Source organism: Streptomyces sp. NPDC001770, assembly GCF_053596135.1.
The window spans coordinates 1-42,033 of sequence record NZ_JBSFFN010000049.1; the positions used below are offsets into that span (position 1 = coordinate 1).

Below are 42,033 nucleotides of genomic sequence, written 5' to 3' on the forward strand. Positions count from 1 at the left end.
CCTACGCCCTGTTCGGCGCGGCCGCCACCACCGGACTGACCGCCTCGCTCACCTCGCTCTTCAAACCCTTCGGCGCCGGACGGTCCCGCTTCACGAGGTTCGTGTAGCCGGTGGTGCCGTCCAGCCACAGGACGCGTCCGCCCTCGTCGGCGGTGGCGTAGGCCTGGTCGCCGCGGTTGCAGGAGACGCGCTGGACGCCGCCCTTGCCATCGGGGGCCGCCTGGTAGAGCTTCGGCAGCGTGTCGTTGGCCCACCACGTGGCCGGCGGCAGCGTGGTGACGGTGACCGCGTCGTCCGAAGCGGTCAACGAGTACGCGTACAGGGAGTCGTCGCCGCCCTCGGGGATGACGGTGACGGGGTTCGAGCCGTCGGTGCCGGCGCGGCGCACCGCGGCCTTGCCGGTGTCGGTGGCGTCGGTGTCCTCGATCCAGTAGACGCCGTCGTCGGTGATCGCGGTCTGGCCGATGCTCACCGTCCTGGAGCTGTCGGCGACGGGCATCTCCGTCTTGGCGCCGGTCGCCGCGTCGAGGACCTCGACACCGAGCGTGAAGTCGCCGTTCGCGTCCGGGGCCACCCTGGCGTAGGCGATCTTGCCGTTCCCGACGGAGGGCAGACCCGAGACGTTGTAGGGACGGCCGCCGTCGACCAGGGCGGTCGCACCGGTCTTCATGTTGACGTACCGGACGTTGGTGACGCCGTACTGCGGGTTGAACGCGGTGTAGGCGACGTAGTCGCCGTCCACGACGAGCCCGGAGACGTCGGTGCCGATGGCGTCGACCATCTTCGCGACCCCTCCCTTGACCGGCCGGGCCATGATCTTGACGCCGTTGCTGCTGTAGTCGGCCCAGACCACCGTCCTGCCGTCGGTGTCCGCGTAGACGTTGTAGTCGCCGTTGTTGGCGCTCATCAACTGGGGCGTGCCGCTGCCGGAGGTGTTGCCGAGCCACACCGAGTACGGCTCGCTGCCGTCCTCGTTGGAGCGGGAGACGGCGTACTTGCCGCCACCCGCGCCGACGCCGGTGTTGTAGACGTTGACCTTGGAGAGGATGGTGTCGGTGTCGACGCCGAGCGCCTTCTCCCAGCCCGGCACGACGCCGTGCGCATCGAAGGACCGCTTGACGATCTTCAGCTGGGCCTTGGTGACGCCCAGTTCCTGCGCGGCGGCGATGACCGCGGCGCGGCCCTCGGTGAAGCCGTCGAGCGGCGTCATGTACGCGGACAGGGCGCGGTAGACGACCTTGTCGGCGAGGTCGCCGCCGAGGTCCTGGCGCATGTCCCACAGGGCGCCGGAGAAGATCGTGGAATTGAGGTGCACGCCGCCGTTGTCACCGCGGTAGGTGACGCCGACGAAGTCCTTCGACGTGGTGGCGCCGTCGTTGAGGTCGCGCAGGGCGCACTCACGGGGGCTGAGCGTGGTACAGAGGTCCTCGCCCAGGAGTCCGGCGTCCGGGTCGTCCATGGAGATGTCGTTCGCCTCCAGGTCGATGGCGTTGCCGAAATAGTCGGCGAGGGCCTCGTTCATGGCGCCGGACTGGCCCGCGTAGACGAGGTTCGCGGTGTGCTCCACCACGCCGTGGGTCATCTCGTGGCCGACGACGTCGGTGTCCGCGGAGAAGGTGCGGTAGTCGCCGCCTCCCTGGCCGTACACCATCTTGGTGCCGTCCCAGAAGGCGTTGTTGTACGGCTGGCCGTTCGCGACGACGCCGACCAGGGAGTAGATGAAGCCGTCCTTGCCGTCGAGGCTGTCCCGGCCGAAGTGGTTCTTGTAATAGTCGTAGACCTTGCCCGCCGCCCAGTGGGCGTCCACGGCACCGGAGTCGGTGAAGTCCTCGCCGAGTTCCGGGGTCGTCGACTGGAAGGTCTTGATCCCGATGGGCCAGGTGCCGGACGCGGCGGCGACCTCCCGGCCGCGGGCGTCGTAGGTCGCCAGCATGGGGCCCTCGTACGGGGAGTCGGCGGCCCGCTTGCTGTAGTCGATCATCTGGTAGACGCCCTTGGTGTCCTTGTACAGGTTCACCTCGGTCTTCTCGCCGTCGTAGCGGACGGCGGAGCCCTTGACGACGAGCTGGTCCGCGGCGGCCGTGGACACCTCGGGTGCCTCACCGGTCGCCCCTGTGGCGGCGGTGCCGGTACCCGTGGCGCCGAACGTCTTGATGCCGCTGTACTGCAAGAGCGGGAAGCCGGAGCGCGCGTCGACGTACACCTCCTGCTTCACGGGCTGCCCGTCGACCGGGCTGACGCCGGTCACGGTGACGTGCCGGGTCAGAACGCCGGTGCCCTGCGGGAGGATGGTCAGACCGTCGGTGCTCCCGTTCAGTCCTGCCCTGCCGGGCTCCTCCCTCTTGGCGGGTCGCTTCAGCGGCGCCTGGCCCAGCTGCGAGACGACGGCGCCGACGGCGCGGTCGATCGCGGTCCGCTCCGAAACCTCGGGGGCGACGGTGCCGAGCTTCAGGTCGGTGAAGTACTTCCCCGAGGTGCCGGTGACGGCGCGCTTGCCGCCCTTCTTCTCCATACGGACGACGTACTCACCACCCAGGACCGGGACGCCCTGGTACTTCTGCTGGAGGCGTACGGTCTCCCGGCCGCCCTCGGTCTGCGTGCTGACGGTCGACAGGTCCTTCGAGGAGGTGGCCGCTATGTGGTAGCGGCTCTGCTTTCCCTTGAGGTGGGTACGCGCGGCGTCGGCGGCGCTGCCGGTGGCAGGGACCTCCTCGTGCAGGCCGGCGACCAGGGCGGGCGTGTCGGTGTCGGCGCCGGAGGTCACCCCGCTCGCCGCGGCCGGGACATCGGCGGTGGCAGCGGCCGCGGCCGGTATGCCGGTCACCAGCAGCCCCGCAGCGGCGAGCAGCGCCGCCGTGCCCCGGCCGACGCCTGTGCCGCCAGGTGCTCTCGTCGGCTTGACCGCTCTCCTGCGTACTGAGCTCCGCACGGTGTTTCCCTCCAGTGGCACGAGTGTGTGAACCGCTTTCCGATGCGGTCATGCAAGTACCGGCACGGAGGATGAACAATGCGTTCCCTGTACACACTTGTGTGCGTGCCCACATGTGTGGCCGGAGCTGTCGGGCGAACCGGCGCATACCCAACCGGCTTATTCCGGCGCCAGGTTGGCGTGTAATGCCCGAGTAACGGCAACGGCCTAGCGTCCGGGGTCCGCCGCCGTTCCCGGGAGAGCACCTCGGCACCTCGCGGCCCGGATCGCCGTATCGGTCTCCGCCTACGGGCGGACCCTGCGGCACCGGTCCACGCGGCGGAGCCGTCGGCCCGCCCGCCGGACGGCACGAGAAGCGCGCAGTCCGGTCACCTGCGGCAGGACCAGTCAGGAGTTGTCAAGGCATGGAGCGGACACGGGACCTGTGGCGGTCCCTGGGCCTGGGAGACGACGAACTCGCCGTCTACGAGGCGCTGCTGGGGAGCACGCAGCACGAGGACCGGGTGGAGCTCGCCCGGAACCTCGACATGACGTTGCGCCGACTCGACATGTCCCTCACTCAGTTGAAGCACTACGGCTTCGTCCGCTCCAGCTCTGCTGACGGCTTGCTGCCCACCGCGGTCAACCCCACCACCGCCATCCGCAACCAGATCCACCTGCGCCGCGCACAACTCCTCGACGCCTCATCGGAGCTGGAGGTGCTCACCGCTTCGGTCGACCGCCTGGCCGCCGAGGTGCTGGGCCGGGCGGCGCCACCACAGGGCGCGGGCATCGAGACGGTGAGGGGACAGCAGGCCATAACCGAGAGGGTGACCACCCTTCTCACCTCCGCGCAGACCGAGGTCAGCCTGCTCGACCGGCCGCCCTACGCCACGAGCGCACCGGACGGTGTACCGGCGCCGCTGGCGGTCGGCGATCTCGTCCGGCGAGGCGTGCGGGTGCGTGTGGTGGTGGACCGCGAGGGCCTGGAATTCCCCGGGCGTGCTCGGGGGCTGGGCGAACTGGCGGAGCAGGGGGTGGAGATACGTGTGGCGACGGATCTGCCGACGAAGCTCATCACTGTGGACCGCCAGGTCACCCTGCTGCCCCCGCACGACGCTGCCGACCCCTCCCAGGCGGCTGTGGTGGCCACCGACTCCCTCCTGAGCAATGCTCTGGTGCCCCTGTTCGAGGAGATCTGGGAGCGCGCTCTGCCGATCGGGGCCGGCGGCACGGACGCGGTCACCGACGAGGACGGGGAGCTCCTGACGATGCTGGCCGCCGGGCTGAAGGACGAGGCCATCGCCAGACGCCTGGACCTGCATGTGCACACGGTCCGTCGCAGGATCAGCCGGCTGATGGCGGGTCTGAGCGCCGAGACCCGCTTTCAGGCGGGCATCCAGGCGGCGCGCAGAGGCCGTCTGAGCTCTTGATCCGCGTGTGGCCCAAGGCCCCTCGGAGGCTGTCGGCCGCTCTCCGGGGGCTACTTCCCGGTGTCGGCGGCGTCCGTCACTGCGGCGGCCCGGCCGAGGGTCCGGTCGCAGACGGTCAGCAGGAGGTAGACCACCCCGGCACCGAGCATCACCCAGGCGAGCTGGTGCATGCCGCCGGTGTCGGCGTGCTCGCCGAAGGAGGCGGCGGTCGCGGAGGAGGCGACCATCGAGCCGATGTACGCGAAGGTGCGGAGCAGACCGGCCGAGGAGGCGGTGCGCTCGGGATCGGCCTGGAAGTAGACGGAGTTCTGCAGGGCCAGGTTGTTCAGTCCCTGCGGGACGCCGAAGATCAGGGCGACCAGGAGCAGCAGCCACACGGGGCTGGTTCCGGAGAGCGTCAGGATCACCAGGCAGGCGACGATCTGCCCGGCCGCGCCGACGAGCAGCTTGCCGCGCACGCTCTTGCGCCGCCCGGTGACCACGGAGATGCCGATCGCCATCAGGAACATGGGGATCTGCACCAGCCCGGCGTGGAAGGGCGACAGCCCGTAGCCCTCCTCGGTCCACTGGCTGAAGCCGTAAAGGAAGGCGTACGCGACGACGTACGCGACGAGCGCGCGCACATAGGTGGCCAGAAGCGGGGTGTTGCCACCGAGTACCCGCAGGTCGATGAAGGGGGTGGCGGTACGCAGCTCCCGTACGGCGAAGGCGGCTCCGGCGGCGGCGACGATCAGCAGCAGGTACCAGTTGCGCAGGTGCAGGTTCATCAGGAAGAGCAGCAGCGAGGTGAGCGTCGCGGCGAACAGTCCCATGCCGGGCAGGTCGATCCGGGCGGCCACGCTCCCCCGCCGCGTGGACTCGTCCGTGGCCGGCTCGTTCTCGGCGCCCGCCTTGGGCAGTCGCCAGAGCCCCAGGAGTACGGCCGCGACGGCCAGCGGGATGTTCAGCGCGAAGGTCGCGCGCCAGCCGCCCACTGCGATCAGCAAACCGCCGAGCAGCGGTCCGATGACGGCGACGGTCTGGTTGGCGACCGCGAGGGCGGTCAGTACCCCGCCGGGGTTGTCCTGTCCGGTGCGCTTGCCCTCGCTGCGCAGCAGCGCCATGGCGGCGGGGTATCCGGCGCAGGTGCCGAATCCGAGCAGGACCCGGGAGGCGATCAGTACGCCCAGGTTCGGCGCCAGGGTGCCGACGACGCCGGCGACGCCGACGAGGCTCGTGCTGACGAGGAAGAGTCTGCGCGGCCCGAAGATGTCGATGAGCCGGCCCACGACGGGCTGCCCGAGTGCGGTGGCCAGGTAGAGGGCGGAGACCAGCCAGGCCGTCTGGGAGGCCGGGGCGCCCAGCGCCTTCGCGATGGGGACGAGCGCGACGGAGATGATCGTCGAGTTGATCGGGTTCAGGACGGAGCCGAGCATCATCGGCGGCAGCAGCCGCCGGTCGAACGCCGGCTTGTCCGTTCCGGCTATGGAGTCCGTCCTCGCGTCAGTCATGGGTCAGCCGCTCCAGTACGGCCAGGGCGGCGATCACTGCCTGGCGTTCTTCTTCCGTGCACCTGTCCTGCAACCGTTCGGCCAGCCACTCCGTACGGACCTGCCGGCCCTCCTCCACCCGGCGCCTGCCCTCGGGGGTCAGCGCGATCAGCAGACGCCGCCCGTCCGCCGGGTCGGGGCGCCGCACCACGAGTTCTCTCGCGGCGAGTGCCGCGACCGTGGCCGTCATCGACTGGTGGCGCACGCCTTCCGCGGCGGCGAGTTCGGTCGCGGTGACACCTTCCTCACCGGCAAGCCGGGCCAGGACCGACGACTGTCCGAGGGTGAGGTCCTCGACGGCGGAGGCGTTCAGGATGCGACGCCGCAGCCGGCTGATGACCGCGCGGATCGCGTGCGAAGCCTGGACCGCCGAGGGTGACGGGTGCGGGTTCTCACTCATGCTGCCCACGGTAACTTCTGCAGTTTGGACTGTACAGTTTTTCCTGTACAAATCGCAGCCACATCACCCACCGTCACGACTGCGGCACGGCGAGGCGCACACCGGCGGCACGGCGCACCCACGCTCACGGGACCGTCTCCCACGCACCCGGTAACGCGGCCCACCCGCGAACGCTGGCGATTTCGCCGATGGCGACCGGCCCCCGCTCCGGGACTCTGGTCGGGCCAGGCACCGAGCCACCCGCATCTTTGTCAGGAGCATTTCATGCCTCGTTCCTCGCGCCGCCTTCTCGGCATCCTCGCGACGGCCGCCGCCGCGCTCACCCTGTTCTCCTCGGCGTCGACGGCCGGTGCGGCCGACTCCGCGTCCGCGCCTGCCTCGTCCGTCAGCCGTCCGGCCGCCGCGGCCCAGGTGCTGTCGACCAGCACCCCGGTGGTCTTCGTCCACGGGTACACCGGCAACGCTTCCAACTGGGTGACCGCCAAGAGCGTCTTCCAGCTCAACGGCTGGTCCAGCTCCAACCTGTTCGCCTACGAGTACGACTCGTACGGCAACAACATCACCAACGCGCAGGGCCTGGCCACCTTCGTCAACAACGTCAAGGCACAGACCGGCGCGAGCAAGGTCGCCATCGTCAACCACTCGATGGGCGGCCTGGTCAGCCAGTACTACCTGAAGGTGCTGGGCGGCAACACCAGCGTCAGCCACCTCGCCTCGATCGCCGGCGCCAACCACGGCACCACGTACGCCGGCGCCTGCCTGATCTACACGACCTGCCAGCAGATGTACCCGGGCTCCTCGTTCATCTCCCAGCTCACCTCGGGCGACGAGACCCCCGGCACCACCAAGTACGCCACCTGGTACTCGGCGTGCGACGGCATCATCCTCCCGTACACCAGCACCAAGCTGGACGGCGCGACCAACAACAACGTGGCCTGCCAGACCCACATCGGGTACCTGACGGACACGATCGTGCTCGGCCAGATCGCCAGGTTCGTCGCCTCCTGACGAGCGGCGGGCCGCCCGCCCCACGGCTGACGCACCTGCCGCCCCCGGCATCCCTGACGCCGGGGGCGGCAGGCGTCCCGCGAAGGGGCGGTGGTAGTTCGCGGACCGGCCGCGGCCGAACGGGGTGGTCTCGGCCCTTCTCGGCCGATCACCAGCCGATGACCGGCCAAGGGGAGAGCTGCCCCGCCCGGTGACAGCGCAGCCGCGTAGAGTCTCCGGACCGGTGGGAGACGAACGTGGGGAGCGGTGCACATGGCCGGGACGGAACGTCCCTATCCCGTCGAGGAGTTCCTGACGGCGGTGCGCGCGGAGATACTCGCGGAACAGCGGAGCGACGCCGATGGCGCCGTGAAGGTCGCCCTCTTCAAGGGGCGGCTTCTCTCCCGGTCCGAGGAAACCCGCGAGTACCTCTTCCACTGCCGCACCTGGCACGAGGGGCTGGACGGTCTTCCGGTCCTCGCCCGCCCGTCACGTTCCCGGAAGGCGTGGGATCCCGCCGAGGTGTCCCGTGCTCCGGACGGGACGGTACGGCTCCTGACGAGCGCCGACTACGGATCGGCGCCCGCCAACCTGCAGATCCGCAGGGACGAGTCCGCCAACTGGGCCGTGCTGGCCGAGCGTCTGGAGACGGTCGGCAGCCCGGAGAGCCCTGTCGACGCGGGACACGCGGGCTGGCTGGTCGGCCGGGGCACACCGCGTACCGGGCGGGCCGCGAACCCGGAGCGATGGGTGGCGAACTGGGCGGGACTCCAGTTGAACGCGCGTCAGCGTGACGCCGTCGCGCAGGCCCTCGCCAGTGAGGTGCTCTTCCTCTGGGGGCCGCCCGGCACCGGGAAGACGGACGTCGTCGGCCACATCGTCGAGGGCAGCTTCCGCCAAGGGCTCAAAATCCTCTTCCTCGCCCCCACGAACGTCGCGGTGGACCAGGCGCTGGAGCGGATGTGCTCCCTGCTGGAACACGAGGAAGGCTTCTCCGAAGGCATCGTCCAGCGGGCCGGGAGCATCGTCCTGCCTTCGCTGCACAGCCGGTACGGAGACCAGGTCGATCCGGGCCGGATCGCCGCCCGGCTGGTGGAGAGCATCGACCAGCAGATCAGTACGGCGAGCACCCAGCTCAAGGGCGTGAGGGCGGCGCTGGTCCTGCACGACCGTGTCCGGGATCTGGAGTCGGACATCGCCACCGGCACTGCGGAGATGGCCGAGGCGCACCGCGAACACACCGAAGCGGCTCAGGCGATGGCGAGCGCGGAGACCGCCGCCGCGCAGCTCCGGTCGAAGCGGGAGAAGGTGGGGCCTGCCACAGGATTCCTGGCGGAGCACAGAGCGGCGAAACTGCGCAACATCGGATCGGATCTGGCGTTCGAAGAGGACCGTGCGGCGCGGGCCGGGGAGGTCGTCGCGCGTACGGAGCACCTCCGCGCGTCGGGCGCGAGGAAGGCGGCCGACGCTCACCGCGCACTTCCCGCGGCCCGCGCCGCGGTCATGGGCATCCCGCCCCGGCAGACCGTCGTCGACTCCGCCGCGGACCTCCAGAAACGTCTCGACGAGCTCGGGCAGAGGCGCAAGCGCCTCCAGGACGAGGTCCGGTCCCGATGCCGGGTGCTGGGAGCGACCGTGGCCAAGGCGGTCCAGTCGGGGAAGCTGCTCGACGAGGCGGACGTCGTCGTGCTCGACGAGGCGGGGATGGTCAACCTGCCCTCGGCGTGGTTCGCGGCCGGTCTCGCCAGGAAACGGGTGATCATTGCGGGTGACTTCCGGCAGTTGCCCGCCGTGACCAAGGGCGACGGCGACCGGGAGGCAAGGGAGGAGGAGCGCGTCCACTCGCGCGAGTGGACCGCACGGGACGCCTTCAACGCCGCCGGTCTGGTCGGCCCCTCCGGCCGGGTGCGCGAGGACCCTCGTCTGGTGGCGCTCGACACCCAGTACCGGATGCGGAAACGGATCTGCGCGGTCGTCAACGAAGTGGCGTATCCCGACGCACCGCTCAAAACCGGACGCGGCGACTCCAGCCGACTGCCGTTCGCCCCGCTCATCGACTCCCCGGTGATCCTGGTCGACACGTCGGGCCGGCGGATTCCCGGCGGCAGCCGCAAGCCCCACATGACGAACACCGTCCACGCCGCGGTCATCCACGAACTGGTCCGGGGCCTCCAGTACGAGGGAATCCTGCCCGGTCGCAAATGGCAGGACGTGCCCGAGGGCGAGCGGGCGACCGACCGGCTTGCCGTCATCTCGCCCTACCGTGAGCAGGTCAAAGCCCTCAAGGCCGGCCTGGCCCACCGATTCGGGGAGGACTACGACGGTCTGGTGGACACCGTCCACCGCTTCCAGGGCAGCCAGCGGCCCGTCGTACTGCTCGACACCGTGGCGGGCGCCGGCAAGGATGCCGGCTTCTTCTACAGCGGAACCGGGCTGTCCTCGCAGACCTGCCGCCTCCTGAACGTCGCTCTCAGCCGGGCCCAGGACCATCTGGTCGTCGTGGCGGACGTCGCCTTCCTGCGCAAGCATCTGGCTCCGCACAGCGAGGCGCTCGCCATGGTCGAGCACCTGGACAGGCATGCGCAGACCATCTCCGCGGACCAGCTGATCCCCATCCGGGGCGCGGACCAACTGGCCACCCTGTCGGAGGAGGAACTCGCACGGCCGGCCTTCTTCGAACACAGCGAGGTGATGGGCGCGGTGGCCTGGGACGTGGAGCGGGCAGGGACCAGCGTCGAGCTGTACTCGGCTTTCATGGACGCCCCGCCGGTCCACCGATGGGCCCACATGCTCGGGCCGAAGATCACTGCCGGGCTCCGTGTCACGGTCTTCACCCGCTCTCCGGAGGAGCAGCAGGAACCCTCCCGCGTGGCGCGGCACCAGCAGCTCGTCCGTCAACTGGAGTCCGTGGGCTGCCGGGTGGAGTTCCGCGAGCGCATGCATGAGAAGGTCCTGATCATCGACGGTTCGATCCTGTGGCACGGTTCGAAGAACCTGCTCGCGAACATCGGGCCGACCGATCTGATGATGCGCTACACCGACCCGGGCTCCTGCGACCGCGTTCGGAGGCTGATGGACAGTACGCGCATGGAACGCGCGGCGCGGGCACCTTGGCGTCCGGCCGAACGAAGCGCTCCGGCGCCAGGAAAGCCGGCCGGGAAAGGCGGGACGACCGGGGCGGTGCACCCGGGGCTGGTGCTGGAGGGCCGTCTGTACCTCGGCGTGCCCTTCGCCGAGAAGGACGAGGCGAAGCGTCTGCTCGGAGCCCGGTGGGACAGGTCGGCCGGGCTCTGGTGGGTCGACGCGGAGCGGGTCACCCGCGAACAGGCGGCGCGCTGGCTGCCGTAAGTGCCGGGGGCCGGGAGGGAGTCCGCGCCTGCCCGCCGTCCGACAGTGCGACAGCCCGACTCCCATGGGCAGCCTGGTCCGGACGGGCACGCGCTGCCGTCCGGGGGTGAGATTCTGGCGCGCCGGATGTGCCTTCCGGCCGGACCGCCCCGGCACTTTCATATAGTTCACGGGGCCCGTGCCCCCTGCGACCCCGCGCCTCCCGAGACCGGGACCTGCTGGGCATCCCTCTCGGCACCCCTCACAATACTGTCAAGTCCCTGACAATAAGGAGTCGACTCATCGCCCGTCGACGGACTCCCGGCGGACGCCCCGTGTTCACGGCGCTCCGCTGTGGTGAAGAGGTGACTTCCAGACTCGCTCCACCTCCGGCGCTCACGGCAGCCACACGCCGACGGTTCGTCACCGTCACCGCCGCCGCTGCCGCCCTCGCCCTCTCCGGCACACTCCCCAGCGCGGGTGAGGCCGCCGCCGCTCCCGCCGCCCGGCTCAAGGACGATCCCTTCAAACTGGGTGTCGCCTCCGGCGATCCCCTGCCCGACGGGGTCGTCCTGTGGACCAGGCTGGCTCCCGATCCCCTCGCCCCGTTCAGCGGGATGGACCGGCGGACCCACCCGGTGCAGTGGGAGGTCGCCTCCGACGAGCGGTTCCGCAGGATCGCGCGGCGCGGAACCGCCCTGCTGACCCCGGAGTTCAACCACACCGCCCATGTCGACGTCCGCGGCCTGGAGCCGTGGCGCGAGTACTTCTACCGGTTCCGCTGCGGCGGGTTCATCAGCCCGGTGGGGCGTACGAAGACCGCGCCCGGCGCCCATCAGCTCGTGCCGCGCCTCTCCCTGGCCTTCGCCTCCTGCCAGGCGATCTGGGAGGGCTGGTTCACCGCCCACCGCGACCTCGCGGCCCGCCGCCACGACGTGGTGCTGTTTCTCGGGGACTACATCTACGAGTTCGGCATCGACCGGGGCGTCCGCCCGGGCGACGGCGACGAGCACAACACCCGCCAGGCGGTGACTCTGGACGACTACCGGCAGCGGTACGCCTATTACAAGCTCGACCCCGACCTCCAGGCCGCCCACCACTCCGCCCCGTGGATCGTGGTCTTCGACGACCACGAGGTGGTCAACAACTGGGCGAACCTCGCCGCCGACGGCTCCACGCCGGACGACCTGCTGATCCGCCGGGCCAACGGGTTCCGGGCGTACTGGGAGAACATGCCGCTGCGCGCCCCGCAGTTCCCCCAGGGCCCGGACATGCAGTTGTACCGGCGGCTCGCGTACGGGCGCCTCGCCGAGTTCTCGATGCTCGACACCCGTCAGTACCGCGACGACCAGGCGAACGGCGACGGGACCAAGGCCCCGAACGCGGCGACCGCGGACCCGGCCCGTTCCATCCTCGGCTTCCCGCAGGAGCGCTGGCTGCTCGACGGGCTCAGCGGCTCACGGGCGCGCTGGAACATCCTCGGCCACCAGACGGCCATCACCCTGCTCGACACGGCGTACGGACCGGACGTCGCCGTCCCGATGGACACCTGGGACGGGTACAGCGCCTCCCGCGACCGGGTGCTCGGCGGGATCGCGGACCGGGGGGTGCGCAACGTCGTCAGCCTCGCCGGCGACCTGCACCGCAGCGTCGCGAGCGATCTGGCGCTCGACTTCCACGACCCGGATTCCCGTGTCGTGGCGACCGAGTTCGTGGGAACCTCGATCGCCTCGGGCCTCGACGGCCAGGACCTCGACGCCACGGGACAGGCGCTCCTCTCCGAGAACCCGCACATGAAGTTCGGCAACTTCCAGCGTGGTTACGTCAGTTGCGAGATCACCCCGCACCTCTGGCTGGCCGACCACCGCGTCTGCGACCGGGTCACCGTGCCGGACGGCACCGTGAGCAGCCGGACCGTCCTCGCCGTCGAGAACGGCGTTCCCGCCGTCCAGCAGGCCTGAGGAGCACGCCATGAAGACAGCCGTGAAGAACGTCCGTACGGTCACCGCCATCGCCTTCGTCGCCATCACCGCGTCCACCCTCGCCACCGGCGGCTCGGCCCACGAGGCCCACGCCACCGGCCGGCCGCCGGCGGCACCGGCCGGCGAACAGTCCTCCGCCAAGTCGTCCGCCGCCCCCGTGGTGCTCTCCGTCTCGCCGACGAGCCTCACTGGTTCCGAACTCCCTTGCATGCCGACGAAGTTCAGCGTCTCCATGACCAACACCGGTACGACGGCGCTGTTCGCCGACGCGACGCTGACCGCCGAGGCGCCGATCACTCTCTCGGACCAGGTGTTCTCGACCTACCTGCCGGCCGCCGACCCCGACCGGCCGGTGACCCGTTCGGTGGGCGTACGGGTCCCGCCGGGCACGGCGCCCGGCACCTACGACCTGACGGCGGTCTCGGGCAAGCAGCGCGTCGTGGTCCCCCTCACGGTCCAGGCCCCGCCCGCACCCGGTCCGGGCGTCGACCTGGCCTTCGGCCGGGCGGTGACCGCCTCCTCGACCCACGGGAACTTCACCACCTGCGCCGCAGTGGACGGCGACAGCGACTACCTGCACTGGGGATCCGGGTACGGCTGGAACGACGCCGACAAGGGCGTCTTCCCCGACTGGCTCGCGGTCGAGTGGCCCCGGCCGGTCGAGCTGGGGCGGATCGAGACGGTCACCTACGGCACCCCGGCGCGCCCGGCGGCCCTCCAGGGCATCAAGGACTTCGACGTCCAGGTGCGGTCCGGGGGCGAGTGGCTGACCGTCGGGTCCTACCGGGGCAACACCCTCGACCGGATCGTCACCACCTTCGATCCGGTCACCACGGACGCGGTCCGGGTGTTCGTCCACGCCTCCAACAGCGCCGACTACTCGCGGATCCTCGAAGTGGAGGCGTACGCACCGGAGTAGGGCGCACCCGGAGCGACGCGCGTCGGTCCGGAGCGGGCGGTCCACCTCGCTCCGACCCAAGCTGACGCACCATCAACTCGTGGGCCGGGCCTCGGAGTCGCCGATGCGGAGGCGGCTCCAGGTCGCGCGGAAGGCGAAGTACCCCGCCGTGTAGGACTCGGGGTCCTGGTAGTCGAAGACCAGGCGGCTGTCCGGGGGCTTCACCACTCCCCCGCTTCCGGCAGAGCGATTCCCAGCCTCCTCATGTACGGCCTCGGGTGCCCCGGCCGGTGCGCAGGACCGCGAAGAGGGTCCACGCCGCGAGCAGCGCGACGACCACGCCGAAGGCGATGCCCGCGGTGCGCAGCCCGAACAGCTCGGCGGCGAGGCCCACTCCGACGACCGGCAGCGCGAGTGCCACGTACAGCACGGTGAAGTAGACGGAGGCCAGGTCGCCCCTGCGGTCGGCGGGGGCGGCCGCGTTGATCTCGGCGAGGCCTGCGCGGAAGCTCGTGCCCTGGCCCGCTCCGGCGGTGAGTCCGCCGGTGAGCAGGAGGCCGAACGACGCGGTGGCGAAGCCCGCGGTGAGCAGGACCATGCCGAGGATGAGGCCGGCGCACCCCACGGGGAGGGCGCGCGGGCCGAAGGCCGGTACCAGGACCACCTGGCCGACCGCCGAGGCGCAGAAGATCGCACAGATCACCACCCCGGCCACGGTCAGGCCGGGTACGTCGAGGAGCTCGCGCAGGAACGAGGGGACGACGGCGGTGAACAGGCCGAGCACCGCGAATCCGGCGAAGCCCGCGATGGATGCCCGCAGGAAGACGCCGCGCATGTGCGCGGGGACCTGCGGCCGGGCCAGACGCAGGCGTGGGCGGCGTGCGGTGACGGTGACGGGTTCGGGCATGAACCAGACGGCGACGGACGCGAGGACGAGGAGCCCGAGGTCGAGGGCGAAGGGCAGCCGCAGCGGGGCGGGCGCGTACTCCGCCAGCAGGCTGCCGATCAGCGGGCCGCTTCCGAGGCCGCCCATCTGGGTGACCGTGGCCACCAGCGTCGCCCGCCCGGGGCTCCGGGCACCCGCCAGGTCGACGATCGCGGCTGTCGCCGTTCCGGTGAAGAGCCCGGCGGAGAGCCCTGACAGCAGACGGGCCGGAAACAGCAGGGCCAGCTCGGAGGCGGCGAGGAAGATTCCCGAGCTGGCCATGGAGAGGGCCAGCCCCGGCAGGAGGGTGCGGCGCCGTCCGATCTCGTCCGAGACGTGACCGCAGCAGAGCAGGGCGACCACCACGCCGACCGCGTAGGTCGCGAAGATGATGGTGATCATCAGCGTGGAGAAGCCGAACTCCTCCTGGTAGAGGACGTACAGCGGGGTGGGCAGCGTCGTGCCCATCATCGTCACGGCGAAGGCCGCCGCCACCAGCCAGATACCGAGCGAGTCCGGGGCGGTACGGCGCCGCTTCGGGCCCTGACCGAAAGGAGGAGACATAGGCCCCATGATGGATGAATTGCACCTGATGCCCCGGTACGACATCAACTCGTCCGCACCGCACGGTCACACGGACGACGCGCCGCGGGCCAACAGCAGAGGGCGCCGCGTCCACCGGATCGGTCCGCCATCCGCTGTTCCATGCCTGGTAGTTGGCGACCAGGACCGTGCCCGCCGACACCTCCTCACCCCGTGGTGCCGGCAGTCTTGACGCACGATGAAACAAGTCAATAGTTTGAGTATCTTCGACTCACGGGGACGGCCCGGATTTCCGGGTCCAGGCCGGAAGCGGCACGACCACACGCCACCGCACGCGTACCGGACATGCCGGAACACCTCCGGTCCAAAACGATCGTCCGCCCTGGAACTCCCCGCGCACTTCCCCGTACTCCCCCTGAGGAGACCCTGTGACCCACAGCTTCCCGGCCGCCGCGCCGCACGCCGCGACCTTCACCACGTACTCCCCCGCGACCGGCGAGCCGCTCGCCGAACACCCGGTGAACGGACCCGAAGAGGTCTCCCGCGCGACCGCCCGGGCCCGGACCCTGCAGGCAGGGTGGGCCGCGCTGCCCGCCTCCCGGCGCCGCGGCCACCTGCTGAACTGGAAGAAGGCGCTCGCCACCGGCCTGGACGGCATGGCGCGCACCATCGCCGAGGAGACCGGGAAGCCGGCCGGAGACGCGGCACTGGAGGTCGTCCTCACGCTGGAGCACCTGGGCTGGGCCGCCCGCAACGCGGAACGCGTGCTGCGCCGGCGGAAGGTGGGCACCGGGCTGTTCACCGTCCACCAGCGGGCCTCGCTGGTGCACCGGCCGCTCGGTGTGGTCGGGGTGATCGGCCCCTGGAACTACCCGCTGTACACCCCGATGGGCTCCATCGGTTACGCCCTGGCCGCGGGGAACGCCGTGGTGTTCAAGCCGTCCGAACTGACCCCGGGCACCGGCGTCCTGCTGGCCGGGCTCTTCGACGCGGCCGTGCCCGAGCACGCCGGGCTGCTCACCACGGTCACCGGCGCGGCGGCGACCGGGGACGCCCTGGCCCGCTCGGGGGTCGACAAGCTGGCGTTCACCGGTTCACCGGGGACGGCCCGCAAGGTGATGGCGGTGTGCGCCGGGACGCTGACGCCGTTCCTCGCCGAGTGCGGCGGCAAGGACGCCGTCATCGTCACCGCGGACGCCGACCTCTCCGCCGCCGCCGACGCCATCGTGTGGGGCGCGCTCAGCAACTCGGGACAGACCTGCGCGGGGGTGGAGCGGGTCTACGCGGTTCGGGAGATCCACGAGGAGCTGTGCCGGCGGGTGGCCGGGAAGGCGGGGGCGCTGCGTACGGGCGCGGAGACGGACGCCGCCTACGGCCCGATGACCCTGCCCGGCCAGATCGCGATCGTGGAACGGCACGTGACCGGTGCGGTCTCGGCCGGCGCGCGGGCCCTGCTGGGCGGACCCGAGTCGGTACGCGCGCCGTACGTCGAGCCGGTCGTGCTGACCGACGTACCGGAGGACGCCCCGGCGATGACGGAGGAGACCTTCGGCCCTGTCGTGGTGATCAACCCGGTGGCCCACGTGGACGAGGCGGTGGAGCGGGCCAACGCCTCGCGTTACGCCCTGGGGGCCGCGGTGTTCTGCCGCAGCGGGCGCGAGGGCGCGGCGATCGCGGCGCGGCTGCGCGCGGGGGCCGTGTCGGTGAACTCGGTACTGGGCTTCGCCGCGGTGCCGGCGCTGCCGTTCGGCGGTTCGCAGGACTCCGGCTTCGGGCGGATCCACGGCGAGGAGGGGCTGCGCGGCTTCACCTCCGTGCAGTCGACGACGGTGCAGCGGTTCACTCCGCCGATCGCCCTGACCTCCTTCGGCGTTCCGGCCGCCACCAGGGAGCGCGCCGTGCGCCTCGCCCGCGCGCTGCACCGGCGCCGCTGACCGGCCGGAGCGCCGCCGCCGGGCGGTCACGGCGTACGGGGTACGGCGGTCCGCGCGGCGGTCAGGCGTCCAGCAGCGGGGCCAGGTAGCGGCGGGCGAAAGCCCTGGCCTGGTCCTCGTCGTCCATCTCGATGCAGCTGGCGGGGTTGAGCAGGAAGGACACGGCGACCCGCACCATGAGCTCGGCGACCGGCTCCGGATCCTCGTCCGGGCGTCCCTCCGTCTGTTGGGCGCGGCGCAGATGGGCCGTCAGGTAGGTGACGGTGGCGGAGAGCGTGAAGGCGCCCTGCACGGTCAAGTAGGGCAGTACGAGCTCGGGTTCGAGGCGGAGCAGGCCGCCGAAGAGCGGATGGGCGCGGGTGTGGCGCAGGGCGACGACGAAGCCCTCGACGACCCGTTCCTCCATGGTCGGCAGCACCGCGACCGCCGCGTCCAGCCGTTGGAAGAAGCGGCCGAGTTCGCGCAGCAGGGTGGCTTCGACCAGCTTGTCCTTGGTCTGGAAGCGCCGGAAGACGGTGACGCGGGAGACTCCGGCCCGTCTGGCGACGTCGTCGACGGAGGAGCGGCGCAGGCCCAGGAGGGTGAACTGCTCCAGCGCGCCGTCGAGGATCCGCCGCGCGGTGAGGTCCTCGGGCTCCGGCCGCGCGGGGTCCCGGGTGAGCCCCGGGTCGTTCGTGTCGGTTCTCATGGCGTTCACGATACCGGCGAACCCCTCCCCCGGAGACAATGAAACGACTATCGTCACTGAGTATCATCACGAATCCCGGAGGACCTGATGGGCAGTCGCCTCACCGAAGAACAGGCCGATTTCGTCGCGGCCATCCGTGACTTCGCCAAGCGGGAGTGCGGAACCCGCGAGCAGCGCTCCGCGCTGACCTCGGGCGGCCACGAAGCCCACAACCCCGAGCTGTACGGCAGGCTCGCCGGCCTGGGCTGGCTCGGGGTGTGCCTGCCCGAGGAGTACGGCGGGTCCGGCGGCGGGATCGCCGACGCCTGCCTCGTGCTGGAGGAGACCTCGTACGGCATGGTCCCGGCCGGGGGTTTCATCACCACCGTCATCGCCGCGAAGGCGTACGAGAAGTTCGGCACCGAGCAGCAGCGGCGAGAGGTGCTCTCCGGCGTCGTACGCGGTGACGTGCTCTCGATCGCCATGTCGGAGCCGGGGGCCGGGTCGGACGTCGGCGCGCTGCGCTGCCGGGCCGACCAGCAGCCGGACGGCACGTGGGTGATCGACGGCCAGAAGACCTGGATCTCCAACGCGCACTGCGCCAAGCACATCCTGCTGGTGGCGCGCACCGGCGAGGACAAGCACGGTGGCCTGACCATGTTCCATCTGCCCGCCGGCACCGCCGGCGTGGAGGTGCGGCGCATCGACACCATGGGGGGCCGCGAGGTCAACGACGTCTTCCTCACCGACGTGCGGCTGCCCGCCGACGCGGTCGTGGGCCAGGTGGACGGCGGCTGGCGGCAGTTGATGGCCGGGCTCAACCACGAACGGCTCTTCCTGGCCGCGAACATGCTCGGCCTGGCACGCCGCGCCTTCGACGACACGGTGACCTACGTCCGCGAACGCGAGCAGTTCGGTCGGCCGGTCGGTTCCTTCCAGGCGCTGCGGCACCGGATCGCCGATCTCGCCACCGAAATCGAGTGCACCAGGCTGCTGGTGCGCGAAACAGCCCTGGACTGCGACGCGCAACCGGAGACGCTGTTCCCGCGCGAGTCCTCGATGGCCAAGCTGAAGGCGACCGAACTCGCCAAACGGGCCGCGCTGGAGGGCATGCAGATGATGGGCGGCTACGGCTACACCACGGAGTTCGACATGGAGCGCCATCTGCGGGCCGCGGTGGTCTCCACGGTCTACGGCGGGACCAGTGAGATCCAGCGGGACGTCATCGGCAAGACCTACGGCCTCTGAGCGGGTGCCGGGATACGCGAGCGGGCGGTCCATGGGGGTGGACCGCCCGTTCGCGTGTGCCGAAGGCCTCGGGTGACGGCTCAGCCCTGGTAGAGCCCGGAGAGCGAGTCGGCGTACTTGTCCCGGATGACCCGGCGCCGCATCTTCAGCGACGGGGTCAGCTCCCCGGTCCCCGGCCCCCACTCCTCGGCGAGCAGCTCGTACCGCTTGACCTGTTCACTGCGGTTGAGCCGGGAGTTGGCGGCCTCGACCGCCCGGTCCACCTCCGCCCGGACGGCGGGGTGCTCGGCCAGGGCGGCCGGCCCTCCCGCCGTCTCCACGCCGTGGGCCGCGGCCCAGACGGGGGCGGCCTCCGCGTCGAGTACCAGCAGGGCGACCAGGTACGAGCGGTTGTCGCCGTGCACCATCGCCTGGCCGATCAGGGGGTGCTCCTTGAGCGCGTTCTCCACCAGCGCGGGCGAGACGTTCTTGCCGGTGGAGGTGACGATCATCTCCTTCTTCCGGTCGGTGAGCCAGAGGTAGCCGTCCTCGTCCGTCCGGCCGATGTCTCCGGTGGCCAGCCAGCCGTCGGGATCCAGCGCCGACCGCACCGATCCGTCCGGCTGGAGGTAACCGGAGAACACGGAGGCACCCCGCACCAGGATCTCGCCGTCCTCGGCGAGGCGGATCTCCACGGACTCCACCGGGCGCCCCACCGAGCCGAGCCGGAAACCGGCCCGGGGGCTGTTGCTGGTGGCCACGCCGGTGGTCTCGGTCAGCCCCCAGGCGTCCATGATGACGATGCCGAAACCGGCCCAGAACTTCACCACGTCGACCGGCATCGGCGCCGAGGCGCTGGCCGCCCAGGCCACCCGGTCCAGACCGCCCGCGGCCAGCATCGGCAGCAGTACGTCCTGGCGGACGCGGCTGTACCGCTCTTCGAGCTCCGGGGGCGGTGTCTCGCCCCGCTCGCGGTATCCGACATGCGCACGCGCGACCTCGAACGCCCCCTCGATGACCGACAGTTGCTCGGGCGGCATCAGCGAGAGGAGGCCCCGCACGGTGGCGGAGAGCTTCTCCCAGATCCTCGGCACACCGAAGAACTGCGCGGGGCGCACCTCTCGCACCACGGCGGCGACGCCCGCCGGATCGGGGCAGAGGTAGACGTGCGAGGCCCGGTGACAGGGCAGGTAGATGCCCAGCATCCGTTCGGCGATGTGCGCGAAGGGCAGATAGCAGATGTGCTCGACGTGCGGGGGAAGCTCCACCACGGCATCCAACGCCATCGCGTTGGACATGATTTGACGATGTGTCAACAAAGCACCCTTGGGTTCGCCGCTGGTGCCGGAGGTGTAGACGACGGTCAGCGGGTCGTCGGGGCGGGCGGTGTCCAGCCCCCCGGCGAACCGCTCCGGAACCGGTTCGCGGAGCAGGGCGGTGTACGGAAAGTGGCTGCCCTCCGCGCCCTCCTCGGCCACCACCAGGCGCTCCAGCGGGGTGTCCGCGTCGGTCAGCAGCGATTCCCACACCGCCACTTGGGCCGCCCCCTCCACCACGGCGAGGCGGGCCCGGCAGTTGCGGGCGATATGGGTGATCTGCTCGGGGGCCGTTGTGCCGTAGACGCTGACCGGGACCGCGCCGAGACGGACCAGCGCCAGGTCGGACAGCCAGTGTTCGGGCCGATTGGACATCATCAGCAGGACCCGGTCGCCCCGGCGGACTCCGAGCGCCCCGTAGCCGGCGGCGAGGCTCCGGGTGTGCTCCTCGATCTCCGCCCAGCTGAACGTCGTCCAGGCGCCGTCCTTCTCCGCCGGCTGCCAGGAGATGCCCGGCAGGTCGGGGTACTCGCGTGCGTTGCGGGCCAGCAGTTGCGGCAGGGTCCGGCCGGCCGGTGCGTCGGGCAGGTCGCCGGTGGTGCGGGGTGCTGCTGTCATCGGGGCCTCCGCGGGTCGGAAGGGAGAGAAGGGCGAGAAGGGAGAGTCCGGGGTGGGCGGGGTGCGGGAATCCCCGTGAGCTGTTCCGTGCGGGGCGGGCGCGCCACCGGTCCCGGAACGGTCAGACGTCGGTGAAGGTCTGGCCCTGGTCGGCCTTGCGCAGCAGCAGTCCGGGCGGGGCGAAGCGTTCGCCGTGCCGCTCGGCCAGCTCGCGCGCCCGGGCCACGAAGCCGGGCAGGCCGCCCTCGTATCCGTTGATGTACTGGAGCACGCCACCGGTCCACGACGGGAAGCCGATGCCGAGCAGCGAGCCGATGTTGGCGTCCGCGACCGAGACCAGCACACCCTCCTCCAGGCAGCGCACCGCGTCCAGCGCCTCGACGAAGAGCATCCTTTCCTTCATTTCGGTCAGGTCTGCGGGCTGCTTCGCGGGATCGGTGAAGTGTTCGCGCAGCCCCGGCCAGAGGCCGGTGCGCCGGCCCTCCGCGTAGTCGTAGAAGCCCCCTCCGCCGGACCGGCCGGGGCGGCCGAACTCGTCGATCATGCGGTCCACCACCGTGTCCGCCGGGTGCGGCACCCAGTTGCGGCCCGATGCCTCGATCGCCCGGCGGGTCTCCTCGCGGATCCGGCGCGGGAGGGTGAGGGTGAGCTCGTCCATCAGGTTGAGGACCTTGGCGGGGTAGCCCGCCTGGGCCGCGGCCTGCTCGACGGAGGCCGGGTCGATGCCCTCGCCGACCATCGCGACGCCCTCGTCGATGAAGTGGCCGATGACCCGGGAGGTGAAGAAGCCGCGCGAGTCGTTGACGACGATCGGGGTCTTCCTGATCCGGCGCACCAGGTCGAAGGCGCGCGCCAGGGCTTTGTCCCCGGTCTTGCCGCCCTTGATGATCTCCACCAGCGGCATCCTGTCGACCGGCGAGAAGAAGTGCAGGCCGACGAAGTCCTGGGACCGCTCCACCCCCTCGGCGAGGGCGGTGATGGGCAGGGTGGAGGTGTTGGAGCAGAGCAGTGCGCCGGGGGCGACGAGGTCCTGGATCTCCTGGAACACCTTGTGTTTGAGCCCGGTGTCCTCGAAGACGGCTTCGATCACCACGTCGCAGCCGGCCAGGTCCTGGGCGTCGGCGGTCGGGGTGATGCGGGCCAGCAGGGCTTCCGCCTGCTGTCGCGTGGACGCGGCGCGCGCGACGGCCTTGGCGCAGAGCTTCTCGGAGTAGCTCTTCCCCTTCGCCGCCGCCTGGACGGAGACGTCCTTGAGGACGACGTCGATGCCGGCCGCGGCGCAGGAGTAGGCGATCCCGGCGCCCATCATGCCCGCGCCGAGTACGGCCACCCGGGTCACCTCGCGCGGCTCGACGCCCTTCGGGCGGCCGGCGCCGTGGTTGACCGCCTGCAGGTCGAAGAAGAACGCCTGGATCATGTTCTTGGTGATCTGACCGGTGACCAGTTCGGTGAGGTACCGGGCTTCCACCACGAAGGAGGTGTCCACGTCGGTCTGGGAGCCCTCCACAGCCGCGGCGAGGATGTTGCGCGGGGCCGGGCCGGGGGCGCCGTTCGTCCTGGCCTTCAGCATCGCGGTGAGGGCGGGAAGCTGGGCGGCGAAGGCGGGGTTCGCGGGGGTGCCGCCGGGGATGCGGTGTCCGGGGGCGTCCCAGGGCTGCGCGGATACCGGGTGGTCGTCGATGAACACCCTTGCCCTGTTGAGGAGTTCGCCGGGGTCGGCGGCGATCTCGTCCACCAGTCCGGCCTCCAGGGCGCGCGCCGGTCCGTACTGGGCGCCCTCCAGGAGGACCTTCCGCAGGGCGTCGGCCACCCCGAACATGCGGACCGTGCGGGTCACTCCGCCGCCACCCGGCAGCAGGCCCAGGGTGACTTCGGGGAGCCCGACGCGGGCGGTGGGCACGTCGAGCACCACGCGGTGGTGGCAGGCGAGGGCGATCTCGTAACCTCCGCCCAGGGCGGCGCCGTTGATCGCGGCGACGACCGGCTTGCCCAGGGTCTCCAGGATCCGCAGGGAGCGCTTGACGCGCATCCCGGCCTCGAAGGAGGCGCCGGCGGTCTCCGGGGTGACGGACATCAGGTCGTGCAGGTCGCCGCCGGCGAAGAAGCTCTTCTTGGCGGAGGTCACGATGACGCCGCGGAGTGTGCCGCGGGCGGCCGAGAGCCGCGTCGCGACGGCGTCCAGCGAGTCGATGAACGCGGCGTTCATGGTGTTGGCGGACTGGCCGGGGTCGTCGAGGACGAGGGTGACGACGTGGTCGTCGGACTCTTCCCAGCGGATGGTCGTGCTCTCGGTCATGGGTGTCTTCTCCGTAGGCGGGAGCGGGCAGGGGGCGGCGGGTCAGAGGCGTTCGACGACGGTGGCGATGCCCATGCCGCCGCCGACGCACAGCGTGGCCAGCCCGTACCGAAGGTCGCGGCGCTCCAGTTCGTCCACGAGGGTGCCGAGGATCATCGCGCCGGTGGCGCCGAGGGGGTGGCCGAGGGCGATGGCTCCGCCGTTGACGTTGACCCTGTCCAGGCTCAGCCCCATGTCCTTGGCATAGCGCAGGACGACGGCGGCGAAGGCTTCGTTGATCTCGACCAGGTCGATGTCCTCCATGGTCAGTCCGGCCTTGGCGAGCGCCTTGCGGGAGGCCGGGGCGGGACCGGTCAGCATGATGGTGGGTTCGGCCCCGGACACCGCGGCGGAGACGATCCGGGCGCGCGGGGTCAGGCGGTGGCGCTCGCCGGCTTCCTTGCTGCCGATGGCGACCAGGGCTGCGCCGTCGACGATGCCGGAGGAGTTGCCCGCGTGGTGGACGTGGTCGATCCGCTCCACCCAGTGGTACTTCTGCAGCGCCACCGCGTCGAAGCCGCCGAGGTCGCCGGCGGTGGCGAAGGAGGGCTTGAGGGCGGCGAGCGAATCGGCGGTGGTGCCGGGCCGGAGGTGCTCGTCCCGGTCGAGGACCGGCAGCCCGTTGCGGTCCCGTACGGGAACGACCGAGCGGTCGAAGCGCCCGTCCTTCCACGCGGCGGCGGCCCGCTCCTGGGAGAGCGCCGCGTAGGAATCCACGTCGTGCCGGGTGAAGCCCTCCAGGGTGGCGATCAGGTCGGCGCCGATGCCCTGCGGGACGAAGCCGGTGTCGTGGCTGGTACGCGGGTCCAGTGCCCAGGCGCCGCCGTCACTGCCCATCGGGACGCGCGACATGGACTCCACACCGCCCGCCAGCACCAGGTCCTCCCACCCCGAGCGGACCTTCATGGCGGCCATGTTGACGGCCTCCAGACCTGACGCGCAGAAGCGGTTCTCCTGCACACCGGCCACCGTCTCCGGCAGGCCCGCGAGGAGGGCTGCGGTACGGGCGATGTCGGCGCCCTGGTCACCGACCGGGCTGACCACGCCGAGCACGATGTCGTCGACCGCCGCCGGGTCGAGCTCCGGGAAGCGGCGCAGGGTCTCATGGATCAGGCCGACGACCAGGTCGATCGGCTTGCTGCCGTGCAGGGCGCCATCGGCCTTGCCGCGACCGCGCGGGGTGCGGATCGCGTCGTACACGTACGCTTCGGTGCTCACCTTGGTGCCTTCCGTGTCGGATCTGCCTGAGGGACGTCTGGTACGCAGCACGGGTGGTGTGGGGAAGCCGGCCGGTGCTCAGCGGAGCAGCGAGCGGCCGATGATCTCCTTCATGATCTCGGTGGTGCCGCCGTAGATGGTCTGGACGCGGCTGTCGAGAAATGCCCGGGCCACCGGGAACTCGCTCATGTAGCCGTAGCCGCCGTGCAGTTGAAGGCACCGGTCGGCTATCCGCTTCTGCAGTTCGGTGGCCCACCACTTGGCCATCGAGGCGTGCACGGCGTCGAGCCGGCCCTGGCTGTGGTCGAGGACGCAGCGGTCCAGGAAGGCGCGGGTGACCGCCGCCTCGGTGGTCATCTCGGCGATCTCGAAGCGGACGTGCTGGAGCTTCGCCAGCGGCCTGCCGAACGCCTCGCGCTCCTTGACGTACCGCGTGGTCACGTCCAGGACCTGCTCGGCCCCGGCTGCGGCGCCGACCGCGATGGCCAGCCGCTCCTGGGCGAGGTTGTCCATGAGGTGGGCGAAGGCCCGGTTCTCCTCGCCCAGCAGGTTCTCCCTGGGGACGCGCACGTCGTCGAAGAACAACTCGGCGGTGTCCTGGGCCTTCTGGCCGATCTTGTCGAGGTTGCGGCCACGCTCGAAGCCGGGCGCGCCGCGCTCCACGACGAGCAGGCTCTGTCCGCCGCTGCCGCCCTCGGGGGTGGTGCGGGCGACGACGATCACGAGGTCGGCGAGGATGCCGTTGGAGATGAAGGTCTTCGCACCGTTGAGCAGGTAGTGGTCGCCCTGGTCGGTGGCGGTGGTGCGGATGCCCTGGAGGTCGGAACCGGCGCCGGGTTCCGTCATGGCGATGGCGGTGACGAGGTCTCCGGAGACGAACCCGGGCAGCCAGCGGCGTTTCTGCTCCTCGTCGGCGAGCCGCGTCAGGTACGGCCCGACGATGTCGTTGTGCAGGCTCAGCGCCGGTCCGGAGGCGCCTGCGCGGGCCAACTCTTCGATGAGGACGGCGCTGTAGCGGAAGTCTTCGGTCCCTCCGCCGCCGTACTCCTCGGCGACGGCCATGCCGAGCAGGCCCTGGCGGCCCGCCGAGCGCCATACCTCGCGGTCCACGACGCCGTTCTTCTCCCAGCGTTCGTGGTGCGGGGACGACTCCTTGGCGAGGAAGGTCCGCACCGTCGCGCGGAACGCCTCGTGGTCGGGTCCGTACAGGTCGCGTTCGAGTGTCACAGCCAGCTCCTCACGTGCTCGATCAGCCGGGCGGGATCCGGTCCGACGGGAGTGACGTCGAGCATGGTCACTCCGGCCTCGCGGAAGGCCTCGACCCGGTCGCGTACGTGCCCCTCGGGGCCGGCCAGGCAGAGTTGCTCCAGCAGTCGCGCCGGTACGGCCGCCTCCGCGTCCTTCTTGCGTCCCGCGAGGTAGTGCTCCTGGATGGCGGCCGCGGCGGACTCGTAGCCGTAGGAGCAGACCAGGTCGTGGTAGAAGTTGCGGCCGGGCGCGCCCATGCCACCGACGTAGAGGGCGATGGTGGGGCGCATCAGGTCGCGGACCGCCTCCGCGTCGTCGCCGATGGCCAGCAGGCCGCCCGCCACGACCGAGAGCGGGCCGAGAGCGGGGTCACGCACGGCGGCGCCCTCGGCCAGCGACCGGCCCCAGACCTCGGTGGCGTGCTCGGGAACGTAGAGGAACGGCAGCCAGCCGTCGGCGATCTCGGCGGCCATCTTGACGTTGGCCGGACCGAGCGCGGCGAGGTAGACCGGGATGGTGTCGCGGACCGGGTGGTTCAGCAGCTTCAGCGGCTTGCCGGGGGTGCCGCCCTTCTGCGGTGGCAGAGGCAGCTCGGTGATGCCGCGGTGTTCGATCACCTCGCGCCGCCAGATCCGCCGGGACAGTTCGACCACCTCGCGGGTGCGGCCCAGCGGGCGGTCGTAGCGGCGGCCGTGCCACCCCTCGACCACCTGGGGGCCGGACGCGCCGACGCCGAGAAGGGCGCGGCCCCCGCTGATGGCGTCGAGGCCGGCCGCGGTCTGGGCGATCAGTGCGGGGGTTCGCGAGTAGACGTTGAGGATGGCCGCGCCGATCCGCATCCGCTCGGTCTTCGCGGCGAGGTATCCCATGATCGTCGGGGAGTCGAAGCCGTACGCCTCGGCTACCCAGACGACGTCGAGGCCCGCGGACTCCAGGGCGGCGGCGCTGTCGGCGGCGGCGCGCGGATCGCCTGCGTACGCCAGGCGCGAGGAGAGTTCCATCAGCGGTGATCCTCCGGTTCCATCAGCGGTGCTCCTCGAGCAGTTCGGGCACGTCCCAGTCGCGGGCCACGTCCGGGGTGTGCGCGCCGGGGACGGCGGGCGGGAGCCGGAGCGTGCCGGGGGTGCCGGAGAAGCGGGGGGCGGGAGCGGGCTGGGTGATGCCGTACGCCTCGGTGTAGGTGCCCCGCCCGGCGAGGTGCGGGTGGCGCGCTGCCTCGCGCAGCGAGAGGACCGGTGCGACGCAGGCATCGGTGCCTTCGAACACGGCCGTCCATTCCCGGCGGCCGGCGGTCTTGAACCGGGCGGTGAACTCGGCGCGCAGCGAAGGCCAGTTGCGCGGGTCGGTGCGGTCCGGGAGGGACGTGCCGTCCAGGCCCAGCAGGGCGACGAACACCGCGTAGAACTGGGGCTCCAGGGCGCCGACCGCCATCCAGCCGCCGTCGGAGGTCTCGTACACGCCGTAGAAGGGGCAGCCGCCGTCGAGCAGGTTGCGGCCCCGGGTCTCCTGCCAGGTGCCTTCGGCGAGCATTCCCCAGAACAGGGTGGTGAGGTGTGCGGCGCCGTCCACGATGGCGGCGTCCACTACCTGGCCGCGGCCGGTGGTACGGGCGGTGAGCAGCGCGGCGAGGACGCCGGTGACCAGGTAGAGGGAGCCGCCCGCGTAGTCGCCGAGCAGGTTGGCGGGAAGGGCCGGCGGGCCGTCCGGCGGGCCGATCATGGACAGGGTGCCGGCGGTGGCGATGTAGCCGATGTCGTGTCCGGCCCTCGGGGCGAGGGGTCCTCGCTGGCCCCAGCCGGTCATCCTGCCGTACACCAGCGCGGGATTGGCGGCCATGCACGCCTCGGGCCCGACTCCGAGGCGCTCCGCGACGCCGGGCCGGTATCCCTCCACGAGGATCTCGGCACGTGCCACCAACGCCCTTACCGCTTCAGGGCCTTCGGGCGACTTGAGGTCGACGAGGACGGAGCGCTTGTTGCGGTTGGTCACGTCGTGGGCGGGATCGCCGCCGAGCGGCGAGGGGCCGGGGCGGTCCACCCGCACCACGTCGGCACCCAGGTCGGCGAGGAGCATGGCGGCGAACGGACCAGGACCGATCCCCGCCAGTTCGACCACGCGCACGCCGTCCAGCGGGCCCGTCACGGCACGGCCGGGCGGGTCTGAGGAGTGAGGGCTCATGGGTTCCTTTCTCGGTGGGCACAGCGTTCTCGTCGCCGCCCGGCCGGGCCCTTACTGAGCGTTCGCTAAAACGTAGGAGGGAGCCACCGATCGGTCAACTCCCCCAGCAGTGCGAGTTTTTGTTGCCCCATACCGGGGAAGTGAGAGCAGGCCGGACAGCGTTCGCCCGGTTTTCCTGATCGATCGCTAAGCACCGGAGAGGAGCCGTTCCGGTCTCACGGCCGTACGATGTCGCCGATCGCCGCCCGCCCTGAGGAGAGCCGTTGAAGACCGAGCCGAGCCAGGACCCCACGCCACCGGTGGAGCACTGGCGCTCCTACGGGCCGCTCGAACTGCACCCGATCCTGCGGCACGCCATGGAAGCCTTCAACGAGCACGGCTACCACGGGACTTCGGTCCGGGACATCGCCGGACGGGTCGGTGTCACCGTGCCCGCGCTCTATTACCACTACGCGAACAAGCAGGCCCTGCTGGCCACGCTCCTCGAGGCATCCATCAAGGATGTCCTGGACCGCTGCCGGGCCGCCGCCGGGGAGGCGGGGGACGATCCGCTGGCGCGCATCTGCGGCATGGTGGAGTCGATCGTGCTCTACATGGCCCACCGCCAGCGGCTGGCCTTCCTGGACACCGAGATACGCAGCCTGGAGCCGGAGAACAGGGCCCGTTACGTGGCCCTGCGCGACTACCTGGAGCACATGCTGCTGGACACGGTCGAGACGGGCCGGGCGAAGGGCGTGTTCACCACGCCGTTCCCGGCCGACGCGGTGCGTTCGGTGCTCGTCATGTGCCAGGGGGTCGCCAACTGGTTCCGCGAGGACGGCCCGCTCACCGCCGAGGAGGTCGCCGAGCGCCACGTGCTGCTGTGCCTCGGCACCCTGGGCCACCCCGGGGCCGTCACCGGCGGCCCCGTGTTCCCGTCCGCCCGGCGCACTCCGATCGGGCCCCCCTCCCCCTCGGGTTCCGCTCCGCGCTCTACCGGATGATCCGGTGGCACCCGCCCCACACCATGGCGGCACCTCCATGGTCCGGTACCGACGAGAGGACACCCGCATGAACGCGCTCGAAGCCCGTACTCGCTTCCAGGAACTCCGGGAGCGGGACGGCCTGGTCGACCCACTCGAACTCGACTCCGTCTGGGCGGCGTTGCACACCGTCCGACCCGAGGAGGTCCTCGGCGGCTGGAAGGGCGGCGAGTTCCGCACCGGCCACCCGTTGGAAGGCATGCTGGCGAAGGCCGGCTGGTACGGCAAGTCCTTCGACTCCGTGCACGACGCCAAGCCGCTGGTCTGCCGGAACGCGGCGGGCGAGCTGTACTCCAACCTCGAACTCGGCCAGGGCGAGGCCAGTTTGTGGACCGTCGAGTTCCGGGGGGAGGCGACGGCCACCATGGTCTACGACGGCCGGCCGGTCTTCGACCACTTCAAGCAGGTGGACGACACCACCCTGATGGGGATCATGAACGCCAAGGGCGTCCCGGCCGCGGGCCCCTTCTACTACTTCTTCCTGGAGCGCGTCCCCGGGTTCCGGCTGGCCGCGGACGCCCCGCGTACCGCCGAGGTCCCGCTCGACGCGGACGCCCAGCTCACCGCCGCGTCCTCGCTCGACGCCGAGTCCTCCCGTACCTCCGAGGGATCGTGAGGCGCGTCCGGGCCGCGGTCGTGGCGGCGCCGGGCGCACCGTTCACCGTCCGGGACGCGGAGATCGGGGATCCCGGGCCGCGTGAGGCGCTGGTGCGGATGACCGCGGTGGGCGTGTGCCACACCGACCTGGGGATGCGGAACACCTGGCCCCGGCAGCTCACGCCGATGGTCTTCGGCCACGAGGGCACCGGTCTGGTCGAGGCGGTCGGCACGGAGGTCACAGGCGTGGCGCCCGGCAACCGTGTCTGCCTCACCTTCGCCAGTTGCGGGGCCTGCGGGGAGTGCCTGGCGGGCCACCCGGCGTACTGCCACGCCGCGCAGACGCTGAACTTCTCCGGTGGGCGCGAGGACGGCACGACTCCGCTCTCCCTCGACGGCGCACCGCTCCGGGCCGGCTTCTTCGGCCAGTCCAGCTTCGCGACGTACGCCGTCGTCCACGAGCGCGGCCTGGTCCGGGTTCCCGCCGACCTGCCGGCCGAGGTCGCCGCGCCGCTGGGGTGCGGCGGCCAGACGGGCGCCGGCACCGTACTCAACCGGCTGCGCCCGGGACCGGGCTCCTCGCTGGTCGTCCTGGGTGCGGGCGGGGTCGGCCTGAGCGCGCTGATGGCGGCGGTGGCCGTGGGCTGCGATCCGGTGGTGGCCGTCGACCCGGTCGCCTCCCGGCGCGCCCTGGCGGTGGAGCTCGGCGCGACGGCGGCCCTGCCGCCCGAGGGCGGCCTGGTGGCGGCGTTGCGCGAACTCACCGGCGGCGGGGCGCAGTACGTCGTGGAGACGACCGGCCGTCCGGAGATGGCCCGCCGGGCCGTCGGCGCGCTGCGCCCGCGCGGTGAACTCGCTCTCCTCGGCCTCGGCGGCGAGGTGACGTTCGACGTGATGGGCCTGCTCGCCAAGGGCGTCCGCGTCCACGGGGTGATCGAGGGCGACTCCGACCCCGGCCGCTTCGTCCCCGAGCTGATCGGCCTGTACCGGCGCGGTCTGTTCCCGGTCGACCGGCTGGTCACCACGTTCCCGTTCGAGGAGATCGAGGCGGCGGTGGCCGCCATGCGGGACGGCAGCGTGGTCAAGCCCGTCCTCACCTTTCCCTGACCACCCGTACCAGGCCCCCCCGGCGGAACGCGGACCACCGCGGGAAGTGATCCGGGAGTCACCTCCCGCGGTCCCGGCCGAGGGGGTCCGGCCCGCTGACGGCGTGTGATTGACTGCTCCGCATGGCCTCCGCCTCCCCGTCCGCCCGTCCGGCCGCGACCACCGATCCGACCGGGACCACCCGGCCCCGCAACCGCAGGCAGCTCATCGTCGAGGCGGCCGGGCGGGTCTTCAGCGAGCGCGGCTACCACGCGGCGTCCATGGAAGAGGTCGCGGCCGGCGTGGGCATCACCGCGGCCGCCCTGTACCGGCATTTCCCGAACAAGTACGCGCTGTTCGCCGAGTGCGCCGACGTCATGGTGGACGGGCTGGTCACCGCACTCGACGCGGTGCCGCCCGGCGCGGCGTTGGCGGATGTACTCGCCGCCGCCACCCGGATCACCGTCGCCCATCGCGCGTCGGGCGGCGTGTACCGGTGGGAGGCCCGCTACCTCAGCCGCGAGGACCGCCGGCGTCTCAAGGCGAAGTTCGACCGTCTCGCCGAGCGGGTGGACGAGGCGGTGCAGCGCGAGCACCCGCGGCCCGACGAGCGGCTGCGGGCCATGGCGGCCCTCGGGGCGATCGGGTCCATCACGATGCATCACACGTCCATCGCCCAACGCCGTTCCGAGGAACTGCTGTTGGCGTCGGCGCTGCGCGTGGCGGCGAGCGATCCGGCGGCGGGGCCGCCGGGTGCGCACCTCGTGGTGGAGCTGCCCGCCCAGCCGGTGCCGCGCACCCGCCGCGCAGAGATCCTCGCGGCCGCCATCCCGCTGTTCGCCCGGGACGGGTTCGTCAGCGTCACGAACGGGCAGATCGCGGAGGCGGTGGGGCTGACCCCGTCCGCGCTCTACCGGCACTACCCGGGCAAGATCGACATCCTGGCGGCGGCCTGCCTCCAGGCGGCGGGGCTGCTGGCCCAGGGGGTGGAGCGGAGTCTGCGCGAGGTGGCCGGCCCGTACGATGCCCTCGTGGCGCTGGCGGCGACGTACGTGGCCTACAGCTTCGAGTACACCGAGCTCAACAGCGTCGCCGAGGCCGAAGTCGCCGGCCTGCCGACGGCCCTTCGGCGGCCTCTGGTTCTCGCCCAGCGCGAACACATAGCCGTCTGGGAGCAGCAGCTGCGGCTGGCCCGGCCGGAGTTGGACCCGCGCCAGGCACGGGTTCTGGTGCACGCCGGATTCGGTGTGGCGGTGGAGGCCGGACGGAAGTACCGCTGGCAGGACGCCCCTGACCACCGCGAGGTCGTGACCGCCCTCGTCGTCAGCGCTCTGGGCCTGTGAACCAGGCGTCGCTTCTCGGATCATGTTCGGAGCCGGACGGCGAGGGCTGCGCGTATGACGGTGCCGAGATGGACGCGGGCGCGTTTCTCGTAGCGGGTGGCGACGGCGCGGAAGCCGTCGGGCAGCCGTGTCATGTTGCCATGACCCGGCTGTCCGACCAGTGGCGCGGCCCGGCCATCCGAACGGACAAGCCGGCCAACGCCTACCCGGCAGCACTCCACCTCGCTTCCGTCCTCATCCTGGCTCGGTGGTGACGAGCGCGCGAGTCAGCCCGCTCGGACCCCCCTGCTACGGCGCCTTCGGACCTCACGCACGAGCTGCCGGACGGTCGCGACCTGGAGCAGCGCCGCGCAGGCGATGAACCATCCCGACTCGTCTCCGTTCAGATACGCCTGCACCGCGCCGGTGACGAGCGTGAGGGCGACCAGAATGCCCACAGTCGATACAGCCAAGCCGATTCGATCAGTCACCTGCACAGTGTCTTGGCTCGATCGCCCTCGTGCCTAGCCCGCGCGACCATCTTTCACAGGCTTGCGCTGCGATCCTGTTTGCGAGAGAAGCTCCAGGGCCTGTGTGCGCTGGGCCTGTGCGCGCTGCCGGGGGCCTGCCCCGTGGCGGCCCCCAACAGCGCGTTCTGCGGCCGGCGGCTCAGCCCGGCCTGTTTCCGGTGGGGATCGTGATGGGCGTGGTGTTGCCGGAGGTGCCCTTGTTGAGGAAGAGCATGGCCAGGGCGCGTACGAACTGGTCGAACACGTAGAAGCTGCCGGGCATGACGGGCGACAGCCCCTCACGGAAGAGGATGTACGCCGGCCACGCGGTGCGGACCAGGGCGGCCGACACGTAGTCGCGCTTCAGTCCCAGCCAGTCGCCGACCTGGTCGCTGAGGACGTAGCGCACGAACTCGTTGAGGAACCCGCGCGTGACGCCGAGGTCGATCTGAGCGGTCAGACCGAGCAGCTCTTCGGCGAGAGCGATGCCTTCGGTCGACGGGGTGAGGATCGGGGTGAGCACCTGTGCCGACTGTGCCTCGGCGGCCGCCCAGGTCTGCGGGATGTACTCGTCGGGTACACCGAGCAGGTGGACCGCGACCTGCCACGAGTGCAGGAACGCCTCCTGGTCCGCGGCCGGGAACGGGACCTTCCACTCCAGCAGCTTCCGGTGCACGTAGGTGCCGAGGCTGTGGAAGGTCACCAGGATGTCGGCGGCGCTGATCGGGACGGTCTCGTCGGCGACCGCCCGCCAGTGCGGTGACCGCGGCAGCAGGTGGCGTACCGCGGCATGCACCACGCGCGTCTTGTTGGCGGTGACGACGAACTGCCCCGTCGGCTCGAAGGCCCCCAGCTGGGAGAGGTCGTAGCCGAAGGTGAACGTCTTGGCCGCCCGGTCCTGCATGTTGGCACCGCCGGCGGACCAGTAGACGCTCTTGGCCTCGCGCGGGATCACCGTGCTCATGATCCCGCCACCGAGTCCGTACAGCATGAAGAGGTACGTGTCCCTGCGCCGGTTGAAGTCGGCGGCGCGGGCCAGCTTGACGGGGTCGGCCCAGGAGGGCAGCCGGTTGACCTGCTGCAGGTACGAGGTGAACTCGGCCGGTACGCCGGTGGGCAGCGCGTCGCCGTTGTTCACCCAGGACGCCCATGCGGTGTTGATCGCCGGCACATGGCCGTTGTCGACCATCGAAGCCATCAGTGGATCCGCAAGGTCGTCCCAGATCCACGCCGGTCCGGTACCCGCCGCGGTTCCGGTCGCCCCCGCGGTTCCGGTCGTCGAGCCCGCCGCCGCCCACGCCTGGGCGGGGTTGGCCACACCCACGAGACCGAGGGCCACGCCGAGCGACAGCATCTTTCGCCTGCTGAGATTCTCCATTGACTTACCTGCTTCCCTGATGGGTCAGTTGGCTTCGAGTCGGCTTCGCAGACTTGCAAGTCGAGGTATCCACACGCGGTGGACCGCGTCACACAGATGTGATTTTCGATTAACATAGCGAGGTGCGTTGTCGTCGGCAATGGTGATGACGGAGGGGCTCTTCACCAATGTCGTTCCACAGTGGACCGGTTGGCCTTCGCAGACCCCGGTCCGCGTCCGGCCTTCGGCGATCCCGTGGCTCGGCGCTGCGGGTTCCGGAACGTGGGCCCGCCGTGCCAGCCCTCTCCACGGTCCCGCCGAGTCCGCCTTCTCCGGAGTCCCGCGAACGAGGCAGGGCCCCGACCTGGTGGTCGGGGCCCTGCCTGCGGCGTGGTCGCGGGTTCTACACGGCGCGGCCCCGGGCTCCGGCGGCGTACGCCGTCGCGGCAGCGGAGCCGTCGGCGAGGACGCCCGTGATCCGGAAGTGCGAGGTCTCACCGAGCGGAAGGGGTACGTAGCCCAGGTATTCGGCGTCCTTTCCGCTCGCCATGACGGTCCTGACCGGGGTGTAGGCGGAGGTGACCGGGTTCCAGACGCCCACGTGATAGGCCGTGACACCGGCGCACACCGCCTCGTCGGAGCAGGTCCACCGCACGGCGCCGGGACTCTCGCCCACCTTCTCCGGGTCGATGATCGTGATCGGCCCGGGAATCGCCGCGCGCGCTTCGTCGGGCCTGGTGTCGAGTTCGGTGACCGTGATCGTCGGCGCCGAGGCCACCGGCAGATGGTTCTGCCACTCGTCGGACGTCATGACGAGGAAGGTGACCGTCTCGCCGTCGGCGGGCCCGACGCAGAGCATCGTGTTCGGTATGTCGCCGGCCTGGCCGAGCTGCGCGGCGTCGTGGCATCCCGTGCTGTCGTAGTGGACGGTTCCGTCAGCCCCCTGAACCACGCGTGCGGCCGCGAATCGCACACCGCTCTCGGCGGGGGCGTCCCAGCTCAGCAGGGTTCCGTTGACGGCGGGTGCGGAAGTCAGGCCGGTGACCTGAGCGGGCGGCACACTGTCGGGGGTCACCGAGTCCGGTGCGGACATCGGCGACACGTTGCCCGCCGCGTCGGTCACCGTGACGGCGTAGGTATAGGTGGTGCCGTCGAACACCCGTGTGTCGTCCACGTACACGTAGACGGCGGATGTCGTCGGCGAGGAGGTCGTGGCGATGAGTTCAGGAGTGTCGCCGAGGGTGTCGCCCGTGGAGCGGTAGACCCGGAGGGTGCCGCCGTTGCGCAGTTCGTCCTCGGTCGAGGCATCCCAATTGATCTTCAGGGAGTGCGGGGTGTTGTCCAGGTGCGACACATTGATCACGGGAGTCTTCGGGGTGACGGTGTCGGCCGGGGTGATCTTGATGAGGGGGTCGTACCCGGAAAGGTTGCCGCTGCGGTCGGTCACGGCCACGTAGAAGCCGATGGGCCTGCCGTTGCGGGGAAGCCCGGTCGCGGTCCAGGTGGTCTTGTCGGTGAGCACCATGGCCATGTAGTCGCCCGATGCGGTCTCCCGGTAGACCCGGTAGTAGGCGAGGTCCATCTCCTTGTTGGGTGCCCAGGAGACGGTCGCGGAGTCGGTGGCCCCGTCGTACCTGACCTTGACATCGGTGGGGGCGAGTGGGGCGACCTTGTCCACGGCAGGGTCGGTACGCGGCGTGTAGTCGAACTTGGCGGCGGCGGCGCCGGTCCAGTTGACGTAGTCGATCCGCAGGGTGTGCGTGCCCTTCGGAACCGTGAGGTTGACCGTCTTGGAGACGGTGGCGGACCCGTTCTTCCACAGGTCGATCTCGCGCACCCCGTCCAGGTAGACCCGGATGCCGTCCTGACCGGACGCGGCGAACGCGAACGGACCCCCGGACCCGAAATCACGGGTCACCTGCCAGCGCACACCGAAGTTGTCCGCACCCACGCCCGTGACCCCGGGCGACTTCGTGCCCCAGTTCTCATTGACCGAGGCATCGGTGTCCGTGCTCCTGGGCGTGCCGGCGAAGGTGGTGTTCGCGTAGAACTGGCGCAGGAAGACCGGGTTCTGCGTGACCGAGACGTCGGCCGTCCCCGCCGACAGGTTGCCGGACCTGTCGACCGCGCGGATCTCGTAGAGGTGGGTGGCAGTTCCCGCCGTCGTGTCGGTGAAGGATGTCCCGGTGACCGTGGCGAAGGGACTGCCGAAGGAGGTCTGCCCCGCGGCGCGACGGTAGACGCGGTAACCGGCGAGGTCCATCTCCTTGTTCGCCGACCACCGCAGGAAGTTCCGTCCGGTGCCGGCGTCCCTCGCGATGGACAGGCCCCCCGGCGCGAGCGGAGCGACGCGGTCCAGAGCCGCACCGGTACGCGGCGTGTAGCCGAACTTGGCGGCGGCGGCGCCGGTCCAGTTGACGTAGTCGATCCGCAGGGTGTGCGTGCCCTTCGGAACCGTGAGGTTGACCGTCTTGGAGACGGTGGCGGACCCGTTCTTCCACAGGTCGATCTCGCGCACCCCGTCCAGGTAGACCCGGATGCCGTCCTGGCCCGACGCGGCGAACGCGAACGGACCCCCGGACCCGAAATCACGGGTCACCTGCCAGCGCACACCGAAGTTGTCCGCACCCACGCCCGTGACCCCGGGCGACTTCGTACCCCAGTTCTCATTGACCGAAGCATCGCAGTCGGTGCGTTTCGCCGCGCCCGAGAAGCCGGTGTTCGCGAAGAACTGCCGGGTAAAGGTGTTCGTCGCACATGTTGCCGCTGAAGCCGACGTGGTGGCGAAGGCCACCAGACCTCCCGTCAACGTGACCACCACCGCGGTCGCGGCGGCCAGACGGGATCTGCCGACACTGATCACTGAATTCCCTTCGATGCCCCGATGGCTGCCGCTCGGACAGCCTTACGACGTTTGATCAATGGGCGCCGCCTGTGGTTGTACGACCGGGCGGACTTTCATCCACGTGCCAACTCCGCTTCCGGGAGAATGACTTCGTCATCCTGGCCCGGTCGTTCCCGCTGGGTCGCGGCGGACTCGGGAGATCGGCAAAGAGGAAAACGTCCTTGGTCCGACAAGGGTTCGGACCGGGCGCGGACAGGTGTGAGCGGCCGGCCCCGTGTCGCGGACCCCGTGACACGGCTGTGCCCGCCGGTGAATGAGCCGGCGGGCACAGCCGTGTCGCAGCGGGATCAGGCGCCCGCCCTCCGCTTGTTCCAGACATCGAAGCCGACCGCTGCCAGCAGCACGAGGCCCTTGATGACCTGCTGCCAGTCGGTTCCCACTCCGACCAGGTTCATGCCGTTGTTGAGCACGCCGAGGACCAGGCCGCCGATGATGGCTCCCAGTACGGTGCCCACGCCACCGCTCATCGACGCGCCGCCGATGAACGCGGCTGCGATGGCCTCCAGTTCGAAGTTGACGCCCGCCTTCGGCGAGGCCGCGTTGAAGCGCGCCGCGAAGACGAGGCCGGCCAGCGCCGCGAGCATCCCCATGTTGAGGAAGACCGCGAAGGTCACCTTCTTGTCCCTGACCCCGGACAGCTTCGCGGCGGGCAGGTTCCCGCCGATCGCGTACACATGGCGTCCGATCACGGCGTTGCGCATCACGTATCCGAAGCCGACCAGCAGCACGGCCAGGATCAGCAGCACCACGGGCGCACCCTTGTAGCTGGCGAGCAGCAGGGTCGTGACCAGGACCGCGGCGACCAGCGCCGTCGTCTTCAGCACGAACAGGCCCGTGGGGAGCGTCTCCAGGGTGAACTCGCGCTGACGCCGGCGGTCGCGAACCTCCTGGAGCACCACGTACGCGGCCAGCCCGAGCCCCAACAGCACTGTGATGTTGTGGTAGTTGGTCTCCGGTCCGACCTCGGGCAGGAACCCGTTGGCGACCTTCTGCAGCCCGTCGGGGAACGGGCCGAGCGTCTGTCCCTTGAGGAAGATCTCCGTGAGTCCGCGGAACAGCAGCATGCCCGCGAGGGTCACGATGAACGACGGGATGCCGACGTAGGCGATGAAGAAGCCCTGGAGCGCGCCGGCGGCGGCTCCCAGCAGCAGGGTGAGCAGCACCGCGACGGGCCAGGAGACGTGGTGCTCGACCATGAGCACGGCCCCGATGCCGCCCACCAGGGCCATCAGGGAGCCCACCGACAGGTCGATGTGCCCGGCGATGATGACGATCATCATGCCGATGGCCAGGATGAGGATGTAGCTGTTCTGCAGCACCAGGTTGGAGACGTTGCGCGGCAGCAGGAGGTCGCCGCCCGTCCAGATCTCGAACAGGAGCACGATCAGGCCGAGGGCGAAGAGCATCCCGTACTGGCGCATGTTGCGCCGTACGCCGTCCAGGAGGACCCGGCCCACCGATCCCGCGGTGGATCCGGTGCCGTCGCCCGGTGGCGCCTGCGTGGTCGTGTTCGTGCTGACGTCGGTGCTCATGCCTGGTGTCCTTCGGTGGGGGTGGCACCTGCGGTGACTGCCGGTGGTGCGGGGGTGTCCCGGGTCATGTGCCGCATCAGCACTTCCTGGGTGGCGTCCTCGCGGGACACCTCGCCGGTCAGCCGTCCGGCGGCCATGGTGTAGATGCGGTCGCACATGCCGAGCAGTTCGGGCAGCTCGGAGGAGATGAAGAGGATCGCCTTGCCCTCGGCGGCGAGCCGGTTGATCACGGTGTAGATCTCGAACTTGGCTCCCACGTCGACCCCGCGGGTGGGTTCGTCGAGGATCAGTACGTCAGGTCCTGCGAGGATCCACTTGCTCAGGACGACCTTCTGCTGGTTGCCGCCTGAGAGCCGCCCGACCGGTTCGAGGACGTTCGGGGCCTTGATGTTCATGGTCCGCCGGTAGCGTTCGGCGACCTTGCGCTCCTCGTGGGCGTCCACGACGCCCCGCCGGGCGAGGGAGCCGAGCGAGGCGAGCGAGATGTTCCGGCTCACGGTGTCGCCGAGGTCGAGGCCGTAGTGCTTGCGGTCCTCGGTGACGTACGCGATGCCGCCCGCGACCGCCTCGGGAACCGTCCGCGTCCGTACCTCGCGGCCGTCCCTGAGGACGGAGCCGTGCTCGTAGTGGCCGTAGGAGCGGCCGAACACGCTCATCGCCAGCTCGGTCCGGCCCGCGCCCATGAGCCCGGCGATGCCGACGATCTCCCCGCGGCGGACCGCGAGGGAGACTCCGTCGACCACCTTGCGGCTGCGGTCGAGGGGGTGTCGCACGGTCCAGTCACGGATCTCCAGGGCCGGTTCGGTGTCGGCCGCACCGTCGTAGGGCGTGCGGTCGGGGAAACGGCTGTCGAGGTCCCGTCCCACCATGCCGCGGATGATGCGTTCCTCGGTGGTGGCCGGGTCCTTGACGTCCAGGGTCTCGATGGAGCGCCCGTCGCGGAGGATGGTGACGGAGTCGGCGATCCTGGCGATCTCGTTCAGCTTGTGCGAGATGATGATCGAGGTGATGCCCTGCCCCTTCAACTCCCCCATCAGCCGCAGAAGTTTGGCGCTGTCCTCGTCGTTGAGCGCGGCGGTGGGTTCGTCGAGGATCAGCAGCCGTACGTCCTTCGCCAGGGCCTTCGCGATCTCCACGAGCTGCTGCTTGCCCACCCCGATGTCGGCGACCCGGGTCTCGGGGTGTTCGTCGAGCCCGACCCGCTTGAGCAGGGCGGAAGCACGGCGCAGCGCCTCACGCCAGTCGATGATGCCCCGCCGGGACGGCTCGTTGCCGAGGAAGATGTTCTCGGCGATCGACAGGTAGGGAACCAGCGCGAGTTCCTGGTGGATGATGACGATGCCGCGCCGTTCGCTGGCCCGGATGTCCTTGAAGCGGCACGGCTCGCCGTCGAAGACGATCTCGCCCTCGTAGGTGCCGTGCGGGTGGACGCCGGACAGCACCTTCATGAGCGTCGACTTGCCGGCCCCGTTCTCGCCGCACAGGGCGTGCACCTCGCCGTGCGCCACGGAGAGGGTCACCTCCGACAGTGCTCTGACCCCGGGGAAGGTCTTGACGATGGACCGCATCTCCAGGACGGGTCCGCTCGGGGGCGGAGTCGGGGCGGGCGCCTCGGAGGACTGGGCAGCGGCGGGGGTCACCCCAGCTCCTTGGCGTCGATGTAACCGGAGTCGACCAGGACCTTCTGGTAGTTCGACTTGTCGACGCTGATCGGGTCGAGCAGGTAGGCCGGGACGATCTTCTTGCCGTTGTCGTACGTGGTGTCGTCGTTGGTCTCGGGCTTCTTCCCGTCGAGGACGGCGGACACCATGTCCGCGGCGACCTTGGCGAGAGCCCTGGTGTCCTTGTAGACGGTCTGGGTCTGCTCGCCCGCGATGATCGACTTCACGGAGGCGACCTCCGCGTCCTGGCCGGTGACGATCGGCAGCGGCTTGGCGGTGCTTCCGTAGTCGTCGGACTTCAGGGCGGACAGGATGCCGATGGAGATGCCGTCGTACGGGGAGAGCACGGCGTCGACCCGGGCGGAGGAGTAGGCGGAGGTCAGCAGGTCGTCCATGCGCTTCTGCGCCGTCCCTCCGTCCCAGCGCAGGGTGGTGACCTGGTTGAGCTGCGTCTGCTTGGAGCGGACGACCAGCTGCTTCTTGTCGAAGTAGGGCTTGAGCACCTTCATGGCACCGTTGAAGAAGTACTTGGTGTTGTTGTCGTCGTTGGACCCGGCGAACAGCTCGATGTTGAAGGGGCCCTTCTTCGCCCCGTCCTTCAGACCCAGCTTGTCGACGATGTACGTGGCCTGGAGCTCGCCGACCTTCTCGTTGTCGAAGGAGGCGTAGTAGTCGACGTGGTCGGAGCCCAGGATGAGCCGGTCGTAGGAGATCACCGGAATGTCGGCGTCGGCCGCCTGCTGCAGGACGTTGGAGAGCGCCTCACCGTTGATGGCGGCCACGACGAGGGCGTCGACCCCCTGGGTGATCATGTTCTCGATCTGGGCGACCTGCTGGTCGGGGTCGTCCTCGCCGTACTGCAGTGTCGTGGCGAAGCCGGCCTTCTTCAGGCTCGTGGTCATGTTCTTGCCATCGGCGATCCACCTCTCGGAGGACTTGGTGGGCATGGCGATGCCGATGGTCAGGTCCTTCTTGTCCTTCGACTCCTCGCTGCCCCCCTCACTGCTCTGTCCGCAAGCGGTCAGGAGCAGGGCACAACCGGTGGTCACGGCCAGCAGGGCGTATGCGGATCGGAATTTCGTCATGGGCGTTACCTGGCATTCCCGTCGTCGAGGCGGCTCGGTCCGGAACGGCCTCGGCGACAGCAAGCATGCTCGCTCCGCTGGACGGCGTCGTCCCGGCTTGGCGGCCGAGGTTCAGCAGTCCCGGCAGAGCTCGATTGTTAGCGCTCACAATGGGGTCGTACAAGAGGCGTTGGGGGTTTTTCTCGCGTCGATACCCAGCCGTAAGCAGGAAGATGTGCGGCAAACGCGGTGCATACCGCAGAAAGCGTGCGTCCGCCGACGAGCCACGACGCCGCACGGGAGCGGCGGCGCACCTCGGTGGAGCGCCGCCGGACACGCGCGAGCACCGCGAAGTACACTCGTGCGCAAGGGAGATGAACGGACACCCCCGGCGACCCGACGAACACCCTTTCCATCGGGTCGACTTCGCATGCATGGACGTCACCGGGGCGCCGCATGGATCAATCAGCCGCCCTCGGAGCCGCGTTCAGGGCCGTGGTCCACGAGTAGCGGCGTGCGGAATAGCCGTGTGAGCGGGTGCTCGGCGCGCCTGCACCGTCGGCCGCTCCGTGGGTACCGGTCCCCGCGGCTGGGCTCCACGCGGCAGCTGGGCTCCACGCGGCAGTTGGGCTCCACGCGGCAGTTGGGCTGCACGAGCGGCCTGGCACACGGGCTCGCGGCGACCCGGACGTCACCCGGCGGCTGCCGACGATGTGGCATCCGCCGGTCCATGAGCGCGGTCCGCTCCGACTGACCCGGCAGACGGCAGACGGCAGACGGCAGACGGCAGACGTTGATCACTTCACTCGCGTGCCCTCGCGGGCCCGTCCCTCGTGACCGAGGCGGGAGTTCTCCTGACCGCGCCGGCCCCTCCTGACCGCGCCCGTTCGTCGTGACCTCGCCCGTACGTCGTGACCGCGCCGACAGGATCAGTCCGTACGTTCACCCTCGGCCTGCGAAGGCTCGGTCCTGGCCGCCATGGGATGAACGGCGTCACCGGAACGGGACCTCTCCCTCGTGTCCTCGCGCTCACCCTCCGCCTGAGAAGGGGTGTCTTCGTAGAGACCGTGCTGATCGCTCGTTCCCTTTTCTGTGTTTCCCACGGCCCTTCCTCCTTGGCTCGGCTCCCATCCATCCTCCCCCAGCATCGGTGAGCGCGCGCACGGAGGAGGACGGACCGGGAATCGGCTGCCGAGCGGGTCGGACCGCAGTGCGCTCGCTCATCCCGACGAGCACCGCGCCCCGGCCGATCACCAGCACGTCCCCGCCCTCGATGGTCGACGGGTAGTCGTGCTGGCCCTGCGA

At 70.6% G+C, this 42,033-nt stretch carries 28 protein-coding genes and 2 pseudogenes; 11 read left to right on the plus strand and 19 right to left on the minus strand.

Features of this window, described 5'->3' with window-relative positions:
• Window position 1 precedes the first annotated feature (1 nt).
• Window positions 2-2,929 carry a M4 family metallopeptidase gene (locus ACWCSV_RS31000; protein WP_451147918.1) on the minus strand — a complete coding sequence of 976 codons (2,928 nt, stop codon included), beginning with the start codon at window positions 2,927-2,929 and terminating at the stop codon, window positions 2-4.
• A gap of 404 nt (window positions 2,930-3,333) precedes the next feature.
• On the opposite strand from ACWCSV_RS31000, the gene ACWCSV_RS31005 reads away from it, so the two are divergent.
• Entirely contained in the window at window positions 3,334-4,341 is a 1,008-nt protein-coding gene (locus ACWCSV_RS31005) for a LuxR family transcriptional regulator (protein ID WP_451147920.1), read from the plus strand.
• Window positions 4,342-4,391: 50 nt separating this feature from the next.
• Here ACWCSV_RS31005 and ACWCSV_RS31010 read toward each other — a convergent pair whose 3' ends face one another.
• Both ACWCSV_RS31010 and ACWCSV_RS31015 read right to left on the minus strand, forming a co-directional pair.
• Window positions 4,392-5,831 (minus strand): MFS transporter, encoded by a 1,440-nt coding sequence (locus ACWCSV_RS31010; RefSeq protein WP_451147922.1) that lies wholly within the window; start codon window positions 5,829-5,831, stop codon window positions 4,392-4,394.
• Window positions 5,824-6,270, minus strand: coding sequence for a MarR family winged helix-turn-helix transcriptional regulator (locus ACWCSV_RS31015; RefSeq protein ID WP_450774444.1), 447 nt, complete (start codon window positions 6,268-6,270; stop codon window positions 5,824-5,826). The genes ACWCSV_RS31010 and ACWCSV_RS31015 overlap by 8 nt, the downstream gene beginning before the upstream one ends.
• A 264-nt stretch (window positions 6,271-6,534) precedes the next feature.
• On the opposite strand from ACWCSV_RS31015, the gene ACWCSV_RS31020 reads away from it, so the two are divergent.
• The 4 genes from ACWCSV_RS31020 (at window position 6,535) to ACWCSV_RS31035 (ending at window position 13,485) form a co-directional block, all read left to right on the plus strand.
• Window positions 6,535-7,278, plus strand: a complete 744-nt coding sequence (locus tag ACWCSV_RS31020; RefSeq protein ID WP_451147924.1) for an esterase/lipase family protein — start codon at window positions 6,535-6,537, stop codon at window positions 7,276-7,278.
• Window positions 7,279-7,530: 252 nt separating this feature from the next.
• Window positions 7,531-10,605: an AAA domain-containing protein gene (locus ACWCSV_RS31025; RefSeq protein ID WP_451147926.1), complete on the plus strand. Its 3,075-nt coding sequence runs from the start codon at window positions 7,531-7,533 to the stop codon at window positions 10,603-10,605.
• Between the two features lie 344 nt (window positions 10,606-10,949).
• Complete coding sequence (locus ACWCSV_RS31030; RefSeq protein ID WP_451147928.1) at window positions 10,950-12,545, plus strand: alkaline phosphatase D family protein; 1,596 nt, start codon at window positions 10,950-10,952, stop codon at window positions 12,543-12,545.
• Window positions 12,546-12,555: 10 nt separating this feature from the next.
• Window positions 12,556-13,485, plus strand: coding sequence for a discoidin domain-containing protein (locus tag ACWCSV_RS31035; protein WP_451147930.1), 930 nt, complete (start codon window positions 12,556-12,558; stop codon window positions 13,483-13,485).
• A 72-nt stretch (window positions 13,486-13,557) separates the two neighbouring features.
• On the opposite strand, the gene ACWCSV_RS31040 is transcribed toward ACWCSV_RS31035, so the two are convergent.
• Together ACWCSV_RS31040 and ACWCSV_RS31045 are read right to left on the minus strand one after the other, a co-directional pair.
• The gene (locus ACWCSV_RS31040) at window positions 13,558-13,692 is read right to left on the minus strand and encodes a DUF6250 domain-containing protein (protein ID WP_451147932.1); all 135 of its coding nucleotides are present in this window, start codon (window positions 13,690-13,692) and stop codon (window positions 13,558-13,560) included.
• Window positions 13,693-13,726: 34 nt separating this feature from the next.
• A complete protein-coding gene (locus ACWCSV_RS31045) occupies window positions 13,727-14,953 on the minus strand; it encodes an MFS transporter (protein ID WP_451147934.1) in 1,227 nt (408 codons plus the stop codon).
• A gap of 407 nt (window positions 14,954-15,360) precedes the next feature.
• On the opposite strand from ACWCSV_RS31045, the gene ACWCSV_RS31050 reads away from it, so the two are divergent.
• On the plus strand, window positions 15,361-16,866 hold the full coding sequence (locus ACWCSV_RS31050; protein ID WP_451147936.1) for an aldehyde dehydrogenase family protein: 1,506 nt from the start codon (window positions 15,361-15,363) through the stop codon (window positions 16,864-16,866).
• Between the two features lie 61 nt (window positions 16,867-16,927).
• Here ACWCSV_RS31050 and ACWCSV_RS31055 read toward each other — a convergent pair whose 3' ends face one another.
• Complete coding sequence (locus ACWCSV_RS31055) at window positions 16,928-17,554, minus strand: TetR/AcrR family transcriptional regulator (protein ID WP_451147938.1); 627 nt, start codon at window positions 17,552-17,554, stop codon at window positions 16,928-16,930.
• 87 nt (window positions 17,555-17,641) lie between these two features.
• Between ACWCSV_RS31055 and ACWCSV_RS31060 the strand changes: the two genes are divergently transcribed.
• On the plus strand, window positions 17,642-18,781 hold the full coding sequence (locus ACWCSV_RS31060) for an acyl-CoA dehydrogenase family protein (protein WP_451147940.1): 1,140 nt from the start codon (window positions 17,642-17,644) through the stop codon (window positions 18,779-18,781).
• An 80-nt stretch (window positions 18,782-18,861) separates the two neighbouring features.
• On the opposite strand, the gene ACWCSV_RS31065 is transcribed toward ACWCSV_RS31060, so the two are convergent.
• From ACWCSV_RS31065 to ACWCSV_RS31090, 6 genes are all read right to left on the minus strand, one after another.
• Window positions 18,862-20,694: an AMP-dependent synthetase/ligase gene (locus tag ACWCSV_RS31065; protein WP_451147942.1), complete on the minus strand. Its 1,833-nt coding sequence runs from the start codon at window positions 20,692-20,694 to the stop codon at window positions 18,862-18,864.
• A gap of 121 nt (window positions 20,695-20,815) precedes the next feature.
• On the minus strand, window positions 20,816-22,990 hold the full coding sequence (locus ACWCSV_RS31070; RefSeq protein ID WP_451147944.1) for a 3-hydroxyacyl-CoA dehydrogenase NAD-binding domain-containing protein: 2,175 nt from the start codon (window positions 22,988-22,990) through the stop codon (window positions 20,816-20,818).
• A 42-nt stretch (window positions 22,991-23,032) separates the two neighbouring features.
• The gene (locus ACWCSV_RS31075) at window positions 23,033-24,247 is read right to left on the minus strand and encodes an acetyl-CoA C-acetyltransferase (protein WP_451147946.1); all 1,215 of its coding nucleotides are present in this window, start codon (window positions 24,245-24,247) and stop codon (window positions 23,033-23,035) included.
• Window positions 24,248-24,325: 78 nt separating this feature from the next.
• Window positions 24,326-25,474: an acyl-CoA dehydrogenase family protein gene (locus ACWCSV_RS31080; protein WP_451147948.1), complete on the minus strand. Its 1,149-nt coding sequence runs from the start codon at window positions 25,472-25,474 to the stop codon at window positions 24,326-24,328.
• Complete coding sequence (locus ACWCSV_RS31085) at window positions 25,471-26,496, minus strand: LLM class F420-dependent oxidoreductase (RefSeq protein WP_451147950.1); 1,026 nt, start codon at window positions 26,494-26,496, stop codon at window positions 25,471-25,473. The genes ACWCSV_RS31080 and ACWCSV_RS31085 overlap by 4 nt, the downstream gene beginning before the upstream one ends.
• A 22-nt stretch (window positions 26,497-26,518) precedes the next feature.
• Window positions 26,519-27,673, minus strand: a complete 1,155-nt coding sequence (locus ACWCSV_RS31090) for a CaiB/BaiF CoA transferase family protein (protein ID WP_451147952.1) — start codon at window positions 27,671-27,673, stop codon at window positions 26,519-26,521.
• Between the two features lie 263 nt (window positions 27,674-27,936).
• Between ACWCSV_RS31090 and ACWCSV_RS31095 the strand changes: the two genes are divergently transcribed.
• From ACWCSV_RS31095 to ACWCSV_RS31110, 4 genes and pseudogenes are all read left to right on the plus strand, one after another.
• Window positions 27,937-28,656, plus strand: a complete 720-nt coding sequence (locus ACWCSV_RS31095) for a TetR/AcrR family transcriptional regulator (protein ID WP_451147954.1) — start codon at window positions 27,937-27,939, stop codon at window positions 28,654-28,656.
• Between the two features lie 67 nt (window positions 28,657-28,723).
• Window positions 28,724-29,188 (plus strand): annotated as a pseudogene (locus ACWCSV_RS31100) (DUF4334 domain-containing protein); the annotation flags it as partial.
• Window positions 29,189-29,307: 119 nt separating this feature from the next.
• Complete coding sequence (locus ACWCSV_RS31105; protein ID WP_451147956.1) at window positions 29,308-30,399, plus strand: NAD(P)-dependent alcohol dehydrogenase; 1,092 nt, start codon at window positions 29,308-29,310, stop codon at window positions 30,397-30,399.
• A 122-nt stretch (window positions 30,400-30,521) separates the two neighbouring features.
• Window positions 30,522-31,721 (plus strand): TetR/AcrR family transcriptional regulator, encoded by a 1,200-nt coding sequence (locus ACWCSV_RS31110; RefSeq protein ID WP_451147958.1) that lies wholly within the window; start codon window positions 30,522-30,524, stop codon window positions 31,719-31,721.
• A gap of 266 nt (window positions 31,722-31,987) precedes the next feature.
• Here ACWCSV_RS31110 and ACWCSV_RS31115 read toward each other — a convergent pair whose 3' ends face one another.
• The 7 genes and pseudogenes from ACWCSV_RS31115 to ACWCSV_RS31145 form a co-directional block, all read right to left on the minus strand.
• Window positions 31,988-32,173, minus strand: a complete 186-nt coding sequence (locus ACWCSV_RS31115) for a hypothetical protein (RefSeq protein ID WP_451147960.1) — start codon at window positions 32,171-32,173, stop codon at window positions 31,988-31,990.
• A 196-nt stretch (window positions 32,174-32,369) separates the two neighbouring features.
• The gene (locus ACWCSV_RS31120; RefSeq protein ID WP_451147962.1) at window positions 32,370-33,587 is read right to left on the minus strand and encodes an oxygenase MpaB family protein; all 1,218 of its coding nucleotides are present in this window, start codon (window positions 33,585-33,587) and stop codon (window positions 32,370-32,372) included.
• A gap of 382 nt (window positions 33,588-33,969) precedes the next feature.
• Window positions 33,970-36,429: a PA14 domain-containing protein gene (locus ACWCSV_RS31125; protein ID WP_451147964.1), complete on the minus strand. Its 2,460-nt coding sequence runs from the start codon at window positions 36,427-36,429 to the stop codon at window positions 33,970-33,972.
• 329 nt (window positions 36,430-36,758) lie between these two features.
• Window positions 36,759-38,003: a multiple monosaccharide ABC transporter permease gene (gene mmsB / locus ACWCSV_RS31130; RefSeq protein WP_451147966.1), complete on the minus strand. Its 1,245-nt coding sequence runs from the start codon at window positions 38,001-38,003 to the stop codon at window positions 36,759-36,761.
• Window positions 38,000-39,571 carry a multiple monosaccharide ABC transporter ATP-binding protein gene (gene mmsA / locus ACWCSV_RS31135; protein ID WP_451147970.1) on the minus strand — a complete coding sequence of 524 codons (1,572 nt, stop codon included), beginning with the start codon at window positions 39,569-39,571 and terminating at the stop codon, window positions 38,000-38,002. Before mmsA ends, mmsB begins: the two co-directional genes overlap by 4 nt.
• 68 nt (window positions 39,572-39,639) lie before the next feature.
• Complete coding sequence (gene chvE / locus ACWCSV_RS31140) at window positions 39,640-40,749, minus strand: multiple monosaccharide ABC transporter substrate-binding protein (RefSeq protein WP_451147968.1); 1,110 nt, start codon at window positions 40,747-40,749, stop codon at window positions 39,640-39,642.
• 1,119 nt (window positions 40,750-41,868) lie between these two features.
• Window positions 41,869-42,033: pseudogene (locus tag ACWCSV_RS31145) on the minus strand (arginine deiminase family protein); the annotation flags it as partial.

What these genes read in the sequence shown, in the direction of transcription:
- ACWCSV_RS31005 (WP_451147920.1), top strand. Translation starts at nt 3,334, where the DNA reads ATGGAGCGGACACGGGACCTGTGGCGGTCCCTGGGCCTGGGAGACGAC.
- ACWCSV_RS31010 (WP_451147922.1), bottom strand. Translation starts at nt 5,831, where the DNA reads ATGACTGACGCGAGGACGGACTCCATAGCCGGAACGGACAAGCCGGCG.
- ACWCSV_RS31015 (WP_450774444.1), bottom strand. Translation starts at nt 6,270, where the DNA reads ATGAGTGAGAACCCGCACCCGTCACCCTCGGCGGTCCAGGCTTCGCAC.
- ACWCSV_RS31020 (WP_451147924.1), top strand. Translation starts at nt 6,535, where the DNA reads ATGCCTCGTTCCTCGCGCCGCCTTCTCGGCATCCTCGCGACGGCCGCC.
- ACWCSV_RS31025 (WP_451147926.1), top strand. Translation starts at nt 7,531, where the DNA reads ATGGCCGGGACGGAACGTCCCTATCCCGTCGAGGAGTTCCTGACGGCG.
- ACWCSV_RS31035 (WP_451147930.1), top strand. Translation starts at nt 12,556, where the DNA reads ATGAAGACAGCCGTGAAGAACGTCCGTACGGTCACCGCCATCGCCTTC.
- ACWCSV_RS31045 (WP_451147934.1), bottom strand. Translation starts at nt 14,953, where the DNA reads ATGTCTCCTCCTTTCGGTCAGGGCCCGAAGCGGCGCCGTACCGCCCCG.
- ACWCSV_RS31055 (WP_451147938.1), bottom strand. Translation starts at nt 17,554, where the DNA reads ATGAGAACCGACACGAACGACCCGGGGCTCACCCGGGACCCCGCGCGG.
- ACWCSV_RS31060 (WP_451147940.1), top strand. Translation starts at nt 17,642, where the DNA reads ATGGGCAGTCGCCTCACCGAAGAACAGGCCGATTTCGTCGCGGCCATC.
- ACWCSV_RS31065 (WP_451147942.1), bottom strand. Translation starts at nt 20,694, where the DNA reads ATGACAGCAGCACCCCGCACCACCGGCGACCTGCCCGACGCACCGGCC.
- ACWCSV_RS31070 (WP_451147944.1), bottom strand. Translation starts at nt 22,990, where the DNA reads ATGACCGAGAGCACGACCATCCGCTGGGAAGAGTCCGACGACCACGTC.
- ACWCSV_RS31085 (WP_451147950.1), bottom strand. Translation starts at nt 26,496, where the DNA reads ATGGAACTCTCCTCGCGCCTGGCGTACGCAGGCGATCCGCGCGCCGCC.
- ACWCSV_RS31090 (WP_451147952.1), bottom strand. Translation starts at nt 27,673, where the DNA reads ATGAGCCCTCACTCCTCAGACCCGCCCGGCCGTGCCGTGACGGGCCCG.
- ACWCSV_RS31110 (WP_451147958.1), top strand. Translation starts at nt 30,522, where the DNA reads ATGGCCTCCGCCTCCCCGTCCGCCCGTCCGGCCGCGACCACCGATCCG.
- ACWCSV_RS31120 (WP_451147962.1), bottom strand. Translation starts at nt 33,587, where the DNA reads ATGGAGAATCTCAGCAGGCGAAAGATGCTGTCGCTCGGCGTGGCCCTC.
- mmsB (WP_451147966.1), bottom strand. Translation starts at nt 38,003, where the DNA reads ATGAGCACCGACGTCAGCACGAACACGACCACGCAGGCGCCACCGGGC.
- mmsA (WP_451147970.1), bottom strand. Translation starts at nt 39,571, where the DNA reads ATGCGGTCCATCGTCAAGACCTTCCCCGGGGTCAGAGCACTGTCGGAG.
- chvE (WP_451147968.1), bottom strand. Translation starts at nt 40,749, where the DNA reads ATGACGAAATTCCGATCCGCATACGCCCTGCTGGCCGTGACCACCGGT.